The 55,318-nt window shown below is 65.5% G+C and carries 57 protein-coding genes and 2 riboswitches (1 of these 59 cut by a window edge); of the genes, 33 read left to right on the top strand and 24 right to left on the bottom strand.

Annotation, left to right across the window (positions count from 1 at the left end; translation table 11 throughout):
* The 4 genes in view from rapZ to SR3_RS02265 are tightly spaced (at most 60 nt apart) and all read right to left on the bottom strand, a layout consistent with a single transcriptional unit that may run on beyond the window.
* Positions 1–885: the 5' portion of an RNase adapter RapZ gene (gene rapZ, locus SR3_RS02280; RefSeq protein WP_068080229.1), read on the bottom strand. Its footprint begins 87 nt before the window's first position; 885 of the gene's 972 nt are visible here — the first part of the coding sequence; the start codon lies at positions 883–885; its stop codon lies beyond the left edge, outside the window.
* A gap of 60 nt (positions 886–945) precedes the next feature.
* On the bottom strand, positions 946–1,368 hold the full coding sequence (locus SR3_RS02275; RefSeq protein ID WP_068080228.1) for an HPr kinase/phosphorylase: 423 nt from the start codon (positions 1,366–1,368) through the stop codon (positions 946–948).
* Complete coding sequence (locus SR3_RS02270) at positions 1,365–2,981, bottom strand: ATP-binding protein (protein ID WP_068080227.1); 1,617 nt, start codon at positions 2,979–2,981, stop codon at positions 1,365–1,367. Before SR3_RS02270 ends, SR3_RS02275 begins: the two co-directional genes overlap by 4 nt.
* A gap of 8 nt (positions 2,982–2,989) precedes the next feature.
* Positions 2,990–3,751 carry a response regulator transcription factor gene (locus SR3_RS02265; protein WP_084454849.1) on the bottom strand — a complete coding sequence of 254 codons (762 nt, stop codon included), beginning with the start codon at positions 3,749–3,751 and terminating at the stop codon, positions 2,990–2,992.
* 234 nt (positions 3,752–3,985) lie between these two features.
* Here SR3_RS02265 and SR3_RS02260 point away from each other — a divergent pair, with 234 nt between their 5' ends.
* Both SR3_RS02260 and SR3_RS02255 read left to right on the top strand, forming a co-directional pair.
* A complete protein-coding gene (locus tag SR3_RS02260) occupies positions 3,986–5,602 on the top strand; it encodes a phosphoenolpyruvate carboxykinase (RefSeq protein WP_281198700.1) in 1,617 nt (538 codons plus the stop codon).
* 168 nt (positions 5,603–5,770) lie between these two features.
* Positions 5,771–6,157, top strand: a complete 387-nt coding sequence (locus SR3_RS02255; protein ID WP_068080225.1) for a hypothetical protein — start codon at positions 5,771–5,773, stop codon at positions 6,155–6,157.
* A gap of 269 nt (positions 6,158–6,426) precedes the next feature.
* Here SR3_RS02255 and SR3_RS02250 read toward each other — a convergent pair whose 3' ends face one another.
* Positions 6,427–7,083 (bottom strand): alpha/beta hydrolase, encoded by a 657-nt coding sequence (locus tag SR3_RS02250; protein ID WP_068080223.1) that lies wholly within the window; start codon positions 7,081–7,083, stop codon positions 6,427–6,429.
* Between the two features lie 154 nt (positions 7,084–7,237).
* Between SR3_RS02250 and SR3_RS02245 the strand changes: the two genes are divergently transcribed.
* From SR3_RS02245 to parC, 4 genes are read left to right on the top strand one after another with little or no spacing between them, the layout of a single operon-like run.
* Positions 7,238–8,263, top strand: a complete 1,026-nt coding sequence (locus tag SR3_RS02245) for a cysteine desulfurase family protein (RefSeq protein ID WP_068080221.1) — start codon at positions 7,238–7,240, stop codon at positions 8,261–8,263.
* A complete protein-coding gene (locus tag SR3_RS02240) occupies positions 8,260–9,354 on the top strand; it encodes a cysteine desulfurase family protein (RefSeq protein WP_068080219.1) in 1,095 nt (364 codons plus the stop codon). Before SR3_RS02245 ends, SR3_RS02240 begins: the two co-directional genes overlap by 4 nt.
* Before the next feature lie 20 nt (positions 9,355–9,374).
* A complete protein-coding gene (locus SR3_RS02235; RefSeq protein WP_245653732.1) occupies positions 9,375–9,719 on the top strand; it encodes a 2Fe-2S iron-sulfur cluster-binding protein in 345 nt (114 codons plus the stop codon).
* 42 nt (positions 9,720–9,761) lie between these two features.
* Positions 9,762–12,050 carry a DNA topoisomerase IV subunit A gene (parC, locus tag SR3_RS02230; protein WP_068080217.1) on the top strand — a complete coding sequence of 763 codons (2,289 nt, stop codon included), beginning with the start codon at positions 9,762–9,764 and terminating at the stop codon, positions 12,048–12,050.
* A 244-nt stretch (positions 12,051–12,294) separates the two neighbouring features.
* Here parC and SR3_RS02225 read toward each other — a convergent pair whose 3' ends face one another.
* Genes SR3_RS02225 through SR3_RS02210 form a run of 4 tightly spaced genes read right to left on the bottom strand, consistent with a single transcriptional unit; the run spans position 12,295 to position 15,349 of the window.
* On the bottom strand, positions 12,295–13,011 hold the full coding sequence (locus SR3_RS02225) for a retropepsin-like aspartic protease family protein (protein WP_245653730.1): 717 nt from the start codon (positions 13,009–13,011) through the stop codon (positions 12,295–12,297).
* Complete coding sequence (locus SR3_RS02220; protein WP_068080215.1) at positions 13,008–14,180, bottom strand: CCA tRNA nucleotidyltransferase; 1,173 nt, start codon at positions 14,178–14,180, stop codon at positions 13,008–13,010. Before SR3_RS02220 ends, SR3_RS02225 begins: the two co-directional genes overlap by 4 nt.
* A complete protein-coding gene (locus SR3_RS02215) occupies positions 14,177–14,782 on the bottom strand; it encodes a CoA pyrophosphatase (RefSeq protein WP_068080213.1) in 606 nt (201 codons plus the stop codon). Before SR3_RS02215 ends, SR3_RS02220 begins: the two co-directional genes overlap by 4 nt.
* A 51-nt stretch (positions 14,783–14,833) precedes the next feature.
* Positions 14,834–15,349 carry a GNAT family N-acetyltransferase gene (locus tag SR3_RS02210; RefSeq protein WP_068080210.1) on the bottom strand — a complete coding sequence of 172 codons (516 nt, stop codon included), beginning with the start codon at positions 15,347–15,349 and terminating at the stop codon, positions 14,834–14,836.
* A 260-nt stretch (positions 15,350–15,609) separates the two neighbouring features.
* On the opposite strand from SR3_RS02210, the gene SR3_RS02205 reads away from it, so the two are divergent.
* The 3 genes from SR3_RS02205 (at position 15,610) to folP (ending at position 18,738) form a co-directional block, all read left to right on the top strand.
* Positions 15,610–16,200 (top strand): ribonuclease HII, encoded by a 591-nt coding sequence (locus SR3_RS02205; protein WP_068080207.1) that lies wholly within the window; start codon positions 15,610–15,612, stop codon positions 16,198–16,200.
* Positions 16,201–16,420: 220 nt separating this feature from the next.
* On the top strand, positions 16,421–17,623 hold the full coding sequence (locus tag SR3_RS02200) for a site-specific DNA-methyltransferase (protein ID WP_084454848.1): 1,203 nt from the start codon (positions 16,421–16,423) through the stop codon (positions 17,621–17,623).
* Positions 17,620–18,738, top strand: coding sequence for a dihydropteroate synthase (folP, locus tag SR3_RS02195; protein WP_068080205.1), 1,119 nt, complete (start codon positions 17,620–17,622; stop codon positions 18,736–18,738). Before SR3_RS02200 ends, folP begins: the two co-directional genes overlap by 4 nt.
* 283 nt (positions 18,739–19,021) lie before the next feature.
* Here the strand turns inward: folP and SR3_RS02190 are convergent, their stop codons facing one another.
* On the bottom strand, positions 19,022–20,443 hold the full coding sequence (locus tag SR3_RS02190) for a sigma-54-dependent transcriptional regulator (RefSeq protein WP_068080203.1): 1,422 nt from the start codon (positions 20,441–20,443) through the stop codon (positions 19,022–19,024).
* A gap of 206 nt (positions 20,444–20,649) precedes the next feature.
* Between SR3_RS02190 and SR3_RS30395 the strand changes: the two genes are divergently transcribed.
* The 11 genes from SR3_RS30395 to SR3_RS02140 all read left to right on the top strand — a co-directional run bounded on the left by SR3_RS30395 (position 20,650) and on the right by SR3_RS02140 (position 30,933).
* On the top strand, positions 20,650–20,805 hold the full coding sequence (locus SR3_RS30395; protein WP_084454847.1) for an aa3-type cytochrome c oxidase subunit IV: 156 nt from the start codon (positions 20,650–20,652) through the stop codon (positions 20,803–20,805).
* Between the two features lie 14 nt (positions 20,806–20,819).
* Complete coding sequence (locus SR3_RS02185) at positions 20,820–21,941, top strand: NAD(P) transhydrogenase subunit alpha (protein WP_068080334.1); 1,122 nt, start codon at positions 20,820–20,822, stop codon at positions 21,939–21,941.
* 11 nt (positions 21,942–21,952) lie between these two features.
* The gene (locus tag SR3_RS02180) at positions 21,953–22,285 is read left to right on the top strand and encodes an NAD(P) transhydrogenase subunit alpha (RefSeq protein ID WP_068080201.1); all 333 of its coding nucleotides are present in this window, start codon (positions 21,953–21,955) and stop codon (positions 22,283–22,285) included.
* A 5-nt stretch (positions 22,286–22,290) separates the two neighbouring features.
* Positions 22,291–23,826 carry an NAD(P)(+) transhydrogenase (Re/Si-specific) subunit beta gene (locus SR3_RS02175; protein ID WP_068080199.1) on the top strand — a complete coding sequence of 512 codons (1,536 nt, stop codon included), beginning with the start codon at positions 22,291–22,293 and terminating at the stop codon, positions 23,824–23,826.
* Positions 23,827–23,865: 39 nt separating this feature from the next.
* On the top strand, positions 23,866–24,198 hold the full coding sequence (locus SR3_RS02170; RefSeq protein ID WP_068080197.1) for a hypothetical protein: 333 nt from the start codon (positions 23,866–23,868) through the stop codon (positions 24,196–24,198).
* A gap of 24 nt (positions 24,199–24,222) precedes the next feature.
* Complete coding sequence (locus SR3_RS02165; RefSeq protein WP_174549120.1) at positions 24,223–25,404, top strand: deoxyguanosinetriphosphate triphosphohydrolase; 1,182 nt, start codon at positions 24,223–24,225, stop codon at positions 25,402–25,404.
* 109 nt (positions 25,405–25,513) lie between these two features.
* Positions 25,514–25,624: riboswitch (glycine riboswitch) on the top strand.
* Positions 25,625–25,750: riboswitch (glycine riboswitch) on the top strand.
* 33 nt (positions 25,751–25,783) lie between these two features.
* Positions 25,784–26,980, top strand: a complete 1,197-nt coding sequence (gene gcvT, locus SR3_RS02160; RefSeq protein ID WP_084454846.1) for a glycine cleavage system aminomethyltransferase GcvT — start codon at positions 25,784–25,786, stop codon at positions 26,978–26,980.
* The gene (gcvH, locus tag SR3_RS02155; RefSeq protein ID WP_068080195.1) at positions 26,977–27,348 is read left to right on the top strand and encodes a glycine cleavage system protein GcvH; all 372 of its coding nucleotides are present in this window, start codon (positions 26,977–26,979) and stop codon (positions 27,346–27,348) included. The genes gcvT and gcvH overlap by 4 nt, the downstream gene beginning before the upstream one ends.
* 7 nt (positions 27,349–27,355) lie before the next feature.
* Positions 27,356–28,723: an aminomethyl-transferring glycine dehydrogenase subunit GcvPA gene (gcvPA, locus tag SR3_RS02150; RefSeq protein WP_068080193.1), complete on the top strand. Its 1,368-nt coding sequence runs from the start codon at positions 27,356–27,358 to the stop codon at positions 28,721–28,723.
* Position 28,724: 1 nt separating this feature from the next.
* Positions 28,725–30,290 carry an aminomethyl-transferring glycine dehydrogenase subunit GcvPB gene (gcvPB, locus tag SR3_RS02145; protein WP_068080191.1) on the top strand — a complete coding sequence of 522 codons (1,566 nt, stop codon included), beginning with the start codon at positions 28,725–28,727 and terminating at the stop codon, positions 30,288–30,290.
* Positions 30,291–30,438: 148 nt separating this feature from the next.
* Complete coding sequence (locus SR3_RS02140; RefSeq protein WP_068080189.1) at positions 30,439–30,933, top strand: CcdC protein domain-containing protein; 495 nt, start codon at positions 30,439–30,441, stop codon at positions 30,931–30,933.
* Here the strand turns inward: SR3_RS02140 and SR3_RS02135 are convergent.
* Entirely contained in the window at positions 30,917–31,810 is an 894-nt protein-coding gene (locus SR3_RS02135; protein WP_068080187.1) for a DMT family transporter, read from the bottom strand. The genes SR3_RS02140 and SR3_RS02135 overlap by 17 nt on opposite strands.
* A gap of 44 nt (positions 31,811–31,854) precedes the next feature.
* Here SR3_RS02135 and SR3_RS02130 point away from each other — a divergent pair, with 44 nt between their 5' ends.
* Positions 31,855–32,061: a hypothetical protein gene (locus SR3_RS02130; protein WP_068080184.1), complete on the top strand. Its 207-nt coding sequence runs from the start codon at positions 31,855–31,857 to the stop codon at positions 32,059–32,061.
* A 265-nt stretch (positions 32,062–32,326) separates the two neighbouring features.
* On the opposite strand, the gene SR3_RS02125 is transcribed toward SR3_RS02130, so the two are convergent.
* From SR3_RS02125 to SR3_RS02100, 6 genes are all read right to left on the bottom strand, one after another.
* Positions 32,327–33,874 (bottom strand): CpaF family protein, encoded by a 1,548-nt coding sequence (locus SR3_RS02125; RefSeq protein ID WP_068080182.1) that lies wholly within the window; start codon positions 33,872–33,874, stop codon positions 32,327–32,329.
* 440 nt (positions 33,875–34,314) lie between these two features.
* On the bottom strand, positions 34,315–34,572 hold the full coding sequence (locus tag SR3_RS02120; RefSeq protein WP_068080180.1) for an ATP synthase F1 subunit epsilon: 258 nt from the start codon (positions 34,570–34,572) through the stop codon (positions 34,315–34,317).
* Between the two features lie 3 nt (positions 34,573–34,575).
* Positions 34,576–36,021 carry a F0F1 ATP synthase subunit beta gene (gene atpD, locus SR3_RS02115; protein WP_068080178.1) on the bottom strand — a complete coding sequence of 482 codons (1,446 nt, stop codon included), beginning with the start codon at positions 36,019–36,021 and terminating at the stop codon, positions 34,576–34,578.
* Between the two features lie 24 nt (positions 36,022–36,045).
* A complete protein-coding gene (locus SR3_RS02110; protein ID WP_068080176.1) occupies positions 36,046–36,921 on the bottom strand; it encodes a F0F1 ATP synthase subunit gamma in 876 nt (291 codons plus the stop codon).
* A gap of 24 nt (positions 36,922–36,945) precedes the next feature.
* Positions 36,946–38,475 carry a F0F1 ATP synthase subunit alpha gene (gene atpA / locus SR3_RS02105; protein ID WP_068080174.1) on the bottom strand — a complete coding sequence of 510 codons (1,530 nt, stop codon included), beginning with the start codon at positions 38,473–38,475 and terminating at the stop codon, positions 36,946–36,948.
* 78 nt (positions 38,476–38,553) lie between these two features.
* Complete coding sequence (locus SR3_RS02100) at positions 38,554–39,108, bottom strand: F0F1 ATP synthase subunit delta (RefSeq protein WP_068080172.1); 555 nt, start codon at positions 39,106–39,108, stop codon at positions 38,554–38,556.
* Between the two features lie 293 nt (positions 39,109–39,401).
* Here SR3_RS02100 and SR3_RS02095 point away from each other — a divergent pair, with 293 nt between their 5' ends.
* The gene (locus SR3_RS02095; RefSeq protein ID WP_068080170.1) at positions 39,402–40,355 is read left to right on the top strand and encodes a CPBP family intramembrane glutamic endopeptidase; all 954 of its coding nucleotides are present in this window, start codon (positions 39,402–39,404) and stop codon (positions 40,353–40,355) included.
* Here the strand turns inward: SR3_RS02095 and SR3_RS02090 are convergent.
* Positions 40,340–42,520, bottom strand: a complete 2,181-nt coding sequence (locus SR3_RS02090; protein ID WP_068080328.1) for a primosomal protein N' — start codon at positions 42,518–42,520, stop codon at positions 40,340–40,342. The two genes, SR3_RS02095 and SR3_RS02090, sit on opposite strands and share 16 nt — an antisense overlap.
* A 202-nt stretch (positions 42,521–42,722) precedes the next feature.
* On the opposite strand from SR3_RS02090, the gene fsa reads away from it, so the two are divergent.
* The 4 genes from fsa to SR3_RS02070 are packed head-to-tail and all read left to right on the top strand — an operon-like array spanning position 42,723 to position 47,246.
* Positions 42,723–43,373 (top strand): fructose-6-phosphate aldolase, encoded by a 651-nt coding sequence (gene fsa, locus SR3_RS02085; protein WP_068080168.1) that lies wholly within the window; start codon positions 42,723–42,725, stop codon positions 43,371–43,373.
* 24 nt (positions 43,374–43,397) lie between these two features.
* Positions 43,398–45,212, top strand: coding sequence for a cobaltochelatase subunit CobT (gene cobT / locus SR3_RS02080; RefSeq protein WP_068080167.1), 1,815 nt, complete (start codon positions 43,398–43,400; stop codon positions 45,210–45,212).
* 33 nt (positions 45,213–45,245) lie between these two features.
* Positions 45,246–46,724 (top strand): cysteine--tRNA ligase, encoded by a 1,479-nt coding sequence (gene cysS / locus SR3_RS02075; protein WP_068080164.1) that lies wholly within the window; start codon positions 45,246–45,248, stop codon positions 46,722–46,724.
* Between the two features lie 42 nt (positions 46,725–46,766).
* Positions 46,767–47,246, top strand: a complete 480-nt coding sequence (locus SR3_RS02070; protein WP_068080162.1) for a DUF3828 domain-containing protein — start codon at positions 46,767–46,769, stop codon at positions 47,244–47,246.
* Between the two features lie 106 nt (positions 47,247–47,352).
* Here SR3_RS02070 and SR3_RS02065 read toward each other — a convergent pair whose 3' ends face one another.
* Together SR3_RS02065 and SR3_RS02060 are read right to left on the bottom strand one after the other, a co-directional pair.
* Complete coding sequence (locus SR3_RS02065) at positions 47,353–47,772, bottom strand: hypothetical protein (protein ID WP_245653729.1); 420 nt, start codon at positions 47,770–47,772, stop codon at positions 47,353–47,355.
* The gene (locus SR3_RS02060) at positions 47,762–47,959 is read right to left on the bottom strand and encodes a hypothetical protein (protein WP_068080160.1); all 198 of its coding nucleotides are present in this window, start codon (positions 47,957–47,959) and stop codon (positions 47,762–47,764) included. The genes SR3_RS02065 and SR3_RS02060 overlap by 11 nt, the downstream gene beginning before the upstream one ends.
* A gap of 96 nt (positions 47,960–48,055) precedes the next feature.
* Between SR3_RS02060 and SR3_RS02055 the strand changes: the two genes are divergently transcribed.
* On the top strand, positions 48,056–48,721 hold the full coding sequence (locus SR3_RS02055; RefSeq protein WP_245653727.1) for a S24 family peptidase: 666 nt from the start codon (positions 48,056–48,058) through the stop codon (positions 48,719–48,721).
* A gap of 18 nt (positions 48,722–48,739) precedes the next feature.
* Here SR3_RS02055 and SR3_RS02050 read toward each other — a convergent pair whose 3' ends face one another.
* The gene (locus SR3_RS02050; protein ID WP_068080156.1) at positions 48,740–49,252 is read right to left on the bottom strand and encodes a thioredoxin family protein; all 513 of its coding nucleotides are present in this window, start codon (positions 49,250–49,252) and stop codon (positions 48,740–48,742) included.
* Positions 49,253–49,351: 99 nt separating this feature from the next.
* On the opposite strand from SR3_RS02050, the gene SR3_RS02045 reads away from it, so the two are divergent.
* The gene (locus SR3_RS02045) at positions 49,352–50,023 is read left to right on the top strand and encodes an MBL fold metallo-hydrolase (RefSeq protein WP_068080154.1); all 672 of its coding nucleotides are present in this window, start codon (positions 49,352–49,354) and stop codon (positions 50,021–50,023) included.
* A gap of 38 nt (positions 50,024–50,061) precedes the next feature.
* Here the strand turns inward: SR3_RS02045 and SR3_RS02040 are convergent, their stop codons facing one another.
* Entirely contained in the window at positions 50,062–50,484 is a 423-nt protein-coding gene (locus tag SR3_RS02040; protein ID WP_245653725.1) for an MAPEG family protein, read from the bottom strand.
* 182 nt (positions 50,485–50,666) lie between these two features.
* Between SR3_RS02040 and rpmF the strand changes: the two genes are divergently transcribed.
* The 5 genes from rpmF to SR3_RS30390 all read left to right on the top strand — a co-directional run bounded on the left by rpmF (position 50,667) and on the right by SR3_RS30390 (position 54,004).
* Complete coding sequence (rpmF, locus tag SR3_RS02035) at positions 50,667–50,846, top strand: 50S ribosomal protein L32 (RefSeq protein ID WP_068080150.1); 180 nt, start codon at positions 50,667–50,669, stop codon at positions 50,844–50,846.
* A 36-nt stretch (positions 50,847–50,882) separates the two neighbouring features.
* Positions 50,883–51,950 carry a phosphate acyltransferase PlsX gene (gene plsX, locus SR3_RS02030; protein WP_068080148.1) on the top strand — a complete coding sequence of 356 codons (1,068 nt, stop codon included), beginning with the start codon at positions 50,883–50,885 and terminating at the stop codon, positions 51,948–51,950.
* The gene (locus SR3_RS02025; RefSeq protein WP_068080147.1) at positions 51,947–52,918 is read left to right on the top strand and encodes a beta-ketoacyl-ACP synthase III; all 972 of its coding nucleotides are present in this window, start codon (positions 51,947–51,949) and stop codon (positions 52,916–52,918) included. The genes plsX and SR3_RS02025 overlap by 4 nt, the downstream gene beginning before the upstream one ends.
* A gap of 173 nt (positions 52,919–53,091) precedes the next feature.
* Positions 53,092–53,388: an integration host factor subunit alpha gene (locus SR3_RS02020; RefSeq protein WP_068080145.1), complete on the top strand. Its 297-nt coding sequence runs from the start codon at positions 53,092–53,094 to the stop codon at positions 53,386–53,388.
* Between the two features lie 160 nt (positions 53,389–53,548).
* Positions 53,549–54,004, top strand: a complete 456-nt coding sequence (locus tag SR3_RS30390; protein WP_084454845.1) for a MerR family transcriptional regulator — start codon at positions 53,549–53,551, stop codon at positions 54,002–54,004.
* Between the two features lie 268 nt (positions 54,005–54,272).
* On the opposite strand, the gene SR3_RS02010 is transcribed toward SR3_RS30390, so the two are convergent.
* Both SR3_RS02010 and SR3_RS02005 read right to left on the bottom strand, forming a co-directional pair.
* Positions 54,273–54,830 (bottom strand): SixA phosphatase family protein, encoded by a 558-nt coding sequence (locus tag SR3_RS02010; protein WP_068080144.1) that lies wholly within the window; start codon positions 54,828–54,830, stop codon positions 54,273–54,275.
* 13 nt (positions 54,831–54,843) lie between these two features.
* A partial coding sequence (locus tag SR3_RS02005; protein ID WP_281198698.1) for a helicase C-terminal domain-containing protein occupies positions 54,844–55,318 on the bottom strand: 475 nt, incomplete at its 5' end.

Here is a 55,318-nt window from a genome sequence, read left to right as displayed (position 1 = left end):
CAAGGCCGCGCCGATCTGTTCGGCCATGAAGACGCTGCGATGGCGCCCGCCGGTGCAGCCGAAGGCGATATGAACATAGGCTTTACCCTGCGCCTGAAAGCGGGGGATAACCGAAAGCAGCAGGTCGCGAATCCGCGCAAATGCGTCCTCGAAGGCCGGATCCTGGCGGATAAAGGCGGCGATGGGGGCATCCTTGCCGGTCATCGGGCGCAGATCCTTGTCCCAATGCGGATTGTTGAGAAAACGCATGTCGAACACGAAATCGGCGACCGGCGGCATGCCGCGCGAAAAGCCGAAACTGCTGACCGAAATGGTCAATTCGGGGCCGGAGGCCGGGGCGAATTGCTCACGCATGGCCTGCTGCAACTGATTCGCGGCGAATTGCGTGGTGTTGATCACCAGATCGGCCCAGCGGCGCAGCGGCTCCATCAGCTCGCGCTCGGCGGCGATGCCGGAGGCGGCGGGCATGTCATTGGCCAGCGGATGGCGGCGGCGGGTCTCGTTGTAGCGGCGCTCCAGTTCGGCGCCGCCGCAGTCGAGATAGAGGGTGGTCAGCTCCAGATCGCCGCGCATGGTCAGGCGCTTGACCAGTTCGGTCACCGCATGGGGATTGAAACCGCGGGTGCGCGAATCGAAGCCGATGGCCAGTGGTCCGTGATGCTCGCCCAGATCGGAGCCATGCTCCGGGCTGTCGATCAGGCGTTCCAGCAGGCGGATGGGGAAATTGTCGATGGTTTCCCAGCCCAGATCCTCCAGCACGCGCAGGGCGGTGGTCTTGCCCGCGCCCAGCACGCCGGTCACCAGCAGGATGCGCTGGCGTTTGTCTCCCTCTGCGACGGATTCGGCAGGGGCCGGGGCTTGGGTGGCGGGGGATTCCTCGGACATATAAGTGCTTTTTGCGCTCAAAAGGGGCAAAAGGAAAGGGGCAAGCGCCGGATTTGGCCCTCAGGCGCTCAACCCGTGAACATCAAGCGCCATCGCGGCTCTTAGCGCTAAACTTGGCGTGTCGGGATAGAGTTCCACCAGCGGCAGATCGATGCCCAGAATCGCCTCGTTCGGGGCCTGTTCGATGTAGCGCGGGGCGTTGCGGGTCAGGCGGATCAGCAGCGCCACCGGCATGTCCTGCACCGCCGCCATCGGGACCAGCCCGACACCGCGAACCTCGATCAGCCCGCGTGTGGCGGGCGCCGGAGAAGCCAGCAGCACGCCGCCTTCCACCCGCAGCGAGACGCCATCATCGCCCACCAGTTGCGCCCCCCGGTCGATCAGGGCCAGGGCCAGGCTGGATTTGCCGCTGCCGCTGGCGCCATCGATCAGCACGGCGCGGCCCTTGATGGCCACGCAGGTCAATTGCCGGAGCAGACTCATGACGCGGCCTGCGCCGGATGCCATGAGGGCAGCTCGAACACCAAACGGGCTCCCCGGCCATCCAGCGGATCGCGGGCATGCAACTGCCCCTCATGCGCCACGATGATGGTGCGCGCGATGGCCAGCCCTAGGCCCGAATGGCTGCCGAAATCCTCGCCCGCCGGGCGCAGCGAGTGGAACCGTTCGAACACGCGTTCGCGTGCCGAGGGCGGAATGCCGGGCCCCTCGTCGGTCACCTCGCAGGAGATGTAGAGGCCATGATGGGCCAGCGTGATGGTGATGACCCCGCCCGGCGGCGAAAAAGACACCGCATTGTCGATCAGATTTTCGAAGACGCGCTCCAGCCGCGCCGCATCGCCCTCCACCACCGGGGGAGCACTGCCTTCGTGAAGCACCTGCACGCGGCAATCGCGGTTGACGCCGCGCCGCTCGCGCGCGCCGACCAGCGCGACCGCCAGCGCCAGCAGATCGACCAGCTCGAAGGTGGTGCGCGAGAGTTCGGCATCGATGCGGCTGGCATAGGCGATCTCGGTCACCAGCCGGTCGATGCGCTGCACGTCATGGGCGGCGATGGCGTGCAGCTGGCGGCGCAGATCGCCATCGCCCACCTTGTCCAGCGTATCGAGCGCGCTGCGCAGCGAGGCCAGCGGGTTCTTGATCTCATGGGCGACATCGGCGGCGAAGGCTTCCACCCCGTCGATGCGCTGGCGCAGGGCTTCGGTCATATCGGCGATGGCGCGGGCCAGCAGGCCGATTTCGTCGCCACGCTCTGGCAGACGGGGGACGATGACGGTGCGGTCACGCCCCAGCCGCACCCGCACCGCCGCGCGTACCAGAATCCGCAACGGCTGCACGATGGTGCGCGCCAGAAACAGCGAGAGGAACACGGTGGTGAGCAGCGCCGCCAGCACCACGATGGCCAGAGTCTGGCGGGCATCGCGCACGGCTTGCGTCACATCGGGGGCAGGGCGGGTGGTGAGCAGCACCGAGCCGCGGATGCCCACCGGCGTGGCGGCATTGATGATCGGCGTGCGGTCCGGCGCATAGCGTTCGCGCACGGTCGAGACGGTGCGCGAACGCGCCTCGGTCACCTCGGGCCAGAGGCTGGCGGCGTCGCGCGGATGGTCGGGCGGGGGCGGCTCGGCATAGAGCGGCACGGGCGGGGCGAACAGTGCCGCATCCATCATACGGTCCAGCGTGCGGGCGGCCTTCATCGTCCAGGGCTGGCTCTGCGGGTCGGCCACGGTGAAGGAGGGCGGCGCCAGCGCGAAACTGTCCTGCGCCAGATGGCCGTCGGGCGCATAGAGGCGCAGGCGCATCTGCTGGCGCGTGCCGATGGTGGCCAGCAGCTTCGCGCGTGAGGCGGGCGGGCTTTCGGCCAGCACGGAGGCGGCGATCTCGGCCTCGACGCGGGCGCGTTTGAAGCGCTCGCCCAGCATCTGGTTGCGGTAGGAATCGAGGAACAGCAGGCTGAAGGCCATCAGCGCCAGCACGATGACATTCACCGCCAGAATACGCGCCGTCAGCGACACGCCGCGGATCTTCATGCGCGATGACAGCGGCGCGATCACGCTGGCCCAGCGTTTGCGCTCCTGAGCTTTTTTCTTAGACATGGCGCCGATCAGCTTTCGGCAAAGGAATAGCCTGCGCCATACAGCGTCTCGATGGCGCTGAAGGTGGGATCGGCCTGACGGAATTTGCGGCGCAGGCGCTTGATGTGCGAATCGATGGTGCGATCGTCGACATAGATGTCGTCGCTGTAGGCCGCGTCCATCAGCTGGTTGCGGCTGCGGATCACGCCGGGGCGGCTCGCCAGCGCCTCAAGGATCATGAATTCGGTGACGGTGAGCGAGACGGGCACCTCGTTCCAGGTCACCTCATGGCGCGCCGGGTCCATGGCGAGGCGGCCGCGATGGATGATGTCCGGCGCGGGCTCCCCGCTGGGGGCGGGGGCGGCGCGGCGGGCGTCGAGGCGGCGCAGGATGGCGCGGATGCGGGCCACCAGCAGGCGCTGGCTGAAGGGCTTGGTGATGTAATCATCAGCGCCCATGGCCAGGCCCAGCGCCTCGTCGGGCTCCTCGTCCTTGCTGGTGAGGAAGATCACCGGCAGGGCGCTGGTCTCGCGCAGGCGCTGCAGCAGCTCCAGGCCATCCATGCGCGGCATCTTGATGTCCACCACCGCCAGATCGGGCGGATTGTCGAGCAGGGCCTTCAGGGCGCTGGTGCCGTCGGCATAGACGCGGGTGGCGAAGCCCTCGGCCTGAAGCCCGATCGAGACGCTGGCCAGAATGTTGCGATCGTCATCGACCAGCGCGATGGTGTGGCCTGCGGCTGCGGGGCTGGCAGCGGCATCCTCGGGGGGATCGAGCGGGATTGCAGTCATCGCGCGCAATCTAGCCAGCGGGCCGGGCGCTGTCCATCCGCGCCTGTCCGGCAGCGGCTTGTGTCGCAGGAATCGGGCGTTTGGGCGACTGGCGTGCGCCATGGCTGTCCCCTTGTTGAACAGGTGCGCCATTCCTGTTGAATTCTTCGCCGATCCGGTTACGCATTCGTATGTGGAGACCGGCGACTCGCTTTTTCCGCCCCGGACGAGCCGCGCTTTTTGATGGAGAAGCACTTGACCACCGCACCGCTTTCCTACTCGCTCGACCAACAGGGCATCGCCGCCAAGGGCCAGATCTTCGCCAATCTGGGCACCTCGCCGCTGATCGAACATGCCGTGCGCAATGGCGAGGGGCTGCTGGCCAAGGATGGCCCCTTCGTGGTCGCCACCGGCAAGCACACCGGTCGCAGCGCCAAGGACAAGTTCATCGTGCGCGACGAGACCACGGAAAACACCGTGTGGTGGGGCGATGTGAACCGGGGGATGACGCCTGCGCATTTCGCGGCGCTGAAGGAGGATTTCCTCAAGGCCGTGTCCGAAAAGGACAAGCTTTATGTGGCGGACCTGTTCGGCGGCAGCCAGCAAGAGCACCGCATCAATGTGCGCGTGATCAATGAGTTGGCCTGGCACAACCTGTTCATCCGCACCCTGCTGGTGCGCCCCACGGAGGCTGACCTGACCAGCTTCGCGCCCGAATACACCATTATCGATCTGCCCAGCTTCAAGGCCGATCCGGCCCGCCACGGCTGCCGCACGGAGACGGTGATCGCGGTCAATCTCACCGAAAAGCTGATCCTGATCGGCGGCACGGCCTATGCCGGCGAGATGAAGAAGTCGGTCTTCGGCCTGCTCAACTATCTGCTGCCCGCCGATGGCATCATGCCGATGCATTGTTCGGCCAACATCGGCCCGGATGGCGATACGGCGGTGTTCTTCGGCCTGTCCGGCACGGGCAAGACCACGCTTTCTGCCGACGCCAGCCGCACGCTGATCGGCGACGACGAGCATGGCTGGTCGGACACGGCGGTCTTCAACTTCGAGGGCGGCTGCTACGCCAAGATGATTCGCATCTCGCCCGAGGCCGAGCCGGAAATCTACGCCACCACCAAGCGTTTCGGCACGGTGCTGGAAAATGTGGTGATCGACCCGGTAACTCGTGAGCTGGATTTCGACGATAACAGTCTGGCGGAAAACAGCCGCGGCTCCTACCCGATCGACTTCATTCCGAACACATCGGAAAAGAACCTCGGCCCCGTGCCGCAGAATGTGATCTTCCTCACCGCCGACGCCTTTGGCGTGATGCCGCCCATCGCGCGCCTCACCCCCGAACAGGCGATGTATCACTTCCTCTCGGGCTACACCGCGCGCGTGGCGGGCACCGAAATCGGCGTGACCGAGCCCGAGGCAACCTTCTCCACCTGCTTTGGCGCGCCCTTCATGCCGCGCCACCCCTCGGTCTATGGCAATCTGCTGAAAGAGCGCATCGCCAAGGGGGGCGTGAAGTGCTGGCTGGTCAACACCGGCTGGTCGGGCGGCAAGGCCACGCAGGAGGGCATCAAGCGCATGCCGATCAAGGCCACCCGCGCGCTGCTCAACGCCGCGCTGGACGGCAGCCTGAACGATGCCACCTTCGTGAAGGATGCCAATTTCGGCTTCGAAGTGCCGCTGGCCGTGCCCGGCGTGGACAGCAAGCTGCTCGACCCGCGCGGCGCATGGGCCGATGCAGGCGAATATGACAAGACCGCCCACGCGCTGGTGCAGCTCTTTGTCGACAACTTCGCCCAGTTCGAGGAGCATGTGGACGAAAACGTGCGCGCTGCCGCCCCGGCAGTGGGCGCCGTGCCCGCCTGATCCCAGCCTTGGGAGAGAGGGAGCGGATCAAGCGCTCCCCACGGAAACACCGGTCTTCCGCCGCGCATGGAAGGCCGGTGTTTTCTTTTGTTAAGCGTCTTGCTTCTGCAACCGGGCTTTGAGACCCTTCCCGGGAAGCGCCACCGGGCGCATCTCTAGGAGCTTGCCATGAGCCTGTTTGATTCGCTGCTGGGCCAGTTGGGTTCGAATGTGGATGTGGGCGGCATCGCCCAGCGTTTTGGCATCGATCCCGCCACCGCGCAGACCGCCATCGCCGCACTGGGCCAAGCCCATCAGGAGCCGGGCGACACTGTGGACACCGCCGCCGCCAACACCGGCATCGATCCCAGCGTGCTGAGCGGCATTGCCGAGCATCTGGGTGGCGAAGGTGCCCTGGGGCAGATCGCCCAGCACCTCTCCGACAATCCGCAGATGCTGCAGAGCGTGATGGGCATGTTCGGCGGCCAGCAGGGCGAGGGGGCTCAGGGCGGGCTCGGCGGCTTGCTGGGCGCGGCTTCGGGGTTCTTTGGGGGTGGTTCCGCCGCCAAGGAGTAAGGTTTTTAAGGAAGATAAGCGCGAGGGGGTTACCCCCTCGCGCTCCCATGACGTCTTCCGACGCACGGGCGGTGGCGCCGAAATGGAGTGCCTCGGCTCTCCACCTGCGCGGCCTATGGCGCCGCAGGCAGTGTCTTTATGGATGCGCTGCGTGCGCGTTTTAAAGCCTGCGGCGCAGCAACGTTGCCCTTTGGCTGAACCCGATGCGCAACGCAGACAAGTAAAGGGAGCGCGAGGGCGATGGCCCTCGCATTCACCTTCTTAATCCCTTAACGGATCGGGCAATCCGGCGACAAACGCATGTCGAGATAATTGTCCACCGCCCGCATCATATCGTCGAGTTCGTTCTCGAAGAAGTGGTTGGCGCGGGGCACTTCATCGTGATGGATGGTGATGTGCTTCTGGGTGCGCAGCTTGTCGACCAGCTTCTGCACGGCGCCGGGCGTCACCACCGTATCGGCGGTGCCCTGCACGATGATGCCGCTGGCGGGGCAGGGCGCCAGGAAGCTGAAGTCATACATGTTGGCGGGCGGAGCCACGGAGATGAAGCCACGGATTTCCGGGCGGCGCATCAGCAATTGCATGCCGATCAGCGCGCCGAAGGAATAGCCAGCGATCCAGGTCGTGGAAGCCTCGGGGTGGATCGACTGCACCCAGTCGAGCGCGGCGGCGGCATCGGAAAGCTCACCGATGCCATTGTCGAAGCTGCCCTGCGAGCGGCCCACGCCGCGGAAGTTGAAGCGCAGCGTGGCGAAGCCGCGGGCTACGAAGGTCTTGTAGAGGGCCTGCGTCACGCGGTCGTTCATGGTGCCCCCGGCCTGCGGGTGGGGGTGGAGGATCATGGCGACGGGCGCGCGGGGGCGGGTGCCGGGCTGGAAACGGCCTTCGAGGCGGCCTTCTGGGCCGGGAAAGATCACTGCGGGCATCGGTTCATCCTGCGAAGGGGCAGTTCTCTCTTGTCGGCGCTGCTAAAAAAGCGGCGCGCGGCCCAAGGGGGGACTGTGAATGGAAGCGATGGGCTATATAGGAAGCAAGGTTCCAAAAGCAATCTTTTCGCGCTTTTCCAGATAAAGCAGGTTCATGGCTACACATCTCTATCTCGATCATGCGGCCACCACGCCTTTGTTGCCGGTGGCGCGCGCTGCCATGGAGGAGGGATTTGCGCTTTGGGCCAATCCGTCGAGCCCGCATCGCAGCGGGCGCGCGGCACGGGCCGCGCTGGAGGATGCGCGCGCGCGGGTGAGGGTGGCGCTGGGCTGGCAGGGTGAGGTGATCTTCACCAGCGGCGCCAGCGAGGCTCTGGCCATCGCGATGCAGCGCTGCGTGCAGCCTTTGGCGGCGATCTCTCCGGTGGAGCATGAGGCGGCGCTGCGCCATGCGGGCGCTGCGCCGATGCTGGCGGTGGATGCGCTGGGGCGCGTGTCGCCGCAGGATTGCGCGCTGCCGGGGCTGGTCTGCGTGCAGCAGGTCAACAATGAGACCGGCGTGATCCAGCCTCTGGACGAGATCGCCCAAGCTGTGCGCGGCGCGGGGGGCTTGCTGCTGGCTGATTGCGCGCAGGGGGCGGGGAAGATTGCTTTGCCCGATGCCGATCTGGTGGTGCTGAGCGCCCATAAATTCGGTGGCCCGGTGGGGATCGGCGCGCTGCTGTTGCGCGACTGGGGCCTGATCCAGCCAAGCGGCGGGCAGGAGCGCGGCTATCGCCCCGGCACGGAAAACCTGCCCGGCGCTCTGGCCATGGCGGCGGCTCTGGAGGCTGGCGCGGGCTGGATGGCGGAAGCTGCCCGCCTGCGTGCCCATCTGGAAAGCGCGATCACGGCGGCGGGCGGCGAGGTGGTGGCGCAAGATGCCCCGCGCATCGCCACCATCGGCGCCTATCGCATGAAGGGCAAAGCCGCCGCCGCGCAACTGATCCGCTTCGACGGGCTGGGCATGGCGATTTCGGCGGGCTCGGCCTGTTCCTCGGGCTCGCTGCGGGCCAGCCATGTGCTGACGGCCATGGGCTATCCCCACACCAGCGAAGTGATCCGTGTCAGCATCGGCCGCGAAACCACGCAAGCCGAAATCGACCGGTTTGCGCAGGCCTGGGCGCAGGTGGCGGGATGATCTACCTCGACTATCAGGCCACCACCCCGCTGGCTCCGCAAGCACGCGAGGCGATGCTCCATTGGCTGGGCGGGCCGGAGACCATGGGTTTCGCCAATCCGCATAGTCCGCATCGCCCCGGTCGCGGGGCGGCGGCGGCGGTGGCGATGGCGCGCGATCAGGTGGCGGGTCTGTTTCCGCCGGGCGGCAAGGTGATCTTCACCAGCGGCGCGACCGAGGCGATCAATCTGGCCATCAAGGGCGTGGCGCTTCACGGTCGTAGCATCGCCCATTCCGCCATCGAGCATAGCGCCGTGCTGGATACGGTGGCCGCGCTGCGTGCCAGAAACAATGGGGTTCATGTACTGCCCGTCGGCACTGACGGGCTGGTGGCAGGCGATGTGGCGCTGCCTGAAGACCTTGGCCTGCTGGCGGTGATGCAGGTGAACAATGAGATCGGCACGGTGCAGCCTGTCGATGCTCTGGCGCAACGTGCCCGTGGCATGGGCGCGCTGATGCTGGTCGATGGCGTCCAAGGCGCGGGCAAGATGCCGCCGCCTCTGCAGGCCGATATGATCGCGGTCTCGGCGCACAAGATCTATGGCCCCAAGGGCATCGGCGCGCTGTGGGTCCGCGATGGGCTGGACCTTTCCCCGCTGCTCCACGGCGGCGGGCAGGAGGGTGGTTTGCGCTCCGGCACGCTCAGCCCGGCGCTTTGCGCGGGGTTCGGGGCTGCGGCAGCGCTGTGTCAAACCTCGTGGGAAAGCGATGGACAACATGTGGATAGCCTGTGGAAAACTGCTCGCGCTATCCTCCACCGCTGGACGCTCAACGGCGATGAAACCCATCGCTGGCATGGCAATCTCAACCTGCGGCTCGATGGCCTCGATGTCGCCCGGCTGATGAGCGACCTGCGCGACATCGCCTTTTCCGCCGGATCGGCCTGTGCCAGCGGCTCGGGGCGGCCCAGCCATGTGCTGGCGGCCATAGGTCTAACGCCCTCTCAGGCAAAAAATTCTATCCGCATCGGTTTCGGGCGCTATACGGACCAAGGAGAGTTTGCCGAGGCCTTGCAAAGAATCGACGCCGCTGCCCAAGCGCAGGGCGTGTGAAATCGGGGAGCTGTCGCGGCGTGGCTAACAAGTTTGTACAGGTTGAATTTCTGACCACCGAAGGTGGTCGCATCAAGGCGCAGGGCTCGGCGGGCATCAGCCTGCTCGAAGTGGCTCAGGGCGCCGGCATGCCGTTGGAAGGCACCTGCGAGGGGCAGATGGCCTGCTCCACCTGCCATGTCGTGGTGGCGCCGGATTGGTTCGCCAAATTGCCGCCCGCCAGCGCGGATGAGGAAGACATGCTCGATCTGGCCGCTGCCGTCACCGCCACCAGCCGCCTCTCCTGCCAGATCCGCCTGACCGAAGAGCTCGATGGCCTGCTGGTGCGAATTCCGGGGGAAAGCCGGGATATGCAGCGCCGCTAAACACTTGGCGGGGCAGGCCCCGGCCTGCTACAGCCACAGGCGATGAGCGATATTGACCTGAACGAGCCCGATCCTTTCGACGCCATCGTGGATGCGCCTTTCGACAGCGCTCTGTCGGAGCGTTATCTGGTCTATGCGCTCTCCACGATCACGGCGCGCTCGCTGCCCGATCTGCGCGACGGGTTGAAGCCGGTCCACCGCCGCCTGCTCTGGGCGATGCGTCAGCTGAAGCTGGACCCCTCGCAGGCCTTCAAGAAATCCGCCCGCGTGGTGGGTGACGTGATCGGCAAATACCATCCGCATGGCGATGCTTCAGTCTATGACGCGATGGTACGCCTGGCTCAGGATTTCGCGCTGCGCTATCCGCTGGTGGAAGGGCAGGGCAATTTCGGCAACATCGATGGCGATAATGCCGCCGCCTATCGCTACACCGAAGCCCGCCTGACCAAAACCGCGATCCAGCTGATGGCGGGGCTGGAAGAGGGCACGGTCAACTACCACCCCACCTACAATGGTGAGGATGAGGAGCCGGAGATCTTCCCCGGCCTCTTCCCCAATCTGCTGGCCAATGGCGCCACCGGCATCGCCGTGGGCATGGCCACCTCCATCCCCAGCCATAACGTGGCCGAGATTATCGACGCCACGCTGCTGCTGATCGAGGACCCGCACACCGAACACGCGCAGCTGATGGAGGTGTTCCACGGCCCCGATTTCCCCACCGGCGGCATTGTGGTCGACAGCCCGGCGGCGATCTCCCACGCCTATGAGACCGGAAAGGGCGCGATCCGCGTTCGCGCCCGCTTCTCGACGGGCCGCGAGGAGAATGGCGAATGGGAAGCCACCGGCATCGAGAAGCTGGGCAGCGGCCAGTGGCAACTGGTCATCTCCGAGATCCCCTATATGGTGCAGAAGGGCAAGCTGATCGAGCAGCTTGCCGCGCTGATCGCCGACAAGAAGCTGCCGATCCTTGAAGATGTGCGCGACGAAAGCGACACGCAGATCCGCATCGTGCTGGTGCCCAAGAGCCGTAACATCGAGCCCGATCTGCTCAAGGAAAGCGTCTACAAGCTGACCGAGCTTGAGAGCCGTTTTTCGCTCAACCTCAACGTGCTGGATGCCCAGCGCACCCCCGGCGTGCTGGGGCTGCGCCCGCTGTTGCTGCAATGGGTCGTCAGCCAGATCGACATCCTGCAGCGCCGCAGCCAGCACCGCCTCGACAAGATCGCGGCACGGTTGGAACTGGTCGAAGGCTATATCATTGCCTATCTCAACCTCGACCGCGTGATCGAGATCATCCGCACCGAGGATGAGCCCAAGCCCCTGATGATGGCCGAGTTCAACCTCACCGACCGGCAGGTGGAAGCCATCCTCAACATGCGCCTGCGCTCTCTGCGCAAGCTTGAGGAAATGGAACTGCGCGGCGAGCGAGACGATCTGCTCAAAGAGCAGGACGAGCTGCAGAAGCTGCTGGAAAGCCCGGCCCGCCAGCGCACGCGCCTGAAACGCGACCTCGCCACGCTGCGCAAGGATTACGCCGAGACCACGCTGCTCGGTCGCCGCCGCACCACCATCGCCGAGGCCGCGCCGACCCGCGAATTCAGCATGGACGCCATGATCGAGAAGGAGCCGGTCACGGTGATCCTCTCGGCGCGCGGCTGGATCAGGGGCGCCAAGGGCCACGAACCGCTCGACCGCGAGTTCAAGTTCAAGGAAGGTGACGGCCCGGCCTTCGCCTTCCACGCCCAGACCACCGACAAGCTGCTGATCGCCTGCGACAATGGCCGCTTCTACACGCTGGGCGCCGACAAGCTGCCCGGCGCGCGCGGCTTTGGCGAACCTGTCCGCTCCATGCTCGACATTGACGGCGACACCCATATCATCGCCATCTTCCCCTTCCGCGCGAAATCACAGCTTCTGCTGGCCGGTTCGAGCGGACGCGGTTTCGCCGCCGAGGCCGACGATCTGCTGGCCGAAACCCGCAAGGGCCGCGCCGTGATGACCACCAAGGCGGATGTGAAGCTGATGGTGGTGCGCGAGATCCCCGAGGATCACGATCACGTCGCGGTGATCGGTGACAACCGCAAGCTGGTGCTCTTCAGCCTGACGGAAATGCCGCTGATGGCCAAGGGGCAGGGTGTGACCTTGCAGCGCTACCGCGATGGCGGCCTGTCCGACATCACCACCCTGAAGCTGGAAGACGGCCTGACATGGCGCATGGGCGGCGAGAGCGGGCGCATGCGGACCGAGAAGGATATGCGTCTGTGGAAGGTCGCGCGCGGGGCTGGCGGGCGGATGCCGCCTCAGGGATTTCCTCGGGATAACAAGTTTTAAGCTTGGGGTTTTAAGAAGGTTTAGAAGGAAGATGCGAGGGGGTTACCCCCTCGCGCTCCCATGCCGTCTTCCGACGATATGGCAGTGGCGCCCGAACGTGGCGCGGAAACTCTCCACCTGCGTCACTTAAGGCGCCGCAGGCAGTCACCTTTTCCTGCCTGCGGCGCGGCGACGTGGCTCTTTGGCTGAACCCGATGCGCAACGTGGACATTAAAGAGAGCGCGAGGGTGATGACCCTCGCATCTTACTTTTCTTCGTCTTTGGACCCGACCGGATGATGCGGCACCAGCACCATCACATTGTCCTTCACCTGCCAGCGCGCCAGCCGTGACATAAAGTTCATCCCCAGCACATTCGTCCCGCCCATGCCGGGTGCCACCACCACCTCAAGGTTGCGCGCGATCACGCTGCCCACGCGCAATTCTTCCACCGAGGCGACGTCGGCCTGGGTGGAGCCATTGGCGGTCTGCATCATCACCTTCTGGCCGAAGGGGCTGGGGGTGATCTGGGCTTTCTCGGCGCTGTCGGGGGAGAGGGTGGTGATGGTGGCGCCGGTGTCGATCAGGAAGCGCATGGGCACGCCGTTGACGCGGGCGGAAAGCCAGAAGTGGCCGTCGGGCGAGAGCGGTACGCGGGTTTCGCCGCCCGAGACGGTCTGCTTGGGTGCTTCGGTCAGGCCGGGGCCTTCGAGGCCGGTGCTGATATGAGTGAAGCGCAGCACGGCCATGGCAATGGTGGCCATCACCGCCAGATTGCCGAGCAGGCGCAGCAGCCCGCCGGCCATGGGCAGGCCGCGCCGCACCCAGCCGCCCAGCACCACCAGCGCAATGCCGATCAGCGCGAGCTGCGCGAGGGGCTCGGCCATGACGGCGGCGGCGATCTGGTGCCAGAGGTCGATCAGCGCCTCTTTCAGCGTGGCGCTGGCATCTCCGGCGAGGCTGTCCTCGGGCAGGGTCTTCATTGCAGGGCGGCCAGTTCGGCCTCCAGCAGGGCCTCGATGCGGGTGGCGTCGGGGAAGCCTTCATCGACCCACGCCGTCTGGACGTTGTGCAGCACGCGGGCGACTTGCGGTCCCGCAGCCACGCCGCGCGCCACGATCTGCCCGCCTTTGAGCGGGAAGGTGGGGGGCGTGAAATCGTCCAGGCCCCTGGCGTCGCGCCCGGCCAGCAGCAAGGCGTCGATCGCTTCGGGCACGCCCAGCCGGTAGGCCAGCGCCCGCGGCGGGGCGGTTTCGCCGGGGCGGCTGGCAGCGCTCATCAGGCGCTTTTTCTGCACGCCGGAAAGGCGGAAGCGACCGGCGATCTGCCCGGCCAAAGTCGGATCAGCGGGGATCAGCGCGGCCAGATGGCGGATGGCGAGGGGCGCGATGCCCTGCGCCTGCTCCTGCTCCACCAGAGCGGCCAGCGCGGGCACATCGGCCTCGGGCAGGATTTCGGCCAGCACGCCCAGTGCCTGCATTCGCGCCACGGTGGGGGCAGGATCGGGCAGGGCGAGCAGGTTCATCGTCTCCATGCCGATGCGCTCGCGCGAGAGGCCTTTGAGCGTCGCGGCCAGATCGGCGCAGGCTTTTTCGGCCTCGGCATCGGGCTCCCCGGCGCCGAAGCGGGCGCGGAAGCGGAAGTAGCGCAGGATGCGCAGGTGATCCTCGCGGATGCGCTGATGCGCCTCGCCGATAAAGCGGACGCGGCGGGCCTCCAGATCGGCCAAGCCGCCGAAATAGTCGAAGATTTCCAGCGTTCCGGGATCGGCATAGAGGGCGTTGATCGTGAAATCGCGCCGCGCCGCATCCTCGCGCCAGTCCTGAGCGAAGGCCACGGTCGCCCGGCGCCCGTCGGTGGACACATCGTGGCGCAGCGTGGTCACTTCCACCGGGCCGCCCGCCAGCACCACCGTCACCGTGCCATGCTCGATGCCGGTGGGCACGGTTTTCAAACCCGCTTCCTTGCAGGCAGCGACCACATCCTCGGGGCGCATCGGGGTGGCTGCGTCGATATCCTTCACATCCGCACCCAGCAGCGTGTCGCGCACCGCGCCGCCGACCCAGCGGATGTTGCCATGGCCCAGCGCACGTACCAGAGCGGCCAGATCCTCGCGCGCCGTCCATGCGGCTTTGGGGAGCGTGGCGCTCACAGCTGCGTCCAGTCGATGCGCAGCGTCAGATTGGCCAGGATCGCCCCCGTCACGCCCCAGATGCGGCGGCCCTGCCAGTCGATCTCGATGACGCGATGCTTGCGTCCCTTCCATTCGACCTCACGCGCGCCATGCCGCGCCGGATCAAGCACATAGGCGGCGGGCGCGGCGAACCAGTCGGCCACTTCGGTGGGGTTGGGGGTGAAGGTCAGGCCGGTCGGGATCGTGGCCAGCACGGGCGTGATCTCATAGCCCGAAGCCGTGCGGATCACATCGAGCTCCCCGATCACCCGCACATCAGCCGGCGAGAGGCCGACCTCTTCCTCCGCCTCGCGCAGAGCGGCGGTGACGGCATCCTCGCCCTCCTCGCAGCGGCCGCCGGGCAGGGCGATCTGCCCGGGATGAGCGCGCATCGTCGTGGGGCGGTGGGTGAGCAGGATTTCCGGCTCACCGGCATCGCTCACCGCGATCAGCACGGCGGCGGGCTTGAGCGGCACATCGTCCTCGATGCGCGGATCGCTCCACAAGCCGGAAACGGCGCGGGCCATGCCGGCGCGGTAAAGCGCCGACAGTCTATCGTGAAGGGAAGCGGTCTCGGTCATGCGTGGCCCCATATGGCCATGTCATGGCGGCTTGACCAGAGGCCTCTCGCCTTACAACCAGGGGCCTAGCATGCCAGCCACCGGCAGCACCGCCGGATTGTTGGCGCGCGCCAGCAGGCGATGCTTCTCGAACGGCCCGGGCAGATCCCAGCCGCCGGTCTGGGCATTGGTAAAGCCCCAGAAACGCCCGTAATAATCCGGGTCGCCGATCATCACCTGAGGCAGCGGCGCTTCCGGAGACAGCGCCCCCAAGGCCGCCGTCATCAGCGCCTTGCCGTAACCCTCGCCCTGATGGGCGGGCAGCACGGCCACCGGGCCGACCATCACCAGCGGATGGCGGCGGCCCTCGGGATCGGTCAGCGCCACCGGCCAGCACTGGATCGTGCCGACGAGATGCTCGTCCTCATCCATCGCGGCGAAGGAGAGGGCGGGAAGCCAGTCCATGCCCTCTCGCACCTTATAGGCCGTGCGCTGGTGTCGGCCCGGCTCGAAAGCCGTGTCCAGAAGGGTTTCAACCAGCGCGGGGTCAACCGCATCAAGCGGGATCAGGGTGGGGTTCAATGCCATGGCCGCGCGCGGATAGGGCAGGGGTGGGGTGTGCGCAATGGATTTCTGGAAAGGGGGGAGGAAGGAAAGGTGCGAGGGGGTTACCCCCTCGCGCTCCCGGACCGTCTTCCGACGAGAGGGCAATGGCGCCGAAGCGGTGCGCCACGGCTCTCCACCTGCTGAACCCATGGCGCGACGCAGACATTCATGGGAGCGCGAGGGGATAATCCCCTCGCATCGTCTCTTCCTTTCTTCCCAAAACCCCTTCACAGCCTGACCCTATGAAAAAAGGCTGGATCATCGGCGTAGACGAAGCGGGGCGCGGCCCCTTGGCAGGCCCTGTGGTTGCAGGCGCAGTAGCGCTGCCCATGCCCATCGCAGGCCTGGCGGATTCCAAGAAGCTGAGCGCCAAGCGCCGGGCTTTGCTGGAGGCGCAGATCATCGAGCAGGCCCATTGGGCCACCGGCGTGTGCGATGTGGAGGAGATCGACCGCCTCAACATCTTCGGCGCGACCATGCTGGCCATGACCAGGGCCGTGGCCGATCTGGCGGCGCGGCTGGATGGGCCGATCGCCACCGTGCTGATCGACGGCAACAAGACGCCCGAGGGCCGGGTGGAGGCATGGCGCTGGCCCGCGCGCGCCATCGTGGGCGGCGATGCCACAGAGCCCTGCATCAGCGCGGCCAGCATCATCGCCAAGGAGCATCGCGACCGCATGATGCGCGCCCTGCATGAGGCGCATCCGCATTACGGCTGGGCGCGCAATGCGGGCTACGGCACGGCGGAGCATCTGGCGGGCATGCGGGAGCATGGCGTGACGGAGCATCACCGGCGCAGTTTCGCTCCGGTGGCGCAACTTTGCCTGCTTTAGGTGTAACTTGTCGCAAAAAATTTTAGTGCCGGGCGGCGGCGGGTGACCACAAGATGTTGAGTCCTGCCGGAATCGTGGACTCAACACCTTGATCCGGACTCTTTTCGTTCCGCCGGACTCGACTCTGCGACTCGCTGGATTCCGGCGAGTCGTGCTTGACGTGGGACTCTGGATGACTCAGTTAGGGACATCTTTTCCACGGATTTCAGGCAAAACACACATGGTTCAGCTTCTGGTGAAAGAGCGCGTCGCGGAAGCTCCGCTCGTTCGCACCCGTCCCGCCCCGAAGACGTCTGGACTCAAGGTGTCCGCGCGGGCTCGCAAGCTGCCTGTGCCGCAGGTGCCGCGTGAGGCGCTGCCGCTCTCCACGATCATCCCGGGCGACTGCATCGAGGCGATGCGCAGCCTGCCCAGCGCCAGCGTGGACATGGTCTTCGCCGATCCGCCGTACAACCTGCAGCTGGGCGGCGATCTTTCGCGCCCGGATGGCAGCCATGTCGATGCCGTGACCGATGAATGGGACAAGTTCGACAGCTTCGCCACCTACGACAAATTCACCCGTGAGTGGCTGACCGAGGCGCGCCGCGTGCTCAAGCCGACCGGCTCGCTGTGGGTGATCGGCAGCTATCACAACATCTTCCGCGTCGGCGCGATCCTGCAGGATCTGGGCTTCTGGATTCTGAACGACATCGTGTGGCGCAAGGCCAACCCCATGCCCAACTTCAAGGGCACGCGCTTCACCAACGCCCATGAGACGCTGATCTGGGCCTCCATGGGCGAAAAGAGCCGCTACACCTTCAACTACCGCACCATGAAGACGCTGAATGACGAGCTTCAGATGCGCAGTGACTGGGTGCTGCCGATCTGCTCGGGCGGCGAGCGGCTGAAGAAGGGCGGGTCGAAGGTCCACCCCACGCAGAAGCCGGAAAGCCTGCTTTATCGCGTGATGCTGGCCACCACCAACAAGGGCGATGTGGTGCTGGACCCCTTCTTCGGCACCGGCACCACCGGCGCGGTGGCCAAGCGCCTCGGCCGCGAATGGATCGGCTGCGAGCGTGAGGGCGATTACCGCGAGGCCGCGCTGGAGCGCATCGAGATGGCGCTGCCGCTCGACGAGGCCGCGCTGACCACCATGCAGAGCCCCAAGGCCGCGCCCAAGGTGGCCTTCGGCACGCTGGTGGAAACCGGCTGGATCAAGCCGGGCGCCCAGCTGTCGGCCAAGAAGGACACGCTGCGCGCCACGGTGCGCGCCGATGGCTCGCTGGCCTCGGGCGATGTGACGGGCTCGATCCATGGCGTGGGCGCCAAGCTGCAGGGCGCGCCCAGCTGCAACGGCTGGACCTTCTGGAACATCGAGCATGAGGGGCAGATCAAGCCGCTCGACGCCATCCGTCAGCTTTACCTGCTCTCCACCGAGCCGTGAGCTTGCAGGTCTATATCCGCCCCGCCGCGCTGGCCGAGAGCCCGCAGGCGGAAGGCGGAGCGGTGCGGCTGGCGGGCGGTATGGCCTGGGCCAGCCGTTTTGCCGTGATCGTGAGGGATGGCGCGCGGGTGATCGCGCGCGAGGTGGTTGGCGATGTGCCCGCCGCGCTGGCGGCTCTGCCCGCCGACGTCCGCGCGGATGGCGCGGGGCAATGGGATGCCCTGCGTAGCCCGCGTGCGCCGCTGACGCTGCCCCTGAAGGATGGCGGCAACCGCGTGATCCGCATGGATGGCCCGCAGATCATGGGCATCCTCAACATGACGCCCGACAGCTTCTCCGATGCGGGCCAGTTCCTCGACAGGCCCGAGGTGGCGCAGGCCCATGCCGCCGCCATGCTGGAAGCGGGCGCGGCGATCATCGATGTGGGCGGCGAAAGCACCCGCCCCAACGCCCCCGCCGTGTGGGAAGGCGATGAGCTGAAGCGCGTGATCCCCGCCGTCGAGCATCTGGCGGCGATGGGCGCGGCGATCAGCCTCGACACGCGTCGTCTGGTGGTGATGGAGGCCGGGCTGGGCGCGGGTGCGCAGATCGTCAACGATGTGTCCGCCCTGCGCCACGATCCGCGCGCGCTGGGCTTTGTGGCCCGCAGCGGCGCACCCATCTGCCTGATGCATGCGCCGGGCGACGATGCCGATCTGCACAGCAACGCCACCTATGCCGATGTGGTGCTGGACGTCTTCGACTGGCTGCGCGAACACCGCGACAGGGCCATGGCGGCGGGCATTCCGGCGGAGAAGATCCTGCTCGATCCCGGCATTGGCTTCGGCAAGACGCTGGCGGAAAACCTCGCGCTGATGAATGCCCTGCCGCTGTATCATGCCCTGGGCTGCCCGCTGCTGGTGGGGGCCAGCCGCAAGCGGATGATCGGGGCGCTGTCTGCCGAGGCTCCGGCGCATAAGCGGCTGGGGGGCAGCGTGGCTCTGGCCTTGAAGATGATGGAGGCGGGCGTGCAGATCATCCGCGTCCATGACGTGCCCGAGACCGTGCAGGCGATGCATGTCTGGCGCGGGATGCGCGATGCGGCGCTGACGGATTTCTCGCAGATCGTGGATTGAAGATTTTAGGGGAGGAAAGCAGGGGGCGGCTATTTAAGTGCCGATTTCTCGAGAGAAATCGGTTGGCGCCCCCTGCACCCCCGGAACGTCTCCCGGCGAAAGCTCGGTGGCTCCCGGTCGGTGCGTCCGGCCTCTCCAACTGCACAATCATGCGCCGCAGGCAGGCAATTTTCAAAGCTGCGGCGCAGCGACCTCGCTCCAAGGCTGAGCCCCTGGCGCAACGTAGACAGTCATGGGAGCGCGAGGGTGTAACACCCTCGCATTTTCCTTTTCTTCAAAACTCTTAAGCGACGTTATCGATCCCCAGATCGCTCAGCTTGCGATACAGGGTCGAACGCCCGATCCCCAGACGGCGGGCCACCTCGGTCATGCGTCCGCGATAATGCCCGATGGCCAGACGGATCACATCGGCCTCGATGTCTTCCAGCGGGCGCAGATTGCCGTCGGCGGTGAACAGCATCACGCCCGCGCTTTCGTGGGCGACGCCGTTCACATGCACCGGCTCGGCGGTGATCATGCTGGAGAGCTGGGGGAAATCGTCAGCCGTCAACGCATCGCCATCGCAGAAGACGGCGGCGCGGAACAGCACGGCCTGCAGCTGGCGCACATTGCCGGGCCAGTCATAGGCGGAGAGCAGCGACAGCGCGCCTTCCGTGATGCCAAGGCTGCGCAGGCCGGGTTGCTCGCCGATGCGGGCGAGGAAATGGCGGGCAAGGGCGGGAATATCGCCGGTGCGCTCGCGCAGGCTGGGCAGATAGAGCGTGGTGCCGCCGATCAGGGCCTGCAGATCGGGCAGGAAATCGCCCTGGGCCACCAGTTCCTTCAGCGGGAAGTTGCTGGCGGCGATCAGGCGCACGTCGACGCGGAAAGAGTGGCGCGCGCCGATGGGGCGGCAGTCGCTGCGCGTCAGGGCTTCGGCGAGGCGCTCCTGCACGGGCAGGGGCAGGCGGTCGATCTCGTCGATGACCAGCGTGGCGCCGTCGCATTGTTGCAGGGCGCCCACTTGCCGGTCGAAGGCGCCGGGGAAGGCGCCCTTCTCGTGGCCGAAGAGGATCGATTCGATGGAATTGCCCGGCGTGGTGCCCGCGTTGACGATGCGCAGCGGCAGCTTGGAGCGCATCGACGCCGCGTGAATGGCGTGGACCAGCATTTCCTTGCCGGTGCCGCTTTCGCCCTCGATCAGCACGGGGCCGTGGTTGCGGGCCGCTTTCGCGGCAATCGCCAGCGCGGTGCGGAAGGCGGGGGACGCGCCGATCATCGCCTCGAAGGTGGCGGGGCCGTGCATCTTTTCGGTGAGCGGCTGCAGTTCGTCACGCGGGGCCTCACGCGTGGTGGCGGTGCGCAGGGCCTGCATCATGCGGTCGGGCGCGACAGGCTTGATGAGGTAATCGGTGGCCCCGGCGCGCATGGCTTCCACGGCGAGCAGGGGCGAGGCGCTGGTGGTCAGCATCAGGATCGGCAGGGCGGGGCGGCGGTTGCGCAGTTCCGCGATCAGGCTGCAGGCGTCCTCGCCGGGCACCCACTGGTCGAGGATGATGGCGCCCAGCTGCATGCCCTGGCGCGTGCCCAGCATGGCGATGGCGGTTTCGGCGTCGTTCACCACGATGGTGCGCCATCCCTCGCGCGCGGCCAGAGCGGTGATGAGGCGGCTCTGCGCGGGCTCATCGTCGATCAGCATCAGCAGGCGGGGTTCGGTCTCGGACATGCTTGCGTGCAACCTGTGGCGCCACCCAGGATGGGCGGCCATGCGCAACGCCTACAGTCAAAGGTGTAAAGTTACGCTTAAACCACCGGCAAGGAGCTGTAAGGACGGGTACAAAGAGACTGTAAAGGCGGGCACAAGTTGGTGGTTGTGATGCGCGCGCGGGATGATAGGATCGCGGCCAAGAACAACAGACGGGACAGGATTTCATGACACAGGCCCATGATCCTTCAGCGCATAGCCATGGCGGTCAGGATGTGACCGCAGCGCGCCAGACCTATGATGGTTTCATCAGTCTGGTGAAGATCTCCACGCCGATCATTCTTCTGCTGGCGGCTTTTGTCGTCTTTTTGCTGACACGCTGATCGTGGCAGGGGGGCTGATGATCGCCGTTCCGCGTGAGAGCGCGGAGGGAGAAACGCGCGTGGCCGCCACGCCCGAGACGGTGAAGAAATTCATCGCTCTGGGCGCGCAGGTCGCGGTGGAGTCTGGCGCGGGGCTGAGCGCCTCGATAGCGGACGCCGATTATGCCGCCGTGGGCGCAAGGGTGGGCGATGCCGCCAGCGTGCTGGCGGGAGCGCAGATCGTGCTGGGCGTGCAGGGGCCTGATCCCACGCATCTGACAGGCGTGGCGCCGGGGGCGTGGGTCGTGGCCGGGCTCGATCCTTTCGGACAGCGTGCGCGCATCGATGCCTATGCCGCCGCCGGGCTTGAGGCGCTGGCCATGGAATTCATGCCGCGCATCACGCGGGCGCAGTCGATGGACATTCTCTCCAGCCAGTCGAACCTTGCCGGGTACAAGGCGGTGGTCGATGCGGCGGGGGTCTATGGCCGCGCCTTCCCGATGATGATGACGGCGGCGGGCACGATCAGCGCGGCCAAGGCCTTTGTGATGGGCGTGGGTGTGGCGGGCTTGCAGGCCATCGCCACGGCGCGGCGTTTGGGGGCTCAGGTGTCGGCGACCGATGTGCGCTCGGCCACGAAAGAGCAGATCCAGTCGCTGGGCGCGAAACCCATCTTCGTGGAAAGCGTCGCGGGGATCGAGGGCGAGGGCAGCGGCGGCTATGCCACCGAAATGAGCGAGGACTACCAGAAGGCCCAGGCCGAGCTGGTGTCCGGCCATATCGCCAAGCAGGATATCGTGATCACCACGGCGCTGATCCCGGGTCGCGCGGCGCCGCGCCTCATTTCCGACGCGCAGATCGCGAGCATGAAGCCGGGCAGCGTGATCTTCGATCTGGCGGTTTCGCAGGGCGGCAATGTGGAAGGCTCCGTGGCGGACCGGATTGTCGAGCGGCATGGCGTGAAGATCATGGGCTGGACGAACACGGCGGCGCGGCTGCCGGCGGATGCCTCGGCGTTGTTTTCGCGCAACCTCTACAACTTCCTCTCGGCCTTCTGGGACAAGGAGAAGGGCGCTCCGGTGCTGGACGAGGAAATCGGCGGAGCGATCCGCCTGACGCAGGGCGGCGCGGTGGTGCATCCCCGCCTGCTGGCCTGAGGGGGGCTGACATGGATTTTATCTCGATTCTGTCGATTTTCGTGATGGCCTGCTTTGTGGGCTATTACGTGGTGTGGTCGGTGACGCCCGCGCTGCATACGCCGCTGATGGCGGTGACCAATGCGATCTCCAGCGTGATCGTGGTGGGCGCGCTGATCGCGGCGGCGGCCAGCGGGATTGGCGCCGGGGCGGGCGTGTCGAAATGGCTGGGGCTGGGGGCGGTGGTGCTGGCCAGCATCAACATCTTCGGCGGCTTTGCGGTCACCGCGCGCATGCTGGCGATGTACAAGAAGAAGGAGCGCCAGACCCCCGCTGCTTCCGCGAAGCGGGAGGAGCGGGCATGAACGCGATGGAACACGTCACGACTCCTCCTTGGGCCATGCTGGCCTATCTGATTTCGGGTGTGCTGTTTATTCTGGCGCTGCGGGGGCTGTCGTCGCCAAGCACCAGTCGAGCGGGTAACCGTTACGGCATGATCGGCATGACGATTGCCGTGTTGACCACACTGGTCACGCATTTCCCTATAACAGGAATTTCTTATGAAGGCCCTTCGACCGCAATAGAACATGGTTTTCAAGCGGTTCCTGATTTCGGAGCCTTTGGGCTGATCCTTGCGGCGATTGCGCTTGGCGGCGGGATCGGCTGGGTCACCGCGCGCAAGATCGCCATGACGGATATGCCGCAACTGGTGGCGGCCTTCCACTCGTTGGTGGGCCTGGCGGCGGTGCTGGTGGGCTGGGCGGCCTATCTTAATCCGCAGGCCTTCGGCATTGTCGAGGTGGTGAATGATGTGACCACCGCTCTGGCGCAGACCGGGCCGGAGGGCACGGCGTTGCCCATGCAGATCCACCCGCAAAGCCTGATCGAAATGTCGCTCGGCATCGCCATCGGTGCGATCACCTTCAGCGGCTCGGTCATCGCCTTCCTCAAGCTGGCGGGCAAGATGAGCGGCGCGCCGATCATGCTGCCCGCGCGCCATGCCATCAACATCGTGCTGCTGCTGGCCATTGCCTTCTTTATCTTCGGCTTCTTCATGTCGCAGTCGATGGTGGATATCGCGCTGATCACCGCGCTCAGCTTCATCATTGGCTTCCTGCTCATCATCCCCATCGGCGGGGCGGATATGCCGGTGGTGGTCTCGATGCTGAACAGCTATTCCGGCTGGGCCGCCGCCGCCATGGGCTTCACCCTGCACAACACGGCGATGATCATCACCGGGGCGCTGGTCGGCTCCTCGGGCGCGATCCTCTCCTACATCATGTGCAAGGCGATGAACCGCAGCTTTGTCAGCGTGATCGCGGGCGGCTTTGGCGCGGCGGCGGAATCCGGAGGCGGCGCGGCCAAGGAACAGCGCCCATGGAAGCGCGGCAGCGCCGAGGACGCCGCTTTCCTGCTGAAAGAGGCCGAGAATGTCATCATCATCCCCGGCTATGGCATGGCGGTGGCGCAGGCCCAGCATGTGCTGCGCGAAATGGCCGACACGCTCAAGAAAGAGGGCGTGAATGTCAAATATGCCATCCATCCCGTCGCGGGGCGCATGCCCGGCCATATGAACGTGCTGCTGGCCGAGGCGAACGTGCCCTACGATGAGGTCTTCGAGCTGGAGGACATCAATGGCGAGTTCGCTCAGGCCGATGTCGCCTTCATCATCGGCGCCAACGATGTGGTGAACCCCGCGGCCAAGACCGACAAGTCCAGCCCGATCTACGGCATGCCCGTCTTCGACGTGGACAAGGCCAAGACCGTGATGTTCATCAAGCGCTCGATGAGCGGGGTGGGCTATTCAGGTGTTGATAATGACGTCTTTTATATGGACCAGACCATGATGCTGCTGGCAGACGCCAAAAAGATGGTGGAGGAGATCGTCAAATCCCTCCAGCACTGAAGCCCGCATCGGGCCGCTTGAAGGGATGGAATTAAGATCATGCGTGGGTTTGCTGTCGCGGTGCTGGGCGCATCGCTGGTTCTGGGTGGATGCGTTGAGGGCATCGCCCGTGGCCGGGTTCAGGCGGCGCTCACCCACGCAGGTCTCTCCCAGCCGATGGCCGAATGCATGGCCCAGCGCATGGTCGATCACCTGACGATCTCGCAATTGCGCAAGCTGGAAGCGCTGCAGGGCCCCAAGCGTTCGGCGATGGATTATGTCGCGGCTGTCCAGCGCATCAACGATCCGCAGGTGATTCAGGTGACGGCTTCGGCGGCCGGGGCCTGTGTCGCTCAGGTTGGGCCCTCGGGCTTGGGAAGCTTGCTGCAATAGGGGGCATGGGCTAGGCGGAATCCCATGGACAGTGCCGAAGCCCAGATCACCCGCTCTCCGCTGGCTTGCGATCCCCTGCGCTCACGCGGGCGTGAGTTCCCCATGGAGGGCGGCATCGCGCGCGGTCCGCGCAGCGAGTATCAGCGCGACCGCGACCGCATCATCCATTCGATCAGCTTCCGCCGCCTGCGCCATAAGACTCAGGTGTTTATCGCGCCCGATGGCGACCATTACCGCGTTCGCCTGACGCATAGCCTTGAGGTGGCGCAGATCGGCCGCGTCATCGCCCGCCAGCTGGGTCTGGACGAGGATCTGACCGAAGCCCTGTGCCTCGCGCATGACATCGGCCACCCGCCCTTCGGCCACAGCGGCGAGGATGCGTTGCAGGAGGCGCTGAAAGAGCAGGGCGGCTGGGATCACAACGCTCAGGCGCTGCGCACGCTGATGCGTCTGGAAAGCCCCTATTGCGGGCATGATGGCCTGAACCTGACATGGGAATTGCTGGAGGGCCTGGCCAAACACAATGGCCCGGTGCGCAGCCCCGGCTGGGCCCTGCAGGAGCTGGATGCGGCCTTCCCGCTCGATCTGGCCGAATGTTCCTGCCTTGAGGCGCAGGTCGCCGCGATTGCCGACGACATCGCCTATGACAATCACGATATCGACGATGGCCTGCGCGCCGGTTTCCTCACGCTGGACCAGCTGATGGAGCAGCCCTTCGTGGCCGAGCAATGGTATGCCGTGGAGCGGCGCTATCAGGGCGCCCCGCGTGACCGGCAGCTGCGCGAACTGGTGCGCAGCCAGATCGGCATCATGGTCAACGATGTGATCGCCGAGACGCAGCGCCGCATCGCCGGACTGCAAACGGTCGATCAGGTTCGCCATGCTGGACAAGCCTGCGTCGCCTTCTCGCCCGCGATGGCGGAGGAGGAGCGCCGCCTGAAGCGCTTTATGTACAGCCGCCTCTATTACCACCCCGAGCAGCTGGAAACGGCAGGCAAGGCCAAGCTGGTGACGGCGGGCCTGTTCGCCGCCCTGCGCGCCGATCCGTCGCTGATGGGCGAGGACTGGCTCTCCCGCATGCCCGAAGCCGAACCAGACCGCAGCCGCCACATCGCCGACTATATCGCCGGCATGACCGACCGCTTCGCCATCGCCCGCTATGCGCAGATCCACGGCAGCGCGCCAGAAGGGCTCAGCAACGTCTGATCCTGCGGACATTTGCCGCATGTCTAGAACGGATGCGACGTGTTTGGTGGACAAGGCGTCAAATGCCCTTTGACTCAGAACCCGCAACAGTGAATGGCGCAATCAGTCACTAATCCATGCGGGAGAGTTTCTCGCGATTCGCTCGAAAGGGTGGGTTTGCGAGACGCCGAAGGAGCAACCGCCCCGGAATCTCTCAGGCACAAGGGACCGTGTGGATTGACAGTGACGCTCTGGAAAGTGCGCTTTCGCCTTTTGGCGGGAGAGCCGCCGAAGGGGTAAATCCGGCGTGCGTTGGTCGCAAACGCGCTGGGCTAAGCTCTCAGGTTTCCGTGACAGAGGGGGCACCAGATCTGGTGCAATCTGTAGGGAAGCCCGAGTTGTGAGCGATTCAAACCAACATGACGAATCCGTCGATGTCGATGGCGACGAGATCCCCGCGATCCTGACCCTGCCGCTGGATGGCTGGCACCGTGAGCGCGGCGCGCGCATGGTGGAATTCGCCGGTTACATGATGCCGGTGCAGTATGAAGGCATCATGGCCGAACATCTCTGGACGCGTGAGAGCGCTGGCCTGTTCGATGTCAGCCATATGGGCCAGCTGGTGGTCAGCGTTGAGGGCGAGGATCAGTCGGCGGTGGAAGCCACGCTGGAAGCCCTGCTGCCCGCCGACCTCTCGATCCTGAAGATCGGCCGCATCCGCTATTCGCTGCTGCTCGATGAAAACGGCGGCATTCTCGATGACCTGATGGTCACCCGCTGGAAGAACGGCTTCTTTGTGGTGGTGAACGGCGCGACCAAGTGGGACGATATCGCCCATCTGCGCGAAAACCTGCCCGACGACATCACCCTCACGCATCGCGACGAGCATGGCCTGCTGGCCCTGCAGGGCCCCAAGGCCGCCGCTGCTCTGGCCTCGCTGGGCCTCAAGCCCGCGCTGGCCGATATCGTGCCGGTGGAGGAACTCTCCTTCATGCAGGCCGGGCCCTATGAGTGGAACGGCATCGAGCTGGGCGTCAGCCGCTCGGGCTACAGCGGTGAAGATGGCTATGAAATCAGCGTGCCTTACGAGGGCATCGTCGAGTTCGCCACCGCTCTGGCCGCCCACGACGATGTGAAGCCCATCGGCCTTGGCGCGCGTGACAGCCTGCGTCTGGAAGCTGGTCTGCCGCTCTACGGCCATGATCTGTCGCCCGAGACCGATCCTGTCAGCGCCAACCTGACCTTTGCGCTCTCCAAGCGCCGCCGCGAACAGGGCGGCTTTATGGGCAGCGATCATGTGCTCAAGGTGCTGGCCGAAGGCCCCGCCACGCTGCGCATCGGCCTGAAGCTGGAAGGCCGCCAGGCCGCCCGCGAAGGCGCCGAAGTCTATGCCGGTGACGTCAAGGTCGGCACGGTCTGCTCGGGCGGTTTCGCGCCCAGCCTGGGCCATCCCATCGCCATGGCCTATGTCGATGCCGCGCATACCGCGCAGGGCACCGCTCTTTCCATCGACGTGCGCGGCAAGAAGCTGCCCGCCACCGTCGTGCCCATGCCTTTCCAACCCACCCGTTACTATCGCAAGGGAGCCGCCAAATGACTCGCTATTTCACCAAGGAACACGAGTGGATTCAGGTCGATGGTGACACCGCCACCGTCGGCATCACCGATTTCGCTCAGGAATCGCTGGGCGATATCACCTTTGTCGAACTGCCCGACGCGGGCCGCGCCGTTACGGCGGGTGAAGCTGTCGCCGTGGTGGAATCGGTGAAGGCCGCCAGCGATGTCTACGCGCCTGTCGCCGGCACCATCGTTGAGGGCAATGCTGCCCTCGACGCCGAGCCCGAGCTGGTCAACACCGCCGCCGAAACCGACGGCTGGCTCTTCAAGCTGACCCTGACCGATGCGGCTGCTCTGGGCACCCTGCTCGATGAAGCCGCCTACAAGGCCTATATCGCGGAGCTCTGATCTCACGATGCGTTACCTTCCCCTGACCCCGGCGGATCGCACCGCCATGCTCGCGGCCGTCGGCGCCGGCACCATCGACGATCTCTTCGCCGATGTGCCCGCCGATGCGCTGCTCTCCGGCCCCGTTGAAGGCCTTGCCCCGCACGCCAGCGAAATGGCGGTGGAGCGCCATATGGCGCGTCTGGCGGGCAAGAACCTGTCGGCGGGCGCGGCGCCTTTCTTCCTGGGGGCAGGGGCTTACAAGCACCATATCCCGGCCAGCGTCGACCATCTGATCCAGCGCGGCGAGTTCCTGACCGCCTACACGCCCTATCAGCCGGAAATCGCGCAGGGCACGCTGCAGGTGCTCTTCGAGTTCCAGACGCAGGTCGCGCGCCTGTTTGGCACCGATGTGGCCAATGCTTCCATGTATGACGGCTCGACCGCATGCTGGGAGGCCATCGCCATGGCGGGCCGCGTCACGCGCCGCAAGAAGGCGGTGCTCTCGGGCGGTCTGCACCCGCATTACGTGGGCACGGCCGAAACCATGGCCAAGTTCACCGGCGATGTGATCGAGGCGCGCTCGCCCGTGCTTTCGGCCCAGCCCGACGATGCCGAGGTGATCGCCGCCATCGACGACCAGACCGGTGCCGTTGTGGTGCAGTATCCCGATATTCTGGGCCGCATCCCCGATCTGGCCGCGATTGCCGAGGCCGCCCATGCCAAGGGCGCGCTGCTGGTGGTGGTCGTCACCGAGCCGGTCGCACTGGGCCTGATCGAGGCGCCGGGCCATCTGGGCGCGGACATCGTCGTGGGCGAGGGGCAGTCGCTGGGCGTCGGCCTCAACTTCGGCGGGCCTTATCTGGGTCTGTTCGGTGCTTCGGAGAAGTTCCTGCGCCAGATGCCGGGTCGCCTCTGCGGTGAAACCGTCGACGCCGAGGGCAAGCGCGGTTTCGTGCTGACGCTCTCCACGCGTGAGCAGCATATCCGCCGCGAGAAGGCCACCAGCAACATCTGCACCAATGCGGGTCTTTGCGCGCTGGCCTTCAGCATCCATATGAGCCTGCTGGGCGGCGAGGGCCTCAGCCAACTGGCGGCGGTCAACCATGACCGTGCGCGTCAGACGGCGGAACGTCTGGCCCAGATTCCGGGCGTGACGGTGCTGAACGATGCCTTCGTGAACGAGTTCACCGTGGTTCTGCCTGCCGACGCGCGCGAAGCCGTGCGCTCGCTGGCCGACAAGGGCGTGCTGGGCGGTGTCGCTTTGGGCCGCCTCTATCCGCAGGACAAGGCGCTGCATGCCGGCCTGCTGGTGACCGCGACCGAATGCACCACCGATGACGACATTGAAACGCTGGCCCTCACGCTGGCCGACGTTCTGAAGAAGGGGGCCTGAGATGAACGCTCCGAATGCATCGGGCTGGAAGCCTGAAATGGTGGCCGATGATGGCTCCGTGCAGCCCATGACCGTCAGCGGTGACAAGGGTCTTCAGCTTGAAGAGCCCCTGATCTTTGAACTCAACCGCGCGGGCCAGACCGGCGTGGACATCGATGCGCCCAAGCGTGGCCCGGTCGCTGGTCTGTTGAAGTTCCTGCGCAAGGCGCCCGCCGCTCTGCCGGGCCTGACCGAGCCGGAGGTGGTGCGCCACTACACCCGCCTGTCGCGCCAGAACTATGCTATCGATCTGGGGCCGTTCCCGCTGGGTTCGTGCACCATGAAGCACAATCCGCGCCTCAATGAGAAGGTCGCGCGGATGCCCGGCTTTGCGGACATTCACCCGCTGCAGCCCAAGCACACGGTCGCTGGCGCCTTTGAAGCCATCGCCGAACTGTCGGACTGGCTGATCGGCCTGACCGGCATGGCCGCCGTGGCCCTGTCGCCCAAGGCCGGTGCCCATGGCGAGCTGTGCGGTCTGCTCTGCATCCGCGCCGCGATCGAGGCCAAGGGTGAAAAGCGCCACATCGTGCTGGTCCCCGAAAGCGCGCATGGCACCAACCCCGCCACCGCCGCCTTCGCCGGTTTCCGCGTGGAGAGCATCCCCGCGACCGAGGATGGCCGCGTGGATATGGAGGCTCTCATCAGCCGCCTCGGCCCCGATGTGGCTGGCGTGATGATCACCAACCCCAACACCTGCGGCCTGTTCGAGCGGGATCTGAAAAAGATCTCCGACGCGGTGCATGCCTCGGGCGGTTACGTCTATTGCGATGGCGCGAATTTCAATGCCATCGTCGGCAAGGTGCGCCCGGGCGATCTGGGCGTGGACGCCATGCACATCAACCTGCACAAGACCTTCTCCACCCCGCATGGCGGTGGCGGTCCCGGTTCGGGTCCGGTGGTGCTGTCGGAAGCGCTGGCGCCCTTCGCGCCCTTGCCCTTCGTGCAGCGCGAGGCCGATGGCCGCGTGCATCTGGTGGAAGAGGAAGAAATCGCCTCGACCGGCCATGCGCAGAGCTTTGGCCGCATGGCCGCCTTCCATGGCCAGATGGGCATGTTCACCCGTGCGCTGACCTACATCCTCTCGCATGGCAACGATGGCCTGCGTCAGGTGTCGGAAGACGCCGTGCTGAACGCCAATTACATCCTGCGTGCGCTGGAAGACGTGCTGGAGGCGCCCTTCGCCAAGGCGGGCCCCTGCATGCACGAAGCGCTGTTCAGCGATGCCGGTCTTGCCGCCGGTTTCTCGACGCTGGACATCGCCAAGGGCCTGATCGACGAGGGTTTCCACCCGATGACGGTCTATTTCCCGCTGGTGGTGCATGGCGCGATGCTGATCGAGCCGACCGAGACGGAAAGCCGCGCTGGCCTTGACCGCTTCATCGCCTCGATGCGCTCGCTGGCGGAGCGGGCCCGCGCGGGTGACGAACGCCTGAAGACTGCGCCGCACTTCACCCCGCGCCGCCGCCTCGACGAAACGCTGGCCGCGCGCAAGCCCGTGCTGGTGTGGAAGGGCGACAAGGCCTGAATGCGTGCGCCACGCCGAGAGGCTGGCGCGACGTAGACAATAACGGGAGCGCGAGGGGGTAAGCCCCTCGCTTCTCTCTCTCTCTCTTTCTTCTTGGCATCCCCTGTCTCCGTGTTATCATTATAACACAGTCACAGGGGATCCATTTATGCAAAGCGCCAATCCTTACAGCCAATGGATTCCCATTGCGGTGATCGTGGTGGTTCTGGCGCTGCGCAGCCGCCAGATCGGGCGGGAGCGCCCCTTCCGCCCGGCTCTGTCGCTGATCCTGCCGGTGATCGCTCTGGTGGGGATCACCGCTCTGCTGGTGACTCGCCCGCCCGAGCCTCTGGGCTGGGCCGCTCTGGCCGGAGGGATGGTGCTGGGCGTGCCGCTGGGCTGGCAGCGCGCGAAATTCACCCATATCGGTCGCGATCCGGTCACGGGCGCGCTGTTTATCCGCCAGTCTGCAGCGGCGATGATGCTGCTGATCGGCGTGATCGTGCTGCGCCAGTTCGCCCGCTATGAAATGATCGAGGCGGGCGCGGCCCATGCCGCATGGCTAGCTCTGGCCAGCGATGCGCTGATCGGCTTTGCGGTGGGCAGCATCTGCACCTTCCGCGGTGAATTGTATCTGCGGGCACGCTCTATTCTGGCGGCATAACGGCAGCGCGGGCGCGAACCCGCTCTCGCCAGACGATCACCAGCCCGGCGGCCACCACCAGAGGCGCGCCCAGCCATGTGCTGGCCGGTGGCATCTGGTGGAAGACCAGCCAGCCATAAAGCGTTGTCCAGATCAGCGAGGAATAGTCCATCACCACCACGGTCGAGACCGGCCCATAGCGCAGGGCCGCCGTCAGCAGCAGTTGCGCCAGCGTGCCGATGCTGCCCATCGCCAGGATCATCGCCCATTGCAGCGGCGTGTGATGCGTCATGGTGAAGGGCAGGGTGGGCAGCATCAGCAGCGTGCCCGCCAGCGAGAAATAGAACACCACCGAGAGTGGCGTCTCCGTGCGGCCCATATCGCGCAGCTGGATCGACACCACCGCGACCATAAAGCCCGAGCACAGCCCCACCAGGGCCCCAATCGGAGAAATGGGCATGGCGCCGGGCCGCGCGATCACCAGCACGCCCGCAAAGCCAAGAGCCACCGCCAGCCAGCGCCAGCGCCCGGGCTTTTCCTTCAGAAACAGCGCTGAAAGCACCACCGCGAACATTGGCGTGGTGAAGCCCAGAATGGTCGCCACCGCCAGCGGCAGCAGGATCGTCGCGCCGAAATTGGCCAGCATGCCCACCATCCCCATCAGCGAGCGTGTGCCATGGCTCTTGAGGCGGGTGGTTTTCAGCTGCCACCACTGTCCCCGCAGCGCGACCCACAGCGCGAGCAAAGGCAAGGCCCCCGCCTGCCGCCAGAACATGATCTCCGGCAAGGACACGCCCATCTGATGCACCAGCTTGACCAGCATATACAGGCTGGACATCGCCAAGGCTGCGGCAAGCCGCAGGCCCAGCGCCAGAAAGGGACGTTGATGAACAGGCATGAGTTTGCGTTTACCCGCAAGCGTCGTTGAGGCAAGAGCGAGCGATGGAATTGGACTTTGCGAAATGCGCATGGGTCGCGGGTCTTGCGGCCCTGCTGGCCGTGACGGGCTGGCTGGCAGACCGGCGACGGATGCGCCGCGCCGACCCGGACGCCGTGGGCTGGGTGCCGTGGCGCGGGGTGTCGTTCTGGGCGACGATGGTGGGGGTGCTAGCCGCAGCTGGGGCGGTGAAGTTCTGGATGGTTTCTTAAGGGGTTTAGAAGAGATATGCGAGGGGGTTACCCCCTCGCGCTCCCATGAATGTCTACCTTGCGCTTAGGGTTCGGCCAAGGCGCTCAGTTTGCTGCGCCGCAGGCTTTTAGATTGTTGGCGCAGCCTGTCGTTGGCAGATGACCTGCCTGCGGCGCTCGGCTTGTGCAGGTGGATAGTTCGGGCGCAAGGATCGGGAACTGTTGCCGTTTCGCCGGAAGACGTAACGGGGGTGCAGGGGGCGATGGCCCCCTGCTTCAATCCTTCTTACAAACAGGCTTCCAGATAAGCCTGATCGAACCCGAACTGCCGCGCCTTTTCAAGCGTGTAAGGCCGCAGGCCGGAAGGGCGGAACTCGCCGATGATCTTGCCGTCCTCGCTCTCGTCGAGATATTCGAACTTGAACAGCTCCTGAGTCACGATCACATCGCCTTCCATCCCGATCACCTCGGTGATGTTGGTGGTGCGGCGGCTGCCGTCGCGCAGGCGCTTGACCTGCACGATGATGTCCACCGACTCAGCGATCTGGCGGCTGATGGCTTCCTTGGGGATCTTGATGTCGCCCATCAGGATCATGTTTTCCATACGGCCCAGGCACTCGCGCGGGCTGTTAGCGTGGAGCGTACACATCGAGCCATCGTGGCCGGTGTTCATGGCGGCGAGCAGGTCGAAGCACTCCGCGCCGCGAATTTCGCCCAGGATGATGCGGTCGGGGCGCATACGCAGGGCGTTCTTCACAAGGTCGCCGATGGTGATGGCGCCCTGGCCTTCGAGGTTTGGCGGGCGCGTTTCCAGCGGCAGCCAGTGCGGCTGCTGCAGACGAAGTTCGGCGGCGTCCTCGATGGTCAGCACACGCTCGCCCGGGTCGATCATCTTCGACAGGGCGTTGAGCATCGTCGTTTTACCCGAACCCGTACCGCCCGAGATGACGATGTTCATACGGCAGGCGCCCGCGATTTTCAGTGCGGTACACATCGGGTCGGACATCGAGCCGAAATCGCGCAGCATGTCGAGCGTGATCGGCTTTTCGGAAAACTTACGAATCGAGATCGCCGTCCCGCGCAGCGAGAGCGGCGGCACGATCACGTTGACGCGGCTGCCGTCCTTCAGGCGGGCATCGGCCAGCGGCGTGGTCTGGTCGACGCGGCGGCCGACCTGATTCACGATGCGCTGCGCGATCTGGAACAGATGCTGCTCATCGCGGAAGCGGATAGTCGAAAGGGTCAGCTTGCCCTTCTTTTCGATGTAGGTCTGATCCGGCCCGTTGACCATGATATCGGACACGTCGGGATCGCCCAGCAGCTCTTCCAGCGGGCCGAAGCCGAGCAACTCGTCAATCAGCACCTTTTCCAGCGCGAACTGCTCGCGCCGGTTGAGCGTGATCTTCAGCTCGGCCAGCACCTCCATGATGATGGGGCGGAATTCCTCGGCCAACTCGTCCTTGGTCAGGGTGGCGGCGGCTTCGGGGTCCACACGCTCCAGCAGGCGCGGCAGCACCTCTTCCTTGATCTTGTGGACGCTGGCCTCGAAACCCTCGGCCTTGTGCGTGTTCTCGACCGTGGTGTTCATGCGCTCGTCGAGGCGCGCCATGGCCTCGCTGCGCAGCGGTTGAGGCGCGGATGGCGCGGGAGCCGGAGCAGGCGCCGGGGCAGCCGATTCGGCCGGCAGCGGCGGGAACTGCTGCCCATTCGCAGGCGGCTGCTGAGGCTGTGCCGCCGGAGCCGCACCACCCTGCATGGGCCGCGCCACGCCGAATTGCGGCCGCGCGCCTTGCCCGAAGCTGGTGGGGCCGTTGCGTCGCCCGAATGCGCTCATAAGTCTCGATCCCTGATCACGTACCGGCCACAGCCCAGCTGGGTGTGGCGTATGATGCTTGGTGAATAAGATGGAAACTTTGAGGATTTGCTAATGAGTAAGCACGGGTGAGGGGGATTACGGGGAAGGTAGGAGGAAAAAGGAAAAGCGAGGGCCATCGCCCTCGCGTTCCCTTTACGTCTCCCGGCGATGGGGTAGTGGCCCCCGATCGCTGGGCTTAACCTCTCCACCTGCGCGACATAAAGCGCCGCAGGCAAGCACGTTAAAGCCTGCGGCGCGGCAATCCGGGCGCAGGGCCGAACCCGATGCGCAACGTAGACAAACCCGGGAGCGCGAGGGCGATGGCCCTCGCATTTTCACTTCCAAACCCCTTGAACAAAGAAAAACCGGGCAACGGAACCCCGCCACCCGGTCTTTCAAATCACGGAAGGGCCAGAAAATCAGCCCTCGACATGCTCCGCCAGCACGGTGAGGCCGCTGGCGCTCACCTCGGCGAAGCCGCCCGAGACGATGATGTCTTCCGGCGTGCCGTTCTCCGAACGATACACCTTCAGCACGCCGTCGCGCACGGTGGACATGAAGGGCGCGTGGCCTTCAAGCACGCCGAACTCGCCTTCCGTGCCGGGAACGACCACCATGTGGACGCTCTCGGACCGGACCAGACGCGCAGGCGTGACGAGCTCGAAATGCAGTGCCATGGATCAGGCCTCCGCAGCCAGCTTCTTGCCCTTTTCCACGGCTTCGTCGATGCCGCCGACCATGTAGAAGGCGTTCTCGGGCAGATGGTCATATTCGCCATCGACCACAGCCTTGAACGAGCGGACGGTGTCCTCGATCTGCACGAACTTGCCGCTGATGCCGGTGAAGACTTCGGCCACGTGGAAGGGCTGCGACAGGAACTTCTGGATCTTGCGGGCGCGGGCGACGGTGAGCTTATCTTCTTCCGAGAGCTCGTCCATGCCCAGGATCGCGATGATGTCCTGAAGCGACTTGTACTTCTGCAGCGTTTCCTGAACGCGGCGGGCGGTCTCGTAGTGCTCCTGGCCGACAACGGCGGGCGACAGCACGCGCGAGGTCGAGTCCAGCGGATCCACGGCGGGGTAGATGCCCAGCTCGGAGATGGCGCGGTTCAGCGTGGTCGTTGCGTCCAAGTGGGCGAACGAGGCAGCCGGGGCCGGATCGGTAAGATCGTCCGCGGGAACGTAGATCGCCTGCACCGAGGTGATCGAACCCTTGGTGGTGGAGGTGATGCGCTCCTGCAGGGCGCCCATGTCGGTCGACAGGGTGGGCTGATAGCCCACGGCCGAAGGAATACGGCCCAGCAGAGCCGACACTTCCGAACCGGCCTGGGTGAAGCGGAAGATGTTGTCCACGAAGAACAGCACGTCCTGGTTTTCCTGGTCGCGGAAGTACTCGGCCATGGTCAGGCCCGACAGAGCGACGCGCGCGCGGGCGCCCGGCGGCTCGTTCATCTGGCCGAACACCAGAGCAACCTTCGAACCATCGGGGGTCGGGTTGCCGTCGGCGTCCTTGGCGATAACGCCGGCGTCGAGGAATTCGTGGTACAGGTCGTTGCCCTCGCGGGTACGCTCACCCACGCCGGCGAAGACCGAGACGCCGCCGTGGCCCTTGGCGATGTTGTTGATCAGTTCCTGAATGAGCACGGTCTTGCCCACGCCGGCGCCGCCGAACAGGCCGATCTTGCCGCCCTTGGCGTAGGGGGCCAGCAGGTCGATGACCTTGATGCCGGTGACCAGAATGGCCGCTTCGGTCGACTGCTCGATGAAGGGCGGGGCTTCGGCGTGGATCGGGGCGAACTGGGTCGCGTTCACGGGCCCACGCTCGTCGATCGGCTCGCCGATGACGTTGAGGATGCGGCCCAGCGTCTGCGGGCCCACGGGGACCGAGATCTGCGCGCCGGTGCTGGAGACCGGCTGACCACGGGTCAGACCGTCGGTCGAGTCCATGGCGATGGTGCGGACGGTGTTCTCACCCAGATGCTGGGCCACTTCGAGAACCAGACGGTTGCCGTTGTTGGTGGTTTCCAGCGCGGTGAGAATGGCGGGCAGTTCGCCGTCGAACGAAACGTCGACGACGGCGCCGATGACCTGGCTGATCTTGCCAGTGGAGGTGAGCACGGTGGCCATAGGGTTATTCCTTTTGGTCGTCGATCAGAGCGCTTCGGCGCCCGCGATGATTTCGATAAGTTCAGTGGTGATCGCGGCCTGACGGCTGCGGTTGTACTGAACGGTCAGCTTGTTGATGAGATCGCCGGCATTGCGCGTGGCATTGTCCATGGCGGTCATCGAGGCGCCCTGTTCGCTGGCGGCATTCTCCAGCAGGGCGCCGAAGAGCTGGGTGCGCAGGTAGCGCGGCAGCAGCGCGGCGAGGATCTCTTCCTCATCGGGCTCATATTCCACCACGGCGCCGCTGGTCTCCGCAGCCACCTTGGGGGCGGGCACGGGGATGATCTGCTGCGTCGTCGGCTCCTGCAGCAGGGCGCTGCGGAACTTGGAATAGAACAGATGCGCCACGTCGAACTTGCCGGCCTCATAGAGGGCAACCAGTTCCTTGGCGATCGCCTCGGCCTCGGCGAAGCCGGGTTCGCGCACCGAGGTGGTGTCGAATTCGGCCTCAACCGCCTTGGGGAATTCCCGGCGCACCACCGCACGGCCCTTGCGGCCGATGAGGTAGAACAGCACGGTCTTGCCCTCGGCCTGAAGGGTCTGCGCCTTGGCGCGGGCAGCCTTCAGGATGTTCGAGTTGAAGGCGCCGCACAGGCCGCGATCCGAATTGGCCACGACCAGCAGATGCACCTGCGACTTGCCGGTGCCGGCGAGCAGCTTCGGGCTGTTCTCGCTGACCGTGATCCGGCTCGCGAGCGAGCCCATCACCTGCGCCAGACGCTGGGCATAGGGGCGCGCGGCCTCGGCAGCGGCCTGCGCCTTGCGCAGTTTTGCCGCCGCGACCATCTGCTTGGCCTTGGTGATCTTCTGGGTCGACTTGACCGAGTTGATACGAAGCTTGAGTTCTTTAAGACTGGCCATCGCCAATTACCCTCCCGGTAAGGTTCAGGCGAACTGCTTGGCGAAGGTGTCGAGCGCGGCCTTCAGCTTGCTCTTGGCCTCATCGCCCAGATCCTTGGTGTCGCGGATCAGCTTGAGGACATCGGCATGGTTCTGATGCAGGAAGCTGAGCATCTCGGCCTCATACTCGGTCACCTGCTTGACAGGGATGCTGTCGAGGTAGCCGTTGGTGCCCGCGAAGATCACCGCGGTCTGCTCCTCGAAGCCGAGGGGCGAGAACTGGGCCTGCTTCAGCAGCTCGGTCAGACGGGCGCCGCGATTCAGCAGCTTCTGGGTCGAGGCGTCCAGATCCGAACCGAACTGCGCGAAGGCAGCCATTTCGCGATACTGGGCCAGCTCGAGCTTGATCGAGCCCGACACCTTCTTCATCGCCTTGGTCTGAGCCGACGAACCCACGCGCGACACCGACAGACCCACGTTGATGGCCGGACGGATGCCCTGGTAGAACAGGCCGGTTTCAAGGAAGATCTGGCCGTCGGTGATCGAGATCACGTTGGTCGGAATGTAGGCCGAGACGTCGCCGGCCTGGGTTTCGATGATCGGCAGGGCGGTCATCGAACCATTGCCGAAGTCGTCGTTCAGCTTGGCGGCGCGCTCCAGCAGGCGGCTGTGCAGGTAGAACACGTCGCCGGGATAGGCTTCGCGGCCCGGGGGACGACGCAGCAGCAGCGACATCTGGCGATAGGCCACGGCCTGCTTGGACAGATCGTCATACACGATCACGGCATGCATGCCGTTGTCGCGGAAGAACTCGCCCATGGCGCAGCCGGTGTAGGGGGCCAGATACTGCAGCGGAGCGGGCTCCGAAGCGGTGGCGGCCACGACGATGGAATATTCCATCGCGCCGTTCTCTTCGAGCTGACGCACGATCTGCGCCACGGTCGAGCGCTTCTGGCCGACGGCGACATAGATGCAGTACAGCTTCTTGCCTTCATCGTCGCCCGCATTGGCGGCCTTCTGGTTGATGAAGGTGTCGATGGCGACGGCGGTCTTGCCGGTCTGGCGATCGCCGATGATCAGCTCACGCTGGCCACGGCCGATCGGCACCAGGGCGTCGATGGCCTTCAGGCCGGTCTGCACGGGCTCGTGCACCGACTTGCGGGGGATGATGCCCGGAGCCTTCAGCTCGACGCGGCGGCGCTCGGTGTATTCGATCGGGCCCTTGCCGTCGATCGGGTTGCCCAGCGCGTCGACCACGCGGCCCAGCAGGCCCTTGCCGGTCGGCACGTCCACGATGGTGCCGGTGCGGCGCACGGTGTCGCCTTCGCGGATCTCGCTGTCCGAACCGAAGATCACGACGCCGACATTGTCGGCCTCGAGGTTGAGGGCCATGCCCTGCACGCCATTGGCGAACTGCACCATCTCACCGGCCTGGACCTGGTCCAGACCGTGGATGCGGGCGATGCCGTCACCCACCGACAGCACGCTGCCCACTTCCGAGACCTGGGCCTCGGTGCCGAAATTGGCGATCTGGTCCTTGATGACCTTCGAGATTTCTGCGGCGCGGATATCCATGTTCAGCCTTTCATCGAAGTCTTGGGGAAGGGCCCTACAGTTAGGGTTGCCCTTCGTCGCTTAGCCGAAAGAAGGAGATTAGCCCTTCATCGCCTGAGCGAGAGAATTGAGACGGGTGCGGATCGAGCTGTCGATCTGCTGGCTGCCGATGCGCACCACCAGGCCGCCAAGCAGCTCCGGATCGACATCGGCCTTGATCTTGACGGTCTTGCCTTCGCGTGCGGCCAGCTTGGCCGAAAGCGCGGAGAGCTGATCGTCGGTCAGCGGGTGAGCGCTGGTGACCTGCGCCGTGACCTCGCCGCGCGCGGCGGCGGCGATCGAGGCGTAAGCGGCGATCACCTGCGGCAGCGCCGAGAGGCGGCCATTGGCGGCCAGCACGCCCAGGAACTTGGCGGTGACATCGCCCAGACCCAGCACGCCCGCCACGCTGCTCAGCGCCTTGCCGGCGGCATCGCGGCTGACCAGCGGGTTGCGAATCAGGTTGGACAGATCGTCGGAGGCGGCAAGCGCCGCGCCCAGTTTCTCAAGATCGGCCTCGACAGGCGAAACAACGCCCGTCTCCTGGGCCAGATCGAACAATGCCGAGGCGTAGCGGCCTTGCAGGCTGGCGGTGATGCCGGCGGAATTCTCCACGCGCGTCGGTCCCCTTTAATTCGGAATCTGAACGCACAGAAAACCGGACCCCGATGCCCGACCCCCGTTCAGATGGTCGGGCGCATAGCGGGCATTATCGCGCTATGCAAGCCGCTGGGGGGTCGCCTTGAGCCCTGACGTGTCAAAAATATGAAAACGCTGTGAACGGAGGGGCAATACGCCATTTGACGCGGTCGCATTGGTATGCGGAAGCGCGAATCACTTCATGAGCCGATGGGCTCGACAGGCGGGGGTGGGTGAGGGACAAGAAGCGCCGTTCCCGAAAGGTGCCCATGACGCAGTCTGACATTCCTCCCATCGATCCTGCGCTTGCCGATGAAGAGCGTCCCGATGGCGCGTCCGCCGATGCAACGGGGCCACGCCCAGCGCGCTGGCGCAAGGTTCTGCTGCATCCCGGCAGCCTGCTGGCGATCGGCTGCGTCTGGTTGGCGCTGGCCGAGGGTGTGCCTCTGGCTCTGGCGAAAGAGTTCTGGGGGCAGAAGGGCGAGTTCACCGGCATGCTGGTCGAACTGGCGGTGGCCTTGTGGCTGATCCTGGCATGGAAGCTCTATCGCCGCTGGATCGAGCGCAGCGCCGACACCGAATTGCCGCTGGCCGGGGCCTTGCCTGAATGGGCGGCGGGCTTGGCCTTTGGCATGGTGCTGTTCAGCGCGATGACCGGCATGGTGGCGCTGCTGGGCGGGATCGAGGTGCTGGGCTTGCGCGGGCTGGGGCGGCTGTGGGCGATGCTGGGCATGGCGGCGCTCTCCGGCGTGGGCGAGGAACTGCTGTTTCGCGGCGTGATCCTGCGCCAGATGGAGAAGATGGTGGGCACATGGGGTGCTTTGGCCTTCACCTCGGCCTTTTTCGGGATTGCGCATCTGGGCAATGCGGGGGCGACATGGTTCGCCGCCCTGGCCATCGCGCTGGAGGCCGGGCTGCTGCTGGGCGCGGCCTATCTGCTGACGCGGCGGCTGTGGCTGGCCATCGGCATCCATAGCGGCTGGAATTTCACGCAGGGCTGGATTTTCAGCGCGCCGGTGTCGGGTGGGCGTGCCCCTCCGGGCCTGCTGATCACCCAGCGTCATGGGCCTGACTGGCTGACGGGTGGGGCTTTCGGGCTTGAGGCCAGCGCGGTGGCGATGGTGGTCGCCACCTTTGCGGGGGTGATGCTGCTGCGCCGGGTGATCCGCGCGGGCGGGATCGTGCCGGCGCCGTGGGTTCTGCGCCGTCAGACGAAGGAGTAGGGATCGATGTCCACGCCGACCCGCACACCGGGGGGGAATTTCAGCCCGCCCAGCCACTGCCTTATCACCGTCTGCACCTGCGCCGAGCGTTTGGCGTTGATGAGCAGCCGATAGCGGTAGCGCCCGCGCAATTGCGCCATGGGGGCCGGGGCCGGGCCCAGCACCGCCACATCGGGCAGGTTGGGCCGCGTGCCGCCGATGGCGCGGGCGGCGTCACGCGCTTCGGCCTCGTCTTCCGATGAGACGATGATCGCGGCCCAGCGTCCGAAGGGCGGGGCAAAGGCGGAGCGGCGGCCTTCGGCCTCGGCGGCATAGAAAGCGTCGCGGTCTCCCGAGGCGATGGCGGCGATGACGGGCGCGCTGGGCGAGCGGGTCTGGATCAGCACCTCGCCCGGCTTTTGCGCGCGGCCCGCGCGGCCCGCGACCTGAGCGATCTGCTGATAGGTGCGCTCGCCCGCGCGCAGATCGCCGCCTTCAAGGCCGAGGTCGGCATCGATCACGCCCACCAAGGTCAGATCGGGGAAGTGATAGCCCTTGGTCACCAATTGCGTGCCGACGATCACATCGATCATCTTGGCTTCCGCCGCCGCCACGAACTCGCCGATCTTTTCCGGGCTGTTGAGCGTGTCGGAGGTGACCACCGCCACCCGCGCCTCGGGCATGATGGCGGCCACTTCATCGGCGATGCGTTCCACGCCGGGGCCGCAGGCGACGAGGCAATCGGGCTCGCCGCATTCGGGGCAGGCGGTGGGCATCGGCTCCTCATGCCCGCAATGGTGGCAGGCGAGGCGGCGTGAGAGGCGATGCTCCACCAGCCACGCGCTGCAATCGGAGCACTGGAAGCGATAGCCGCAATGCCGGCAAAGCGTCAGCGGCGCATAGCCGCGCCGGTTCAGGAACAGCAGCGACTGTTCGCCCTTCTCCAGCCGGTCCTGCAGCTTTTCGACCAGCGGCGGGGCGATCCAGTGGTTGCGCTCGGGCGGGTGCAGGGTGAGGTCGACAATCTGGATGTCGGGCAGGCTGGCGCCCCCGAAGCGCGAGGGCAGGTCGACCTTCTGATAGACGCCCGCCTCGGCCAGCTGCATCGATTCGAGCGCGGGGGTGGCGCTGGCCAGCACCACCGGTATCTGCTCGAAACGGGCGCGGATCACCGCCACATCGCGGGCGTTGTAGCGCACGCCATCGTCCTGCTTGAAGCTGATTTCGTGCGCTTCATCGACCACGATCAGCCCCAGCGCGGCATAGGGCAGGAAGAGCGCCGAGCGCGCGCCCACCACCACCTGAGCGCTGCCATTGGCCACTGCGCGCCAGGCCCGCCGCCGCTCGCCCGATTTCAGGCTGGAGTGCCAGAGGATCGGCGCCACGCCGAAGCGCGCCTCGAACCGGCGCAGGAAGTTTTCGGTCAGCGCGATTTCGGGCAGCAGCACCAGAGTCTGGCGGCCAAGGCGGATCGCTTCGGCCACAGCCTCGAAATAGGTCTCGGTCTTGCCCGAGCCGGTCACGCCATCGAGCAGGAAGGGGGTGAAGCCCTCCCTCTGGCGGCCCTTGCGCACCGCATCGATAAAGCGGTCGGCGGCCTGCTGCTGGCCGTCCGACAGGGTGGGCACATCGTGTTCGGGATCGGCCTGAGGGTAGGGGCGGTCGAGATCGACCTGCACCGCCTCCATCAGGCCATTGTTGACCAGCCCGCGCAAAACGGCGTCGGATACGCCAGCGATTTCGGCCAACTCGCGCAAGGTGCCTTGGGCACCCGGCAGCCGTTCCAGCGCCTGCTTGCGCTGTGCGGTCAGGCGGCCCGGCTCGGCGCCCTCGACCAGCCGGTATTCGGTCATGGTGCGCCCGCCTTGCAGTGCCGCCGTAGAGGACAAGGCCATCCGCGCCACCGAAGCCAGCGAGGCGCAATAGTAATCCGCCGTCCATTCGATCAGCCGTCGCAGCGGCGCGGGCAGGGGCGGCACGGGCAGCACATTGAGGATCGGGCGCAGGCGGTTGTCGCCCACCTCCTCGGCGGGCAGGCGTTCGGGTTCCCACACCACGCCAAGGATCTGGCGCGGGCCTAATGGCGCGACCACCACGCTGCCCGGTTCCACCGTCATGCCATGGGGCGCGCGGTAATCCAGCACCGGCAGGGCAGCGTTCATCACAAGCAGGCGGATGCGGGTCATGGCGGTCATCTAGAGCATCGTGCGAAAAAGTGGGAACCGGTTTTTCGCGAAAACGATGCGACATCGCTTCCGGCTTTGGCGCTGGCGGGGGAAGGGGCACAGGTATAAAAAGGAAGGGTTGGGTTCCGCGCCAAGCCTGCCTATAGGCCGCAGGCATCACGGGGCGGAATCGCCCGAACACGCCAGCGCAGGAGTGCCAGCCATGAAATTCTTCGTCGACACCGCCGAAACCAAGGACATTGCCGAACTGGCCGCCACCGGCCTGCTGGATGGCGTGACCACCAACCCCTCGCTGATCGCCAAGTCGGGCCGTGACTTTATCGAAGTCACCAAGGAAATCTGCGGCCTGGTCGATGGCCCGGTCTCCGCCGAGGTGGTCTCGCTGGACCATGAGAGCATGATGCGCGAGGCCGAAGTGCTCCGCAAGATCGCCGACAATGTCTGCATCAAGGTGCCGCTGACCTTCGACGGCCTCAAGACCTGCAAGGCGCTGACCGGCGACGGCACGATGGTCAACGTCACGCTGTGCTTCTCGGCCAATCAGGCGCTGCTGGCGGCCAAGGCCGGCGCCACCTTCGTCTCGCCCTTCATCGGCCGCCATGACGACAATGGCTTCGACGGCCTCGACCTGATCCGCGACATGCGCCTGATCTATGACAACTATGATTTCCAGACGGAAATTCTGGCCGCCTCGATCCGCCACGGCGTGCATGTGCTGGAATGCGCCCGCATCGGCGCCGATGTGATGACCGCGCCGCCCGCCGTCATCAAGGGTCTGGTCAAGCATGTGTTGACAGACAAGGGTCTGGAAGGCTTTTTGGCGGACTGGGCCAAGACCGGCCAGAAGATCTGATTTTTTTGCAATAGGGTAAGCACATTGGCGGAGGAAACACCCCTCGATCGGTTCAAGCAGGCGCTGACCGGCACCGCGCGCGCGATGTCGGATGTGGCCGAGGTCGAGGTGAACTGGTCCGCCGATGTGCCCGCCATTTCGGGCACGACGATGCGCGTGCCCATGCCCGGTCGCGGCCTCCCGCTGGAGGCCGCGATGCAGGCGCGCGGCGTGGCCGATGGCTATGCGCTGCGCATCAAGCATCACAATGCCGCGCTGCATAACCGTGCCCAGCCCGCCGAGGCCACCGCGCGCGCCTGTTTCGACGCCATCGAGCAGGTGCGTTACGAGGCTTTGGGCGCCAATGCCTATGATGGCGTGCGCCACAATCTGGGCGCCGCGCTCGATCAGCGCATCGCGGGCGATCCGATCACCCGCGTCGAGCGGCCCGATCAGGTGCCGCTGCCCACGGCTCTCTCGCTGATCCTGCGCGAACATCTGACCGGTGAGCCGGTGCCCGCCGCCGCCATCAAGGGCGTGGCCATGGTGCGCCGCTGGATCGAGCAGAAGGCGGGCGCTGATTTCGAGGCTCTGGCGGCAAATCTGGAGGACCAGAAGGCCTTCCAGCATCTGGCGCTCGATATGCTGGGCCATCTGGAGCTGACCCGCGCCGAGCTGGAACCCAATGGCGAGGACGAGGACAACCCCGAATCCGGCGATGAGCCCGATGAGGACGATCAGCCCGGCGAAGACTCGCAGGAGATGCCCCAGCCGATGGAGGCGGCCTCCGAACCCACGCGCGGCGACGATGAGGGGCAGGACGACGCCGATGGCGAAATGTCCGACGATGCCGACGATTCCGATGGCAGCGAGGATGCCGAGGATGGCATGCTGCCCACGCGCCCCAACCGCCCCTGGACGGAAACGCCCGAGAATTTCGACTACAAGAGCTTCACCACCCAGTTCGACGAAGTCGTGGCCGCGCAGGATCTGTGCGACGATGAGGAGCTGACCCGCCTGCGCGCCTATCTTGATGCGCAGTTGAAGGGGTTGCAGGGCGTCGTCACCAAGCTGGCCAACCGCTTGCAGCGCCGCCTCATGGCGCAGCAGAACCGCAGCTGGGATTTCGATCAGGATGAGGGCATGCTCGATGCCGCGCGGCTGGCCCGCGTGGTGGTCGCGCCGGGGCAGTCGCTGAGTTACAAGATCGAGCGCGACGTCGAGTTCAAGGATACGGTCGTCACGCTGCTGATCGACAATTCCGGCTCGATGCGCGGGCGGCCGATTTCCATCGCCGCGATTTCCGCCGATGTTCTGGCGCGCACCTTGGAGCGTTGCGGCGTCAAGACCGAGGTGCTGGGCTTCACCACCAGCGCCTGGAAGGGCGGCAAGAGCCGGGAGCAGTGGCTGGCCGGTGGCAAGCCCGCACATCCCGGTCGTCTCAATGACTTGCGGCACATTGTTTACAAAAAGGCTGACGAGCCCTGGCGCCGGGCGCGCAAGAATCTCGGCCTGATGATGCGCGAAGGCCTGCTCAAGGAAAACATCGACGGCGAGGCGCTGATCTGGGCCCACAACCGCATGCTGGCCCGGCAGGAGGACCGCCGTATCCTGATGGTGATCTCCGACGGCGCGCCGGTGGATGACAGCACGCTCAGCGTCAATGCGGCGGGCTATCTGGAAACCCATTTGCGCAAGGTCATCGAGTGGATCGAGAAGCAGTCGCCGGTGCAACTGGTGGCGATCGGTATCGGCCATGATGTGACGCGCTATTACCGCCGCGCCGTGACCATCATGGATGTCGAGCAGTTGGGCGGCACGATGATCGAGCAGCTGGCGGGGCTCTTCGAAGACGGTTGACGTTTCCGCCGCGCCTTGCCAACCGGCAGGGCTATGACTGACGCCACGCCCCTGAAGCTGTTCAACAGCCTGACCCGCCAGCTCGAGACCTTCGAGCCCGTCCACCCCGGCGAGGCGCGCGTCTACAGCTGCGGGCCCACGGTCTACAACTATCCGCATATCGGCAATATGCGCGCTTATGTGTTTGCCGATGTGCTGGGGCGGGTGCTGTCCTTCAAAGGCTACAAGCTTTCCCATGTGATCAACATCACCGATGTCGGGCACCTCACCGACGATGCCGATGCGGGCGAGGACAAGATGGAAAAGATGGCCGCCAAAGAGGCCAAGAGCATCTGGGCCATCGCCGAGCACTACACCGAGGCGTACTGGGCCGATATCAAGGCGCTCAACATCCGCCAGCCGATGGAATGGTCGGTGGCGACGAAATATGTGCCTGCGATGATCGCTTTCGCCGAAAAGATCGCCGACAAGCACTGCTACGAGCTGGATAGCGGCCTCTATTTCGATGTCGCCAGCGTGGCCGATTATGGCCGCCTCGCGCGCGCCCACACCGAAGAGGGCGAGGGCCGTATCGAGGCTGTCGAGGGCAAGCGCAATGCCGCCGATTTCGCCATCTGGCGCAAGACCCCGGCTGGCGAAACCCGCCAGATGGAATGGGATTCTCCCTGGGGTCGCGGCGCGCCGGGCTGGCATCTGGAATGCTCGGTGATGAGCGGGCAGCTGCTGGGCTTCCCCTTCGACATTCACACCGGTGGCATCGACCACCGTGAAATCCACCACCCGAACGAGATCGCGCAGAATCAGGCCTTCTGCTGCAGCGGAGGCCTTGATGTGCCCGGCAATTCGGGCGCGAAATTGTGGATGCACAACAACTTCCTCGTCGAGCGCAGCGGCAAGATGAGCAAGTCCTCGGGCGAGTTCCTCCGCCTGCAACTGCTGATCGACAAGGGCTATCACCCGCTGGCCTATCGCCTGATGTGCCTGCAGGCGCAGTATCGCAGCGAGCTGGAGTTCAGCTGGGAAGGCCTTGGCGCCGCCCTTACGCGCCTGAAGCGCCTTGTCATGGCGGTGGAGCAGCTGCGCGCGCGCCTCAACGACGAAGGCGGCTCCGTGATCGAGGGCGCTGAGCCGGGACCGAAGTTCGCGCCCCTGCGCGAGGCCTTCGCGGCGGCGGTCAGCGACGATCTGGGCACGCCCATCGCGCTCACCCAGCTTGAGGCGGTGGTGGCGCTGAAAAAGGTCGATCTGGGGCAGAAGCTGGCGGTGATTGCGCAGATGGACTCGGTGCTGGGCCTCAATCTGCTGGCCCTGACCCGCGCCGAATTGCGCCTGAAGCCCAAGGCGGCCACCATCACCGAGGCCGAGATCGACGAGGTGCTGGCCGCCCGCCGTCAGGCCCGCGCCGACAAGGATTTCGCCAGGTCCGACGCGCTGCGCGACGCGCTTGCCGCGCGCGGCGTGGAGGCCATGGACGGCGACCCGCTCGGCTGGGACTGGAAGCTGGAGGCGTAAAGGGTTAGGATTGCTCCGGCTTTTCACACCGGGAGTGATCCTATGTCCGTCGCCACCTTCGCCAGCCTGTTGCTTGCCGCCGGATCGCCCGGTCTGGGCGATGCGCGCGCGCTCGACGCACTGGTCAATCAGATTTACGCGCCCTACCGGATCAACGGCAGGGATTCCGACTATCTGAAGGCGGGGATCTACACCTCGCAGACCCGCATGCTGATCCAGCAATGGGCCCAGCAGAGCAATGGGGAAGCCGATGAGGTTTCCGACGCCGATATGCTGTGCGATTGTCAGGACTGGGACGCCGACGCTTTCCATGTCGAGACGGTCAGCCGCCAGTTCACCGGGCCGGGCCGGGCGGTGATGCTGCTGAGCGTCTGGCAGACCAGAAGCCACCACAGCAATGTCCGGCTCTCGCTGGTGAAGGAAGGCAGCAGCTGGGCGGTAGAGGATATCGGGGACATCGGTGGGGGCACCAGCCTGCGCGCCGCCCTTGGCCGCGCCATGAGCAGGAAGGTGCGGCGTTAGAGCGGTTCACGATCCGATTGCATCGGATCAACCGCTCTAAGTTTTTGGTTGCCGCGTTTTCCAGGTCGCCGGGTGTTCCACCCGGCTTGAAAACGCTCTGGGCCCCTCAGATTTCGTTGAGCAGCAACAGATCGGTCTCGACCACCATCAACGGTCGGGGCTGGGTGAGATGCGTCACCTCGCTGACGCCCGCATCGGCCACCAGCCGACCCGGCAGATGGAATTCATGATCGGGCAGCAGCGCGATGAAGGCCTCGCCTGCGGTGATGCCCGGATGGCCCGCAAAGCTGAGCGTGATGGTGTGGCGCGTGCCCGAAAAGGTGGCGCTGGCCCAGGGCCTTTCGGCGTGGGAGATCAGCTCGGCTTCAGGCCCGGCCAGCCGCATCACCGCATCGAGCAGGCGCAGAGCCGGATCACGCCGTCGCCGCGAGCCCAGCGCGCCGCCGCCATCCTGCGTTGCGGCCTTGCGCGAGGGGCCGGCGAACAGGCGGATCAGATCGCGCCCATGGTGGAAATCAAAGCGCATGGTCGGTCTCCCTGGATTGGGTCTGGTTTTCGAGAAAAGCCTCGATGCGGCGGGCGAGGTCTTCGCGCGGCACGCGGCCATTGCGCATATCGCCGACCAGACGCGGGTCATGCGCCACCAGACGCCCGAATTTGGTCCACGGCATGCCGCTGTGGCGCAGAAACGTCTCGATCCTTCTGAGCAACATCAAAGCCCCCTTTCATGTGGGCGCCTGTGATGGAGCCCGAATCAGAATGTTCCCTAAATGTTCCATTCGAAGTCCTACTTGTCTAGGAAATTTCCTATGGTAAGATGGCGTATGAACACCGAGGATCCGCGCAGCCGTCTGGTCGAACTGGCGCAGGAGCGCAGGACGAGTCTGGCCGCGCTCTCGGAATTGATCGGGCGTAATACCACTTATCTTCAACAATTTGTGCGCAAGGGCAGCCCGCGCAAGCTGGAGGAGGGAGACCGCCGCACCCTGGCCCGCTTCTTCGGCGTTGCTGAGTCGGAGCTGGGCGGGGTGGAGGATAAATCCTTGCCCTTGGTCCCGAAGCGGGAAGCATCGGCCTGGGTCGATGTGCCGCGCCTGGCGCTGGATGCTTCAGCCGGGCCCGGGGCGCTTGTGGTGGGGGAAAAGCCTTTCGGCCATTTCCGCTATGCACGGCGCTGGCTGCGGGGGCAGGGGCTCGATCCGGCCCATCTCTCGGCGATTGCCGTGGCGGGCGACTCGATGGAGCCCGCCCTGCATGATGGCGACGAGATCCTGATCGATGTGCGCCCGCGCGACTGGGGCGACGGCGTCCATGTGTTGCGGCTGGGCGAGACCTTGCTGGTCAAACGGCTGGCCTTCCGGCAGCCGGGGCAGGTCCATGTGATCAGCGAGAATCCGCGCTACGCCCCCTATGATCTTCCGCTGGACGAGGTGGCGATCATCGGTCGAGTCGTTTGGAAATGCGGGCGGATCTGACCCCGCCCGCGTCATGCGTCATTTCGTCCAGCTGGCCAGCCAGTCGGCCAGTGCCTGCGGGTTCATCTGGCGGGCATCGGCCAGCGCGGTTTCATGGCCCTTGTTCACCAGCTTGCGGTTGCGCGGATCGACCACCAGCACCGCCGGCACGCCGACAGGGCGCGCGGGCTGGCCATAGCTCTGCCAGATGTCGAGGTTCTTGTTGAAGCGGCCCACATCGACCGTCACCTCGACATAATGCTTCGCCACGAAGGCCTTCACCTCGGGCAGCTCCATGGTGCCGGCCAGCAGGCGGCAGTCGGCGCACCAATTGCCGCCGAAGTCGATCAGCAACAGCTTGTGCTGCTGCTTCGCCAGCGCGGAGGCCCTGGCGATCTGCGCCCTGGCATTGGCGTTCTCGTCATAGGGATAGGGCAGGGGCTGCTTCAGCTGCTCGAAGCCGATGGCCGCAACGCGCGGCGCAGGCGCAGCCGATGCGGGAGCGGCAACCAGAGCCGTTGCGAGGAGCGACAGGGCAAAAGAAAGGCGCATCGGATAATTCCAAGTGAACGAGTGGAGTTTTTATAGGCCCGGATCGCTTATGCGCAACGCCCTTTGCGCATATGATTTTCGCCGCTATCTCCCGATGTCATGGCCACCAATCCCACCAAGCCCGAACCGCCACTCCGCGCGGCGATCATTCCCGTTACCGCCTTTCAGCAGAATTGCTCGCTGATCTGGTGCACCAAAACGATGCGCGGGGCGCTGGTCGATCCGGGTGGCGATCTCGACAGGCTGAAGGCGGGAGTCGCCAAGGCGGGGGTCACGCTGGAGAAGCTGCTCGTCACCCATGGCCATATGGACCACTGCGGTCTGGCGGGCGTGCTGGCCGAGGAGCTGGGCCTGCCGCTGGAAGGCCCGCATGAGGATGATCGCTTCTGGATCGAGGGTCTCGACGATCCCCACACCCGCATGGGCCTTGAAGGCAAAAGCTTCGAGCCGACTCGCTGGCTGCAGGATGGCGACACCGTCACCGTGGGCGAGCTGACGCTGAATGTGATCCACTGCCCCGGCCATACGCCCGGCCATGTGGTGTTTTTCCACGAAGAATCGCGGTTGGCGATTGTGGGGGATGTGATCTTCCAGGGCTCGATCGGGCGGACGGATTTCCCCAAGGGCAATCACCAGCAGCTGATCGACTCGATCACCGGGAAGCTGTGGCCGCTGGGCAAGGATGTGAATTTCATCCCCGGCCACGGCCCGATGAGCAGCTTCGGCCATGAGATGCTGACCAACCCCTTTGTGGGCAGCCGCTACGGTTGACGGTTGAAGGGGGCGGCGCGAACCGCCCCCAATTTTCATCAGGGATGCATCATCTGATGCATCGCCACAAACAGCGCGAAGCCGCCCAGGCCCAGCTGGATCAGAATGGCCGAGACCGCGCCGAAGATTCGGCCCGCGCGGAAACGCCCATCCATGCCCCAGGCGTGCGTCACGCGGCCCAGCATATAGATGGCGCCCACCACGGGCAGCCACCAGCTGCCCCTGCCGCTCAGCTCGATCGCGGCGACGAGAATCAGCAGGATCGGCGTGTTCTCGCTGAAATTGGCGTGAGCGCGCATGCGGCGGAAAATCGAATCATGCCCGCCATCGCCCACATCCACCTTCAGCTTGCCGCGCAGCTGGCCGATGCGCAGGCTCAGCCAGAAGTTGATCAGCGCGGCCGCAGCTGCCAAAGCCAGCGTGGTGGGCAGGATCATCGGGATTGTCAGGCTTACGGGCATGTTTGTCGCTTCCCCCTAAAGGCGTTGATGACAGATATCTTTCAGTTCGTTGCGCCGATTAGACCAGAGAAGCTTGCAACACACGCCAAATTCGCTATAGGCGCGCCTTCGCTCCGCCGGTGCTGAGATGCATTGAGGCGGCTTTTACTGTCGGTAACGAATTTTCAGGAACAGGTGCCTCCATGGCTGTCCCCAAAAGAAAAACCTCCCCTTCTCGCCGGGGCATGCGTCGCAGCCATGACGCGCTGTCGGTCGAGGCGTTCCACGAGTGCTCGAACTGCGGCGAGCTGAAGCGCCCGCATAACCTGTGCAACGCTTGCGGCCACTACAATGGTCGCGAGATTGTCGCGGTTGGCCTGTAAGCGCAACCGCGCGCTGACAGCAGGAGGTAAGCACCCATGACTTCGCCGCGTATCGCCGTTGACGCGATGGGCGGTGATGAGGGTGTGCGCACGATGGTCGCTGGCGTGGCATTGGCCCGTCAGCGGCACGATCGTGCGCGTTTCCTTTTGGTGGGTGACGAGGCCCAGATCAGCAGCGCTCTCGATCATCATTCCGATCTGCGTTCCGCTGTCGAGATCCTGCATGCGCAGGATGTGATCAGCGGAGAGGAAAAGCCCAGTCAGGCTCTGCGCCGTGCGCGCACCACCTCGATGGGGCTGGCCATTCACGCCGTGCGTGACGGCCTTGCCGGCGCCGCCCTTTCGGCGGGCAACACCGGCGCGCTGATGGCGATTTCCAAGCTGGCGCTGCGCACCATGCCGGGCATCGACCGGCCCGCGCTGGCCGCTCTGCTGCCCACGCTGGACAGCAGCGATCTGGTGATGCTGGATCTTGGCGCCAACACGGAATGCGATGCCCGCAATCTGGTGCAGTTCGCCATCATGGGCGCGGCTTATTCGCGCATCGTGACGGGCCGGGCCGAGCCGCGCGTGCGCATCCTGAACATCGGCACCGAGGACAACAAGGGCACCGAGGAACTGCGTGACGCTGCTACGCAGCTCAAGGCGGCGGCTGCCGGTCTGTCGATCGCTTTCGACGGCTTCACCGAGGCGGACAAGCTCTGCCGCGGCGAGGTCGATGTGGTGGTCACCGATGGCTTTTCGGGCAACATCGCCCTGAAGGCTGTCGAGGGCACCGCGCGTTTCGTCGGTGATCTGCTGCGTCGTTCCTTTGCCTCCTCGCTGCGCTCCAAGATCGGTTTCCTGATCTCGCGTCCGGCGACGGAATTGCTCAAGCATCATCTCGATCCCAACAATCACAATGGCGCCGTCTTCCTCGGGTTGAACGGTGTGGTGGTGAAAAGTCACGGCAGCGCCAATGCGCTGGGCGTGGCCAATGCCGTGGGCGTGACCCAGCGGCTGCTGGAGGAAAAACTGACCGAGCATATTGCCGCCGACCTCGACCGGTTGGGGACCGACAAGATCCGTAACACCGCAAAGTCCGTGGCAGGTGCTTCTCAGTGACCCTTCGATCCGTGCTCACCGGCACCGGCAGTTCGCTGCCGGTGCGTCTCGTCACCAACGCCGAACTGGCGGAGCAGGTTGACACCAGCGACGAGTGGATCGTCGAGCGCACGGGCATCCGCACCCGTCACATCGCCGGTGAGGGCGAAACCACCGCGACGCTGGCCACCGCCGCCGCGCGCAACGCGCTGGAGGCCGCAGGGCTGACCGGCGCCGACATCGATCTGATCGTGCTGGCCACCGCCACGCCCGACCAGACCTTTCCCGCCACCGCCACCATCGTGCAGGAAGCCATCGGCGCGCGCGGCGGTATCGCCTTCGACGTGGCGGCGGTCTGCTCGGGCTTCGTTTACGCCGTGGGCGTGGCCGATTCGATGCTGCGCACCGGCATGGCCAGGCGCGCGCTGGTGATCGGCTCGGAAACCTTCAGCCGCATCCTCGACTGGGAAGACCGCGCCACCTGCGTGCTCTTTGGCGACGGCGCGGGCGCCATCGTTCTGGAAGCGCGCGAGAGCGATGCTGCGGACGCGCCCGGCATTCTGGCCACCCGCCTGCATGCCGATGGCGCGCATAATCAGCTGCTCTTTGTCGATGGCGGCGCCAGCACCACCGGGCAGATCGGCAAGCTGCGCATGAAGGGCCGCGAGGTCTTCCGCCATGCCGTCAACAACCTCTCCAGCGTGCTGGGCGAGGTGCTGGGCGACGCCGGCTTCACCGCCGATGACATCGACTGGCTGGTGCCGCATCAGGCCAATGCCCGCATTCTGGACGCCACCGCGCGCAAGCTGAACATGGATCCGGCCAAGGTCGTGGTCACGGTGGACCGCCACGCCAACACCTCTGCCGCCTCCGTGCCGCTGGCGCTGGATGTGGCGATGCGTGACGGGCGGATCAAGCCGGGCGATCTGGTGATGATCGAGGCGATGGGCGGCGGCTTTACCTGGGGCGCCAGCCTGATTCGCATCTGATTCGCCTTGGAAAAGGCAATCTGCCACGCGAATTCACCATTCTTCGCACCATTGTGGAACAAATCACCCCGCCAGCGCGTCCTGTCCTGCAGGATGGCGTTGTAATCCCGTGTGGATTTGCTATCTCTCGGACTCGGGAGGGTCGCTTTTTCAAGGCTATGGGGGGGAAACAGATGCGCTCCATGAACACACTCACACGTGCAGATCTGGCCGAAGCCATCAATCGTAAGCTGGGCTATTCCCGCGCGGAATCGCTTGGCATGGTGGAAGCCATTCTCGATCACATGAGCGATGCTCTGGCTGAGGGTGAAAACGTCAAGATTTCCGGTTTCGGCACGTTCCTTCTGCGTGACAAGACCGAACGGATCGGACGCAATCCCAAGACCGGCGTCGAAGTGCCGATTACCCCGCGACGCGTGCTGACGTTCCGCGCCAGCCAGATGTTGAAAGACCGCGTCTCGGGTGAATGACAAGATCGGCTGAACGACAACGCCGATGTTCGGCTCGGCAGAGACTGAGGGCATGACGTCAAGGAATCCCTTGACGGGTAGGCCCGAACAGCCTCATCAGCCGACGAAGACAGCCGGAGTGCCGGGGGGCGCTTCGGCTGTCACCGTTTCTGGGCCAGATATGTTTGAGCGAGGAAAAGGTTTGGCCGCATCCGGCGACATTCAAGCGTTGTTCGATGACGGCAAGGCGCCCGACGCTCTGCGCACCATTGGCGAGGTTACGCGCGCGCTCTCCATCGCCCCGCATGTGCTGCGCTACTGGGAAGAGCAATTTCCCATGCTCCGCCCGGTCAAGCGCGGCGGCGGCAGGCGCTATTACCGCCCCGAGGACGTGGCGCTGCTGGCCGAGATCCACCAGCTTGTCCATGCGCAGGGCTATACGCTGCGCGGCGCGCGGCAATATCTGGAGGAGCGGGCGAGGGCGCCGAAGGTTGCGGATCAGCCTGTTGAACCGCAGGCGCTTCTGCCTTTGCTGATGGATGCTGCCCCGCCTGTGCTGCGTCTGCCTCAGGACGATCTGCTGGATGCGTTGATCGGGTTGCGCAGCGATCTGGCTCGGTTGCTTGGGGAAGAATAAGGAAAGTGGGAAATGCGAGGGCCATTGCCCTCGCGCTCCCGTTCATGCCTACGTTGTGCCAGGGGTTCGGCCAGAGAGCCAACGTCGCTGCGCCGCAGGCAACAATTCCGAGACGGCGCTATCGTTCCGGATCAACTGCCTGCGGCGCTTAAGGTCGCGCGGGTGGAGAGCCTGGGCACATCCTTTCGGCGCCACCACCCCATCGCCGGGAGACGGAATGGGAGCGCGAGGGGGTAACCCCCTCGCATCTTCTCTCTTCTTAAAACCCTTAAAGCGGCTCCCCCGCAGCCAGATCGCGCGGGCGCTTGAGATGCGTAAACCGCGCGCAACCATCCTCGACCTGCGCCCAGCGCTCCACATCCAGTTCCAGCACGGCGAAGCTGGCGGTGGGGAATTTCATCTCCACCTCGTCGCGCAGCGGGCTTGAGCCATTGTCGGGCACCAGATCGAAGATCAGATCCTCAAGCCCCGGATTGTGGCCCACCATCAGCACGGTGGAGAGGTTCTCGTCCAACTCGCGCAGCACATCGATCAGCGTGACCGAACTGGCCAGATAGAGCCGCCGGTCCCAGTTGATGGCCAGCGCCGCGCCTTGGGGCATGCCCGCGCCCTCGGCGGCCAGTTCGATGGTCTGGGCGGCGCGCACGGCGGGGGAGGACATCACGCGGTCCCAGGTGAAGCCCTGCTGCTGGCTCCACTCGCTGATGTGCTGGCCCATGCGGGGCGCCCAGCGCAGGCCGCGCGCATTCAGGGGCCGGTCGAAATCGCGGGCGCGCGGATCGTCCCAGTCGGATTTGGCGTGGCGGAAGATGCCCAGAGTTTTCATGCGACGGTTTCAGTCATTCCTTGGACGACGTGAGGCTTTCCGCCTCTTGCCAAGCAGAGACACCCGCCGTCACCCGTTGTAAAGCCTCGTCGAGCGAAAGGCGATGAATGGGGGTGCCGGGCGGAAAGGCGCTGAGCAGGCGGCTGGGGAAGGCCGAGGACAGCACCACGAAATGCCCCTTGTCGCCCTGCGTGCGGATCAGGCGCCCGAAGGCCTGCGCGAGGCGGGCGCGGATGATGCGGTCGTCATGGGCCTGGCCGCCGGCGGGGTGAGCGGCGCGGCGGGCGCGGTGCAGGATGGTGGGCTTGGGCCAAGGCACCTGCTCCATCACCACCAGCCGCAGCGAGTGGCCGGGCACGTCCACCCCGTCGCGCAGGGCATCGGTGCCCAGCAGGCTGGCCTTGGGATCGTCACGGAAGATATCGACCAGCGTGCCGGTGTCGATGGGATCGACATGCTGGGCGTAGAGCGGCAGGCCGCCGCGCGCG

The organism is Novosphingobium rosa NBRC 15208 (genome assembly GCF_001598555.1).
Classification (GTDB): Bacteria; Pseudomonadota; Alphaproteobacteria; order Sphingomonadales; family Sphingomonadaceae; genus Novosphingobium; species Novosphingobium rosa.
Note: the sequence above shows the minus strand (reverse complement) of the source record. Positions and strands in the feature narration are given on the sequence as shown.

Bases quoted from the DNA above. Each gene is read 5' to 3' on its own strand.
- SR3_RS02210 (WP_068080210.1), bottom strand. From the start codon at position 15,349: ATGGCATTGAACCCCACCCTGATCCCGCTTGATGCGGTTGACCCCGCG.
- atpA (WP_068080174.1), bottom strand. From the start codon at position 38,475: ATGGATATCCGCGCCGCAGAAATCTCGAAGGTCATCAAGGACCAGATC.
- SR3_RS02265 (WP_084454849.1), bottom strand. From the start codon at position 3,751: ATGACTGCAATCCCGCTCGATCCCCCCGAGGATGCCGCTGCCAGCCCC.
- fsa (WP_068080168.1), top strand. From the start codon at position 42,723: ATGAAATTCTTCGTCGACACCGCCGAAACCAAGGACATTGCCGAACTG.
- SR3_RS02270 (WP_068080227.1), bottom strand. From the start codon at position 2,981: ATGTCTAAGAAAAAAGCTCAGGAGCGCAAACGCTGGGCCAGCGTGATC.
- SR3_RS30390 (WP_084454845.1), top strand. From the start codon at position 53,549: ATGTTTGAGCGAGGAAAAGGTTTGGCCGCATCCGGCGACATTCAAGCG.
- SR3_RS02055 (WP_245653727.1), top strand. From the start codon at position 48,056: ATGGTAAGATGGCGTATGAACACCGAGGATCCGCGCAGCCGTCTGGTC.
- SR3_RS02090 (WP_068080328.1), bottom strand. From the start codon at position 42,520: ATGACCCGCATCCGCCTGCTTGTGATGAACGCTGCCCTGCCGGTGCTG.
- SR3_RS02095 (WP_068080170.1), top strand. From the start codon at position 39,402: ATGACGCAGTCTGACATTCCTCCCATCGATCCTGCGCTTGCCGATGAA.
- SR3_RS02245 (WP_068080221.1), top strand. From the start codon at position 7,238: ATGGCTACACATCTCTATCTCGATCATGCGGCCACCACGCCTTTGTTG.
- SR3_RS02175 (WP_068080199.1), top strand. From the start codon at position 22,291: ATGGAACACGTCACGACTCCTCCTTGGGCCATGCTGGCCTATCTGATT.
- SR3_RS02020 (WP_068080145.1), top strand. From the start codon at position 53,092: ATGCGCTCCATGAACACACTCACACGTGCAGATCTGGCCGAAGCCATC.
- SR3_RS02065 (WP_245653729.1), bottom strand. From the start codon at position 47,772: ATGCGCTTTGATTTCCACCATGGGCGCGATCTGATCCGCCTGTTCGCC.
- SR3_RS02170 (WP_068080197.1), top strand. From the start codon at position 23,866: ATGCGTGGGTTTGCTGTCGCGGTGCTGGGCGCATCGCTGGTTCTGGGT.
- SR3_RS02250 (WP_068080223.1), bottom strand. From the start codon at position 7,083: ATGCCCGCAGTGATCTTTCCCGGCCCAGAAGGCCGCCTCGAAGGCCGT.
- SR3_RS02125 (WP_068080182.1), bottom strand. From the start codon at position 33,874: ATGAGCGCATTCGGGCGACGCAACGGCCCCACCAGCTTCGGGCAAGGC.
- SR3_RS02110 (WP_068080176.1), bottom strand. From the start codon at position 36,921: ATGGCCAGTCTTAAAGAACTCAAGCTTCGTATCAACTCGGTCAAGTCG.
- plsX (WP_068080148.1), top strand. From the start codon at position 50,883: ATGACTTCGCCGCGTATCGCCGTTGACGCGATGGGCGGTGATGAGGGT.
- SR3_RS02135 (WP_068080187.1), bottom strand. From the start codon at position 31,810: ATGCCTGTTCATCAACGTCCCTTTCTGGCGCTGGGCCTGCGGCTTGCC.
- SR3_RS02180 (WP_068080201.1), top strand. From the start codon at position 21,953: ATGGATTTTATCTCGATTCTGTCGATTTTCGTGATGGCCTGCTTTGTG.
- SR3_RS02165 (WP_174549120.1), top strand. From the start codon at position 24,223: ATGGACAGTGCCGAAGCCCAGATCACCCGCTCTCCGCTGGCTTGCGAT.
- SR3_RS02200 (WP_084454848.1), top strand. From the start codon at position 16,421: ATGGTTCAGCTTCTGGTGAAAGAGCGCGTCGCGGAAGCTCCGCTCGTT.
- cysS (WP_068080164.1), top strand. From the start codon at position 45,246: ATGACTGACGCCACGCCCCTGAAGCTGTTCAACAGCCTGACCCGCCAG.
- SR3_RS02225 (WP_245653730.1), bottom strand. From the start codon at position 13,011: ATGAAGACCCTGCCCGAGGACAGCCTCGCCGGAGATGCCAGCGCCACG.
- rpmF (WP_068080150.1), top strand. From the start codon at position 50,667: ATGGCTGTCCCCAAAAGAAAAACCTCCCCTTCTCGCCGGGGCATGCGT.
- gcvH (WP_068080195.1), top strand. From the start codon at position 26,977: ATGACTCGCTATTTCACCAAGGAACACGAGTGGATTCAGGTCGATGGT.
- gcvPB (WP_068080191.1), top strand. From the start codon at position 28,725: ATGAACGCTCCGAATGCATCGGGCTGGAAGCCTGAAATGGTGGCCGAT.
- SR3_RS02060 (WP_068080160.1), bottom strand. From the start codon at position 47,959: ATGTTGCTCAGAAGGATCGAGACGTTTCTGCGCCACAGCGGCATGCCG.
- SR3_RS02240 (WP_068080219.1), top strand. From the start codon at position 8,260: ATGATCTACCTCGACTATCAGGCCACCACCCCGCTGGCTCCGCAAGCA.
- SR3_RS02205 (WP_068080207.1), top strand. From the start codon at position 15,610: ATGAAAAAAGGCTGGATCATCGGCGTAGACGAAGCGGGGCGCGGCCCC.
- SR3_RS02040 (WP_245653725.1), bottom strand. From the start codon at position 50,484: ATGCCCGTAAGCCTGACAATCCCGATGATCCTGCCCACCACGCTGGCT.
- SR3_RS02010 (WP_068080144.1), bottom strand. From the start codon at position 54,830: ATGAAAACTCTGGGCATCTTCCGCCACGCCAAATCCGACTGGGACGAT.
- SR3_RS02130 (WP_068080184.1), top strand. From the start codon at position 31,855: ATGGAATTGGACTTTGCGAAATGCGCATGGGTCGCGGGTCTTGCGGCC.
- SR3_RS02190 (WP_068080203.1), bottom strand. From the start codon at position 20,443: ATGTCCGAGACCGAACCCCGCCTGCTGATGCTGATCGACGATGAGCCC.
- SR3_RS02215 (WP_068080213.1), bottom strand. From the start codon at position 14,782: ATGACCGAGACCGCTTCCCTTCACGATAGACTGTCGGCGCTTTACCGC.
- SR3_RS02275 (WP_068080228.1), bottom strand. From the start codon at position 1,368: ATGAGTCTGCTCCGGCAATTGACCTGCGTGGCCATCAAGGGCCGCGCC.
- SR3_RS02045 (WP_068080154.1), top strand. From the start codon at position 49,352: ATGGCCACCAATCCCACCAAGCCCGAACCGCCACTCCGCGCGGCGATC.
- SR3_RS30395 (WP_084454847.1), top strand. From the start codon at position 20,650: ATGACACAGGCCCATGATCCTTCAGCGCATAGCCATGGCGGTCAGGAT.
- SR3_RS02050 (WP_068080156.1), bottom strand. From the start codon at position 49,252: ATGCGCCTTTCTTTTGCCCTGTCGCTCCTCGCAACGGCTCTGGTTGCC.
- SR3_RS02255 (WP_068080225.1), top strand. From the start codon at position 5,771: ATGAGCCTGTTTGATTCGCTGCTGGGCCAGTTGGGTTCGAATGTGGAT.
- SR3_RS02120 (WP_068080180.1), bottom strand. From the start codon at position 34,572: ATGGCACTGCATTTCGAGCTCGTCACGCCTGCGCGTCTGGTCCGGTCC.
- atpD (WP_068080178.1), bottom strand. From the start codon at position 36,021: ATGGCCACCGTGCTCACCTCCACTGGCAAGATCAGCCAGGTCATCGGC.
- SR3_RS02070 (WP_068080162.1), top strand. From the start codon at position 46,767: ATGTCCGTCGCCACCTTCGCCAGCCTGTTGCTTGCCGCCGGATCGCCC.
- gcvPA (WP_068080193.1), top strand. From the start codon at position 27,356: ATGCGTTACCTTCCCCTGACCCCGGCGGATCGCACCGCCATGCTCGCG.
- parC (WP_068080217.1), top strand. From the start codon at position 9,762: ATGAGCGATATTGACCTGAACGAGCCCGATCCTTTCGACGCCATCGTG.
- SR3_RS02140 (WP_068080189.1), top strand. From the start codon at position 30,439: ATGCAAAGCGCCAATCCTTACAGCCAATGGATTCCCATTGCGGTGATC.